The organism is Streptomyces qaidamensis, from assembly GCF_001611795.1.
GTDB lineage: Bacteria > Actinomycetota > Actinomycetes > Streptomycetales > Streptomycetaceae > Streptomyces > Streptomyces qaidamensis.
In genome coordinates this window covers 8,719,298-8,774,728 of the sequence record NZ_CP015098.1, presented here as the reverse complement: position 1 = coordinate 8,774,728, position 55,431 = coordinate 8,719,298, and the positions used below count along the sequence as shown (strand labels likewise).

Sequence of the window (55,431 nt, the reverse complement as noted above, 5' to 3'; positions counted from 1 at the left end):
CCGGTGCAGATGACGGTCGGACCGCTGTCCGGGGCCAGTTGATGATGGACCGGTTCCTGCCCCGGGACGAGTCGTCCGATCTGGCCGCTGTGCACCAAGGTGAACCACAGCGCGCTGTCCGGACCCGTGGTGATCGCGTATGGGCCGCCGGCGGGATCGGACACCACATACTCCTCGAATTGCCGTGTCGTCATTGCTTCCCCAGACCCTCGGTGGCGGCGATGCGGGCGATGTCCTGTGGGGAACCGGCCATGATGGTGCGGGCGTTGGCGCTCACCACGTCGACGGGCCAGTCCCACCAGGCGGCGCGCAGGAGCTGCTCGACGGCCTGGTCGTCGAAGCGCTGTCTGATCGCTCTGGCCGGGTTCCCGCCCACGATGGTGTACGGCGGCACATCCGTCGTGACCACGGCACCCGCCGCGATCACGGCACCGTCACCGATCCGTACGCCCGGCATCACCGTGGCCCCGTATCCGAACCACACGTCGTTGCCGACCACCGTGTCGCCGCGGCTCGGCATGCCGGTGACGATGTCGAGCGTCTCCTCGGCCCACCGGCCTCCGAACATGGTGAAAGGGAAGGTGGACGTCCCCATCGACGGATGGTCGGCGCCCGCCATCAGAAACCTCGTGTCGGTGGCGATCGCACAGTACTTGCCGATGATCAAGCGCTCCGGACCGTAGGCGTACAGCACATTGCGCTGGACGAAGTCGGTCGCGCCGTCGGGGTCGTCGTAATACGTGAAGTCACCCGCCGCGACGTGGGTCCCGGTGACCAGGGGTTTGAGGAAGACGACCCGTTCGTGCTCCGGCAGTGGATGGAGCGTGTCCGGATCGGGTGTGCACACAGCATTGCGGTCAGACGTCACGCGGGAATCTCTCCCTGTGGGTTCCAAGGGGCAGGCAAGCAGGCAGCGCAGGGTGTGGGAGCCCCAGAGGCGGCTGAACTGGCTCCGTCCCAGCATGCGGAGCACCGAGTCCGGGAACAACTGCCGATCTTGTTAGGGTCGTTAACTCAGAGGTTCATGAACCGGGACCGTCGCCCGGCAACCGGATCGGAAGCCGCGCGGAGGGGGCGGAGCGGGATGGAACTGCGGGACATAGAGATCTTTCTGACGCTCGCCGAGGAGCTTCACTTCGCTCGCAGCGCCGAACGTCTGAAGGTCTCCCCGGCTCGTGTCAGCCAGGCGATCAAGAAGCAGGAACGTCGCATCGGGGCGCAGCTGTTCGAGCGGACCAGCCGGCACGTACGCATGACACCCCTTGGCGAAGAGTTGCACCGGAGGCTGAAGCCGGCCTTTGAGGACATCCAGGCGGCCATGGCCGAGGTGGCGGCCATCGCCCGTCGGCCCCCCGCCACGCTGACAGTGGGGGTGATGGGTGCGCAGATGCATGAGATGCGCTCGGTCCTCGACCACTTCCGGTCCCGGCACCCCGCCGTCGAACTCCGGTTCAAAGAGGTGTTCTTCAGTGATCCGTTCGGAGCACTGCGGGCCGGTGAGGTCGACACCGTGGCCGCCTGGCTGCCGGTGCGCGAGCCGGACCTCACCGTCGGCGTGGTGCTGCGCGAGGAACCGCTTCGCCTGATGGTGGCCGCGGACCATCCGCTTGCCGGGCAGGCGACGGTGAGCATGGAAGTGCTCGGCGACCACAAGGTGCCGAGCCTGGCCGGCTCCGTTCCCGCCTACTGGGTGAGCGCCGTCCTGCCGCTCTACACACCGGCGGGGCGCCCGATCCGCCGCGGCCCGTCCGTCGCCACCTTCTACGAGGTCCTCGCCCTCGTCGCGATAGGGGATGTGGTGTGCACCGTCCCTGACGAGGGGCGGCGCTACTACGCACTGCCCGACATCGCCTTTGTGTCCATCCACGATGCACCGCCCGTCCAATGGGGCCTGATCTGGCACACGGACCGCGCGACCCCGCTGGTGCACGCACTCGCCGAGGCGGCGACGGAGCAAGGGGCCCGATGGTGCGGTAGGGGCGGGCCCCTCGGCCCGGCCTGCTCCCCTCACGGCGCCGTCGCTGCACCGACCGGAGGCACACCCGAAGCTCCCGGGCGATGACCCCATTGTCCTGATGCCCGGCGAACATCTCGGCCGCCGCATCCGGATGCCCTCGCGGAACACCCGCCGCTCGTCCGTCAGCCCGCCTCCCTGCGAATACCTCACGCATCAGGCATACCGCGACGATCACTGTTGTCAGCCCAGGCGACAACACCGCTTCGACCTCGGTAGTTCAGAGAAGAGTTCGTCGTAGCCCTCGTCATTGGGGAAGGTGGTCAGGTCGAAGGGGCGCGGGCTGAAGAACTCGGCGTAGGCGCGGGCCATCCGGCCGGGGGTGCCGCGCAGGCTCTCCGAGGCCGTGTCGATGCCGAGGGCGCCGAGGAAGCGGCCCGCCGCGGTCTCCGCGGCGGCCAGGTCGATCCCGTCGGATTCGTGGGCCACCCGCAGGGCGGGCCGTGCCGCCGTTGTCGTCTCCTGGTCGAGCAGGTCGCTCCGGAGAGAGGTCTGGGCGGGAAGTCGGTCATGTCAGCTGTCTCCGATGGCGAGGCCGTTGAAGAGGACGCGAGGAGGGGGACAGGGCGAGCGCGCCCGGCCTCCCGGGCGGGTGCGCCGGACGGGGTCGTGCGGAGGGGCGGGAGCGGCTCGCACCGCGGCCGGGCGGGTAGCCCTCGGCCTGGGTGTTCTCGTCGGCGACGCGGACGCCGTAGCGGTAGGCGAGCTTGCCGCCCGGGTAGCCCGAGAGGCCCAGGACCGCCACGCTCACGGCCGACAGGACGAGCCGGCCGACGCCCACCCTGCCGCCGTCGGTGTGGTTGCCGTAGCGCCACAGGAAGTTCACCCCGCAGGTGCCGGTGACCAGGAGGTTCAGCGTCATGTGGACCAGGGCGGTGCGAAAGGCCGGGGTCGCTCGGGGAAGGGCGAGCAGGTCGAGGAATCCGGTCAACCTGGTGCGCGCATGAACCACGCGTTCCTCAGCGGCTACCTCGGCGGCCTGGAGGTCAACGGCGTCCGCGCGGTCCTGGCGCCGGAACCGGGGGAATGCTGCGTCCGGCTGGGCACAGGCGAGGCCGAGGCCGCCGAGGACGAGACGCCCGGGGGCCGGTGAGGACGGCCGTCGCCGCGCGCCTGCGACGGTTCGTCCGGCAGGCCGGGCGAGCGAGCCGGCAGGGGTCTCCTGCGGTTGCCGTGACGCGTGCGCCGGGTTACGACATGACTACCGCGCGTCAGCCGGATCGCGGCGACCCCCTGGGAGAAGTCACATGGCAGTGGAGATCAAGCCTCTGGTGAAACCCTCACGACTCAGGCGTCGCGCGGGCCTGGCGGGCGAGTGCCTGGCGGAGTTCCTGGGGACGTTCGTCCTCATCGCCTTCGGATGCGGTGTGGTGGCGATGACGGTGGCGGCGCTGCCCGGCTCGGGGCGCACCGAGGGACCAACCGTCTTCTTCCTCGGCGCCGGGGACTGGCTTCTGATCACCTGGGGCTGGGCCATGGCCGTGATGTTCGGCATCTACGTGGCCGGCGGTGTCAGCGGAGCGCACATCAACCCGGCGGTCACCCTGGCCTTCGCCGTCCGCCGCAGGTTCCCCTGGGCCAAGGTCGTGCCCTACTGGGCTTCCCAGGTGCTCGGCGCCCTGGCCGGGGCGGCACTGGTCTACGCCGTGTACCACGACGCCATCAACGCCTTCGACGCCGCCATGGAGGGGCCCAAGACGAACGGGCACACCCTCGCCTCGTTCTCCATCTTCGCCACGTTCCCGGCGCCGTACTTCAACGGCGGCGTGTGGGGCCCGCTGGTCGACCAGATCGTCGGCACCGCCTTCCTGGTCATGCTGGTGGTGGCGATCATCGACCTGCGCAACACGGCCGTGAAGGCCAACCTCGGCCCGCTGGTGATCGGCTTCGTCGTGGCGGCCATCGGCATGTCCTTCGGGGCGAACGCGGGGTACGCCATCAACCCGGCCCGCGACTTCGGCCCGCGACTGTTCACCTGGTTGGCGGGATGGGAGGACCTCGCGTTTCCGGGCAGCCTGGCCGGGGCGTTCAGCGCCTACTGGTGGATCCCGATCGTCGGGCCCCTCGTGGGCGGCGTGATCGGCGTGCTGGTGTACGACCTGTTCATCGGGGACGTATTGCACGCCCGCGCGCAGCAGGGCGTGCCGCCGGAGCCCGGGCGGACGCGCCCCACCACGTCCGACGAGGACTGACCGCCCAGCGGCCGGGGCGAGGGCCGGTGCTGGATTCCTCGGGGCACCCGCCCGTGAGCGGTGCGGATCGCCTGCCGGACAGGTGAACCGGCCGCGGCAGCCCCGAATCGGACGGTGGAGCGATCCATGACCGACCAGGAGGGGTTCCCGGGCGCGGCCGACGCTCCCGTTCCGCGGATCCTGGGCAACACCGAGTCGCTCGCCGCGACCGACCCGGGCTCGGCCGGCGCCCTGTGGCGCCTTGCCGAGCCCGGCCGCCAGCTGGACGCCAACCTCATCCGCCTCCCGCCCCGGGGGTCCATCGACACCCATGCCGAACCCGACCTCGACGTCCTCCTGCTCGTGGTCGCCGGCGACGGCACGCTCGGTGCCACGGACGGTCCGCACCCGGTGGAACCCGGCAGCCTCGTCTGGCTGCCGCACGGAAGCGTTCGCAACGTGACCGCGGGCGAGAGCGGCCTGACCTACGTGACGGTCCACCGCCGCCGCCCCGGCATGCAGATCCAGGGCCGCCCCCGCCCGTAACAGCCGTACCGGGCGCGAAGGCGAGCGGCCGGGGCCCCTCGGTGCCGTGAGTTCGCGGCGGGGCGAGCACGAGTATTGACGGTGGCGCTGCGGCGGCCCTACGGTCCCATCCGACAACACGAACATCGTTCGGTATATCGATCGAGTGCGGTGAAGCGCAGCCCCCTCCCGGAGCTGAACAGGGGACCGGTCCTCCCCGACTCCGCCCGGCAGAGCGGCAGTCCGGCACCCTCGCCTCCTTGGAGACCATGATGAGCGCACACCCCCACCTTTCCCGCCGCGGACTCCTCGGCATGAGCGCCGCCGTGCCACTCGCCCTGGCCCTCGGCAGCGGCACCGCACACGCCGCCGACTCGGCGTACGCGATGGTCTACTTCACCGAGTCGAACAAACTCGGCGACGGCACCGACTACGGCCTGCACCTCGCCATCAGCCGCGACGGGCTCAACTGGACGCCGCTCAACCAGAACAACCCCCTGGTCACCCCCACGGCCGGGGCGCTCGGGCTGTGGACCCGTTCCTGATGCGCAAGCAGGACGGCACGTTCGTCGTCCTCGCCACCGACCTCAAGGGCACCGACTGGAACTACAACAGCCAGTACATCCACGTCTGGGACTCGGCCGACCTCCGCACCTTCACCGGCTACCGGCGGCTCAAGCTCCACGACATGGCCACCCACAGCTGGGCCCCCGAGGCGTTCTGGGACGCGGGCCGGCGGCAGTACGCGGTGATCTACTCCTCGGTCAACTCCAGCGGCCACAACGTGATCATGGTCAACTACACGACCGACTTCGTGACCGCCTCCGCCCCGCAGGTCTTCTTCGACCCCGGCTACGACGTCATCGACGGCGACATGGCCATCGGCGTGAACGGCTACAACTACCTCTACTTCAAGAAGAACCAGACACTGGTGGGCGCCAGGTCCACCAGCCTGAACCCCGGCAGCTTCACGGAGTTCGGCACCGGCGTGGCGCACGGCGGCACCGAGGCGCCGACCGTGGTGAAGTCGCTGACCTCCGGCACCTGGTGGCTGTGGGGCGACACCTACACGCCCAACGGCGTGTTCTACGCCTGGCAGTCCACCAACCTCGCCGCCGGCAGCTGGACGGCCCTCGACCAGCGGACGTACACGCAACCGGTCAACTCCAAGCACTGCGGCATCGCGACGATCACCACGGCCGAGTACGACAACCTGCTCGCGAAGTGGGGCGCGCCGGCCTGGAACCGGCTCAAGTCGTTCAACTACCCGTCCCGCTACGTCCGCCACGCCGACTACCTGGGCCGTATCGACGAGTACCCGATCGAGCCGTACAAGGACTCCCTGTGGACCCTGGTCCCGGGGCTCGCCGACAGCTCCGGGGTCTCCTTCCGGTCCGTCAGCCACCCCACCCGTTATCTGCGGCACTACAACTACGCGCTGCGCCTCGACGTCGACGACAACACGTCGACGTTCGCCGCGGACGCGACCTTCCACCGCACGGCGGGCCTGGCGGACGCCACCTGGTCCTCGTTCCGGTCGCACAACAACCCGACCCGCTACATACGCCACGCCGACTACGCTCTGCGCATCGACCCGGTCTCCACGACGACCGACCGGCAGGACGCGACCTTCCGCGTCGGCTACTGAGCGCCGGAGTTCGGCGGCCACATCGGGTGCCCGGGCCCAACAGCCGTGTGATCCGGTGCGTGTCTCCTCGCGGAGCGCGAATCCGGCAGAAGGAGGCAGTCTCATGCGAGGAGCACGGAGCCGGATCCTGGTGACCGGGTCCGCGGACGGGCTCGGGCGGGCCGCGGCTCAGGCGCTGCTGGCCGCGGGGCACGACGTGGTGGTGCACGCCCGGAACCAGGAGCGCGCGGCGGCGCTCGGCCGGTTCGCCGACCGTGGGGCCCAGATCGTGGTGGGCGACTTCGCCGAGCGTGACGCCGTGCGGCGGGTCGCCGAGGAGCTGAACGCATCGCCCCCGCTCGACGCCGTCATCCACAATGCCGGGGTGTGGAGCGGACGGGCGGTCATGCCCGTCAACATCGTCGCGCCCTATCTGCTGACCGCCCTGCTGCGCGGGCCGCGCCGGCTGGTGTACCTGAGCAGCAACTCGCACCTCGGCGGGGACCCGTCGTCGCTGGACGCGGTCGACTTGCGGGGCGGCAGCCCCGGGTCGTACGCCGACAGCAAGCTCTTCGTGACGACCCTGGCGACCGCGGTGGCCCGGCTGCGCCCCGGAGTACTGAGCAACGCCGTGGACCCCGGCTGGGTGCCGACGAGGATGGGCGGGCCGAGCGCGCCGGACGACCTGGAGCTCGGCCACCAGACGCAGGAGTGGCTGGCGTCGAGCGACGACCCGGAGGCCCTGACCGCCGGCGGGTACTGGTACCACGGCCGGCGGTTGCAGCCGCATCGCGCCGTTCACGACGTGGCGTTCCAGGACCACCTCGTGCGGGCCCTGGCCGAGGAGACGGGCACCGCCCTCTGAGCGGCCGGGCCCGTCCTCAGTCCGCGGAGCCCGCCCGGCCCGGCCCATCGGGGCCGGTCGGTTCGTAGTCGAACCAGTCGAAGTGAACGGTGCCCGCAGCGGCGTACATGCCGATGACGCGACCGGTGAAGCCGCCGGCGACCTCGGTGGACAGATACCTGCCGTCGAGCGCGGCGAGTTCGGTGAAGGCGCCCTGCGGGTCCTCGATGCCGAGGGAGATGGTGTCCGGCCCCTGGCGTGCGTCACTGACCTGACCGGTGACCGCCGTCCCGATCCTCAGCACCACCGGGCCGGCGGCCGTCGCACGGGACGCCACCTGTGCGCGGAACGGGCCGACGCGCGTCAGGACCCGCACCTCGCCCGGCGTCACCTCGATCTCGTAGTGGTGCTCCTCGTCGAGGCGGACGGCCAGGCCTCCGCGCCCCTCCGCCGGGTCCACCAGGACCCGCGCGCGGCACGACACATGCTGCTGGCGACGGCCCACGAAGCTGACCTCGGGGTCGTCGAGCGACTCGCCCGCCGCGCGGAGGCTCAGCCAGCCGGCCCGTTCCTTCGTGGTGCAGTTCTCCGCGGGCCGCGAGCGCAGCGAGATCCAGGCGGGGGCGAGTTCGCCGGAGTCGAAGTCGTCCCGGACCGGCGGGGCCGCGGGCTCCCGCAGCGGCCACGGGGGCGGGGCCAGGACGGTGGACAGCTCGCCGACGACCGGCCAGCCCTCGGACCAGGTCACCGGCACCAGGAAGGTCTCGCGGCCCAGTACGTGCCAGCCGGGCGTGCCACCGTGCGGCCGGACGCCGAGCAGGACCATCCACCACGAGCCGTCCGGCCCCTCCACCAGGTCGGCGTGGCCGGTGTTCTGGATGGGGTGGTCGGTGCCCCGGTGGGTCAGGATCGGGTTGGCGGGGCAGGGCTCGAAGGGGCCCTGCGGGGTGCGGCCGCGGGCGATCGAGACGCCGTGGCACCGCTCGGTGCCGCCCTCGGCGATGAGCAGGTACCAGTAGTCGCCGATGTGGTACAGGTGCGGTGCTTCGGGTGCCTTGGCGCCGGGGGCGCCGGACCAGAGAGGTCGCCGTTCGCCGAATGTCTCTCCCGTGTGGGGATCGATGCGGATCTGCCCGACTCCGGCGGTGGTGCACCAGCAGGTGCCGTCGTCGTCCCAGGCCAGGTCGGGGTCGATGCCGTGCACGCCGGGCAGCGGGATCGGGTCGGACCAGGGTCCGGCCGGGTCGGTGGTCGTGAACAGCAGGTTTCCGTCGCCGCTCACGTTCGTGACGATCAGCCAGAAACGCCCGTCGTGATGGCGCAGGGTCGGGGCGTAGATGCCGCCGGAGGAGCGTGTGCCGGGCGGCAGGCGCAGCTGGCCCGGCCGGTCGAGCGCGTTGCCGATCTGGGTCCAGTGCACCAGATCCCGGCTGTGGAATATCGGTACGCCGGGGAAGTACTCGAAGCTGGAGCACGCGAGGTAGTAGTCCTCGCCGGCCCGGCAGATGCTCGGATCCGGATGGAAGCCGGGGATCACGGGGTTGGTGACGGGGGAGCTGGTGCGGGGCATGCTCGACACCCTCATCGGGTCCTTTCGCCGATAACTGGTCTTCCACAAAGGGCCGTGCGGCAGCGCAGTCGGCTCGTCACGCGGTACGAGCGGGACGGCAACCGGTAGGAGGCTACGCCGCCCACGACAGCGCGGCACCGGCGTCCGGCCGGGAGCTCACATGGGAGGGGCCAGGCGGGGCACCCGTGTCTGCGTTGACCTGCGGGTGCGAGCCGAACGGGGAGTCGAGTGATGAGCGCCGAAGACGGGGACAAGCTGCTGGACGGGCTGACCGTGGACAGCAGCAGAAGAGAGCAGCCGATCGTGCTGGACCGCGACGGACGCCCCATCCGGACGTGGCGGGAGAACTATCCCTACGACCGCAAGGTGAGCCGCAAGGAGTACGAGCGGACCAAGCGCATCCTGCAGATAGAGCTGCTCAAGCTGCAGCGGTGGGTGAAGGACACCGGTGCCCGCGTGGTCGTCGTGTGCGAGGGGCGTGACGCGGCGGGCAAGGGCGGCACGATCCAGCGACTCATCGAGCGGCTCAACCCGCGCGGCGCGCGCGTGGTCGCCCTGGACAAGCCCACCGAGCGCGAGGTGGGCCAGTGGTACTTCCAGCGGTACATCGCGCATCTGCCGACGGCCGGGGAGATCGTCTTCTTCGACCGCTCCTGGTACAACCGGGCCGGCGTGGAACGTGTGATGGGCTACTGCTCCAAGGACGCGTACGAGCTGTTCCTCGACCAGTGCCCGGACTTCGAACGGATGCTGGTGGACGACGGCGTCCTGCTGGTGAAGTTCTGGTTCTCCGTGTCGCGCTCCGAGCAGCGCACGCGCTTCGCGATCCGGCAGGTCGACCCGGTGCGCCAGTGGAAGCTCTCCCCCACGGACCTGGCCTCCCTGGACCTCTGGGACGAGTACACCGAGGCGAAGGTGGACATGTTCCGGGCCACCGACACCGCCCATGCCCCCTGGACCGTCGTCAAGAGCAACGACAAGCGGCGCGCCCGGCTGGAGACCATGCGCAGTCTGCTGTCGCGCGTGGACTACGCAAGCAAGGACCGGCAAGCGGTCGGCACACCCGATCCCCTCATCGTCGGCGCCGCCGACACCCTGCTGGAACCGGGCGAGGAGGATGCGGCGCTGTCACCCACCCCGCTGTCGCCCGGCGTCCACGGACCCGGCACGCACCCCGAGAACGACTGACGCTCCCGGGCCCCCTGCCGCAGGTGGGAGGGGGCCCCGGGCTCGCGTCATCGCCGGGCTGCCGCGCGCGTTTCCGTGCGGTGGTCGTAGTACGCCCAGACGCTCACCGCGGCCACCGCGGTGAGCGCGACCGTCAGGACCCGCACGGCGCCGCCGGTCAGGTAGGCGACGAGACCGGTGAGCCCCGCTCCGGACAGCATGATCAGGCGGCTGACGAAGCGGTTCTCGGGAGGCTGGGGGTCCTCCCGGTCCTTGAGGTCGTGCAGGGCGTCATGAGCCGGATGCGCGGAACCGCGCCGGGCGCGGGCGCGGTACGCAAGTCCGTAGCTGATCAGTGCGTACAGCGCGACCGCGCCCAGGACCCAGAGCCATAGGTAGGGGTCGTCACTCGACCCTCGTGCCAGGTACACGACGCTTCTCCTTCAGGAGCGGGCCTCACCGGCACCGGGGTCGGGGTCGGGGTCGGGGTCGGGGTCGGCGGGACGGAAGCATGCCGTCACCGTCTTGCCGTGCCGCTGGCACCTCATCCCCCACTCGTCGGCGAGCTTGCTCACGATCGCCACCCCGCGGCCCGAGACCTCGCCCGGCTCCGGTTCGCGCTGGCGCGGCAGTGTCGGGTCCTCGTCGTGGACGCTGACATGGAGGCAGTCGCCGTCCCAGGTCAGGACGAGGTGCGCGTCGCTGTGCGCGTGGATGTGCGCGTTGGTGATCAGCTCCGACACCGCCAGCACGATGGCGTCCACCGTGTCCGGCTCGGCAGCGGCCCAGGGCATGGACTCAAGACGCCTGCGTGTCCACTCCCGTCCTGCGCGTACGCCTTCGGACATCCGGAACGAATGCGCCCAGCCCATCGCCTTCACCGACACTCCCCCGGTCCCCTCTCCTCCGGCCACACACCATCTCGTGCCCGGACCGTGTACCCGGCCCGCGCCTGGTCAGGCCTGCGGAGCCCCCAGTGGGTGACCGGAGGCCTCGGCGCCCCTGCGTGACCCGGCGCCGCCGCAAGCCCTCGAGGTCCCGCCCTCCTCCGGTGGCTGCTCGACTCGGTGACCCTGTCCGCGGCGTTCGTCATCCACGGCCGTCTGGACATGGTGGCCACCAACGCCCTCGCCCGCGCCCTGTTCGCCCCCTGTTCGACAGCGGGGTGACACGGCCGAGCCGGGCACCGCGTACGAGGAGCGGCTGAAGTTCCTCGCCGGTTGGGCGGCGACCGGGCTTGAGGCGGCGCACCCCGCCGGTGACCGGGAGCGCTGAACGGGCGCCCTGCGCGGGGCGAAGCGAGCAGGACCCGCCCCGATGCGGATGGTGGGCGGGCCCTGCTCGTGCGCACCATTGTCGGGACCGCGCGGCGGAGGGTCCACGCGTGAGCTCTCCCGATACGCGCGCGGCGCGCACACCCCGCGCGCATGGCGCACATCCCGTGCATCCGGCGCCACTCCGGAGCGCCGCCGGGTGCCGGATCGCGCTGCCCGGTGCCCCATCGCGCCGGGCGGTCGCCTCACACAGCCGCCCGTGCGTCACATGGCAGCGGCCGACACGGGTAGGCGGTGCGCATGACCGACGGCGCACGCCGCGGCCGACCCGGGAGGTGAAGGCTCGTGGACACGTACCTCACCGGCGCAGGCGACCGGGTGCGACCCCGGGTAGCACCTGTCGGCCTGCGGCGACGATACTGGCAGCCGCACGTACCCCCGCTCACAGATGGACCCATGCAGACCTCCCTCACCGTCCGCCCCATGACTCCCGCCACGGTGTGGCCGGCGCGCGGCCGCCACGCCCCGGGTGACGCGGAAGACGTACTCCGGCGCTCGCTGCAGCAGCGCAAGGACAGTCAGGCCATCGACGACTTTCTGGAGTTGCCCGAAGACGAGACCGGTCCGGCGGAGCGGGTCTTCGAGGCCCGCTGGCGGGTCGGCGACGACGTGACCGTGCGGGCCCGGCTGAGCCTGAAACCCGGCGTCGGCGAAGACGCCGGGCAGGAGTGGATGCTGGTCGCCGAGGCCGAGCAGCCGTGGGACCACGCGTGGCCCTCCCCCACCGGCCTGTTCTGGCCGCAGGAGCCGGACACGGCCTGGGACCAGGACGCCTCGACGCGCCTGGTCCCGGGTGAGATCAACCCGCTGCCGAAGGACGACAAGGAGATCCGCCGCCTGCTGAGGAACGCGGTGCACGGCGGATGGCACATCCACGTGGTCGTCCACGAGGCGATGAGCACCGACGACCGGGGGCGCACGCCACTGGCGCAGTGGCTGCCGCCGGGCCTGCGGCCCCGTGTGGTGGAGCATCACGCCGCCCCGCAGCAGCTGCGCGGCCTGAACTGGGCCCTGCGGGACTCCGGCGTCCAGGTGCCGCGCGGTGGAGCGGTGGTGCTGCCGGGCGCCCCCGCGCCGGAGGGCTACGACGCCCAGGACTTCTCCGTGCGCGCGGTGTTCCTCGACGGTTCGGAGCCGGCCGACCTCGTCGACGCGGTGACGCGGTTCGCCGCGCTCCCGAGGCCCCTGCCCGACGGCGCCGAGGACGCCCTCACCGCGCTGCGCGAGAACTGGCACCTGCTGACGCTCCAGGAGGAGCTGGAGCGCCAGCGCGGTCTGGTGGCCATGTACGCCGAGGCGCTGGAGGCGATGACGAAGTCCCGTGACCTGTACCGGGAGGCGGCCGAAAGCGCCCACGAGGCCCTGGCCGCCTACCAGGAGTCCGCCGGGACCGCTCCCGCCAGACCCCAGCCGTCCGATCCGCCGGCCGCGTCCCCGCTCCAGCAGCTCACACGGACGTTCGAGCGCTTCAAGGTCAAGCGTCCCGCGACCGCGCCCGCCGATGAAGGGGCCGCCGCCCAGCGCGTGACGTCGGAGCAGTAGGGGCGCGGGGGCGGGAGGAGCATCCTCCTCGTGGGGCGCAGGTGTCAGCCGTGCCCTCCTGGATACGCGGTCCGTACGGCACCACGGCCCGCCCGGGAAGGTCCTCCACGACATGGGCAACCTCCAGCACCACTCGCAGACCACGCTCCGCGTCAACGGCAAACCCCACACCCTCATCGTCGACCACCGCCGGGTTCTGCTGGACCTCCTGCGGGAGGACCTCGACCTCACGGGCGCCAAGAAGGGTTGTGACCACGGCCAGTGCGGAGCCTGCACGGTCCTGGTCGACGGGCGGCGCGTCAACAGCTGTCTGCTGTTCGCGGTCGCGCTGGACGGCTGCGAGGTCACCACCGTCGAGGGTCTCTCCGGGGACGGGGAGGAACCGCATCCCCTGCAACAAGCCTTCCTGGAACGCGACGCGTTCCAGTGCGGCTACTGCACCCCGGGCCAGATCTGCTCCGCTGCCGGTGTGCTCGCCGAGGCCGCGGCCGGCCACCCCTCGCACGTCACCGACCCGGCGGCGCCCTCGGGCGAGCCGGTGCCGCTGGACCGGGAGGAGATCCGGGAACGGCTGAGCGGCAACCTGTGCCGGTGCGGTGCGTATCCGCGTATCGCCGAGGCCGTGGAGGACGTGATCCCGTGAAGGAGTTCGCCTACGTCCGCGCCGGCAGCGTCGAGGAGGCGACCTCCGCGTACGCCTCCCACGCCGGAGCGCGGTACCTCGGGGGCGGCACGAACCTCGTCGACCTGATGAAGCTCGGCGTCGAGGCCCCCGCCGCCCTGATCGACGTCACCCGGCTGCCCCTGGACACGGTCGAGGAAATGCCCGGAGGTGCGCTGCGCGTCGGGGCGATGGTCCGCAACAGCGACCTCGCCGCCCACCCTCTCGTCCGCGACCGGTATCCGGCGCTGTCGCAGGCCGTGCTCGCCGGTGCCTCCGGGCAGTTGCGCAACGCGGCGACGACCGGCGGGAACCTGCTCCAGCGCACCCGGTGCCCGTACTTCCAGGACCTGTCGAAGCCGTGCAACAAGCGCGAGCCGGGCAGCGGCTGCGGAGCGCGGGACGGCGTCCACCGCGACCACGCGGTGCTCGGGCACTCCGCGCACTGCATCGCCACCCACCCTTCGGACATGGCGGTGGCACTCACCGCCCTCGGCGGGCGTGTCGAGCTGGTCGGACCCGAGGGGGCCCGCAGTGTCGCGGCGGCGGAATTCCACCGGCTGCCCGGGGACCGGCCCGAGCAGGACACCGAGATCCGTCCGGGCGAACTGGTCACCGGCGTGGTGCTCCCGGCTGTCGCGGCCGGGCTGCCGTCGGCGTACCGCAAAGCCCGCGACCGGGCCTCGTACGCCTTCGCCCTGGCGTCCGTCGCGGTCGTGCTGCGCCTGGAGGACGGTGTGGTCGGGCACGCGGGGCTCGCCTTCGGGGCGCTGGCGCACCGGCCCTGGCGCGCACGGCGGGCGGAGGAGGCGCTGCTGGGCGCGGCTCCCACCCGGGCCGCGTTCGAGCACGCCGTCGGTCTCGAACTGGCCGCCGCGCAGCCGCTGCGGGACAACGCCTACAAGGTCCCGCTCGCCCGCAACCTCGCCGTGGACGTGCTGTCCCGGCTCACGGACACCGCGCTCACCGGGAGGGCCTCATGACCGGCAGTGTGGGCGCCCCCGCCGAGCGCCGGGAGGGACGGGCGAAGGTCAGCGGCACCGCCCGCTACGCCGGCGAGTTCCGCTCCCCCGGCCGGGCCCAGGCATGGCCGGTGCCGGCGGGTGTGGCCCGGGGCCGGGTGACCGGTGTCGACACGGCGGCCGCCCTGGCCGTGCCCGGAGTCCTCGCCGTCCTCACCCACCAGAACGCGCCGCGGCTCGCGGAAGCGGACGATCCCACACTCGCCCTGCTGCAGAACGCGCGGGTGCCGCACCGCGGCTGGTTCGTGGCCCTCGTGGTGGCGGAGACCCTGGAGGCGGCCCGGGCCGGTGCCGCCGCCGTCCGCGTCACCTACGACGCCGAAGAGCACGACGCGACCCTCACGGCCTCGCATCCGGGTGTGTACGTGCCCGAAGAGGCCAACGGCGGTCATCCGGCCGTCCGTGAACAGGGCGACCCCGACGGGGCGTTCGGTTCCGCGGATGCCCGGGTGGACGTCGCGTACCGGGTGCCGCCGCTGCACAACCACCCCATGGAGCCGCACACCAGCACCGCCCGGTGGGAGGACGGCCGGCTCACCGTGCACACCTCCAGCCAGGGCACCGGTGCCGTGCGGGCGGTGCTAGCCGGGCTGTTCGGCCTGCCCGAGGAGCGGATCGTCGTCACCGCCGAGCACGTCGGCGGCGGCTTCGGGTCCAAGGGCACGCCGCGTCCGGACGTGGTGCTCGCGGCCATGGCGGCACGTGAGACGGGGCGGCCGGTGACGGTGGCGCTGCCCCGCCGCTTCCTGCCCGCCGTCGTCGGGCACCGCGCGCCGACCCTGCACCGGCTGCGGCTCGGGGCCGATGCGGACGGCCGTCTCGCGTCCCTCACGCACGAGGTCACCACGCACACCTCCCGCATCAAGGAGTTCGTGGAGCAGGCGGCGGTGCCCGCGCGGGTGATGTACGCCGCGCCCCACAGCCGTACGGTGCACCGGGTCGCGGCGCTGGACGTGCCGTCCCCGTCGTGGATGAGGGCGCCGGGCGAGGCGCCGGGCATGTACGCCCTGGAGTCCGCCATGGACGAACTCGCCACCGAACTCGGCATGGATCCGGTCGAGTTGCGCATCCGCAACGAACCGGACGTCGAGCCCGACAGCGGCAGGCCGTTCAGCAGCAGGCATCTGGTCGACTGTCTGCGTGAGGGCGCCCGGCGCTTCGGATGGGCCGGGCGTGATCCCCGCCCGGGCGTCCGCCGGGAAGGCCCCGTGCTGCTGGGGACGGGTGTGGCGGCGGCGACGTATCCCGTCATGGTGGGCCCGTCCACGGCGACGGCGCGCGCACTGCCGGACGGGTCGTTCCTGGTGCGGATCAACGCCACCGACATCGGGACGGGCGCCCGGACCGTGCTCGCGCAGGTCGGCGCCGACGCCCTCGGGGTGCCGCTGGAGCGGGTGCGGATCGAGGTCGGCAGCACGGAACTCCCGTCTGCGCCGCTGGCCGGCAGCTCGTCCGGGACCGCCTCCTGGGGCTGGGCGGTGCACGACGCCTGCGCCGGACTGGCCCGGCGGCTGGCCGGGCACGTGGGGCCGCTGCCCGGCCAGGGCCTCGACCACCGCGCCGACACGACGGGAGCAGCGGACGCCGAGAGTGACTTCGCGCGGCACGCCTTCGGGGCGCACTTCGCCGAGGTCTCCGTGGACACGGTCACCGGGGAGGTCCGCGTGGGCCGGCTCCTCGGGGTGTACGCGGCGGGCCGCATCCTCAACGCCCGTACGGCGCGTTCACAGTTCGTCGGCGGCATGACGATGGGGCTGGGCATGGCGCTGACCGAGGGCAGCACCATGGACGCCGCGTTCGGCGACTTCACCGAGTCGGACCTGGCGTCGTACCACGTGCCCGTGCACGCCGACGTCGCCGGGATCGAGGCGCACTGGCTCGACGAGAAGGATTCCCGTCTCAACCCCATGGGCAGCAAGGGGATCGGGGAGATCGGCATCGTCGGGACGGCCGCGGCGATCGGCAACGCGGTGCACCACGCCACGGGCGTCCGCCTCCGAGAGCTCCCGCTCACCCCGGACCGGGTGCTGACCGGGCTGCTCGACCGCCGGACCTGAACAGGACCGCCGGCCGGAGCCCGGCCTGGGCTTCACTCCGTCATGCCGCGTGCCTCGGGCGCGGGCGCGGGCGCCCACTGCCGGGCCGCGATGGGCGCCAGCACCCGGAAGACCAGCGCGACGAGGGACAGCAGTGCCGCGCACCCGGCGACCGAGGCGGCCAGCCACGGCGGGGCGAGCGCCAGGTCGACGGCCCGGGACAGGGACGCCGACGGGAAGGAACTCCCGTACGCCTGGGCCCCGGCCAGCACCGTGGGCACCAGCACCGCCCCGGCGAGCACCAGCGCCACGGGGCGAAGGGCCAGCAGCAGTGCCAGCACCGTGCACAGCACCGACAGGCCGAGGGCGAACGCGTGCAGCCGCAGGGACGCGTCGCCGCGCTGCAGCGGGAAGTGGACCACCGCGCACACGGCGAGGGCCAGAGCGGCGAGCCAGCCCGACCAGGACACCGACCGGGCGAACCGGTCCGTGGCACGCCCCCGGTCCGCAGGTGCGTCGTCGGGGGTGCGGTGGATCCTGGTGCCCGCGTCCGGGCGTGCTGTACGGCGCTTGACAGCGCGGCGGGGCGTCCCGGGCTCACCGGTCTCTCCCTCGGGGCGCGAAGTCCCGTTCGTACGACGGCCGTTGCGGTCCAGCCGTTCCAGGCCCAGGCGGTCGATCAGCTCGACCAGTTCCCCGACGGAGCGGCCGGTGGCGGCCGCACGGAGTGCCTCCTCGCGGACGTGGGGCTCCTGCGGCTCCTTGTGCAGCAGGGTCACCAGCCGGGTCACCTCCTCCACCGGCCGGTGGGCGGCCGCGGCCCGGATCGCCTCGTCGGCGCAGTCAGCTTCGCGCGGTGGCTTCGTCAGCAGGGCGATCAGCCGGGACACGTCCTCCACGGACCGGCTCACCCCGGCGGTGCGGAGCGCGTCGACCCTCGCCTGCGTGTGGTCGGGCGACTCCTCCAGCGAGACGATGAGGTCGACGACCTCCTCCAGCGGCCGGTCGGCGACGGCCGCGTGCACCAGGTCGCTGACGGCGTCGCCGTACGGCGCGCCGGAGGCCGGGCCGGTGCCGGGCCGCAGCTCCACCGGGTTGTCGTCGAGCGACCGGATGACGAACGGCCGCGCCGGCCGGCCGGTGTCGCCCACGCCCGTACCCGGCCCGGCGGGCGGATCGGTCTCGTCCGGGCCGGCGGTGTGCGCCTGGGCGGGCGGGAAGGGCTCCTCCGCCTGGTCCGTCCGGTCCGGGACGGGCGGACCAGGCCGCGCCTCCGCGGGATCCAGCCAGTCGTCATCGGGCGGAACGGGCTGTGCGGCAGGCCGGTCCGGGGCGGGGACGGCGGACGGGTCCGCGGCGTCCGTCCCGGGGGCGGCGGGCCGCGCGGGCGCCCGGCCCTGGCCGGTGTCCGGGGACCGGGCGGCGGAGGGGTCCGCCTCGGCCGGGTCGGGGGTGACGGGCCGGGCGACGGTCCGGTCCGGCTCGGGGGCCGGCGGCTGGGCTCCCGCCCCGGCCGCCGGGTGGGAGCCGAGGGCGACGGGCTCGGCGGCCGCCGGGCCTGCCTGGTGGGATGCGGCGGCGGGCTGCGGGTACCCCGTCCGGTACGTGTCGTACGGGCCGGCGGCGGGCGCGCTCGTCTGCTCCACCTGGTGCGTGCCGGTGGCGACGGTTGTCTCGGCGGACGGCTGGGCGGACCCGTTCGGCTCGTTGGGTATGGCAGGTTCGTTCGAGCGGGGTGATGAAGAGCAGGTGGTCATACTCGCCTCCGTGGGAAGAGTGCGGCCGCTCCTGCGCCCCCCGTCGTGTGACGAGCGACGTTACGCAGACCATTACTAGGCGCCACCGTCACCCCGTGCCACTCGGGTGAGCCACCGGGATGACCACCGCACGGGAAAATCCGCCGACCCACCGACATGTCGGTCCCCGGCCGCAATACAGCCGCCGGAAACGGGAATCCACATAGGGGGTGTTCGGGAGGTCCCGTGTCACGGCATGCCAGGAGGAGGGCAAACCGTGGATACGAACACAAAGATGATCATTCTGGCCGCGGTTCTCGCGGCCGTCGTCCTCGTCTTCGCCCTCGTCGTCCTGGTGCGGCTGGTACGGACCCGGCGCGAGTTGAGGCGCGCGGGGCTCCCTACGGGCCCGCGCTGGGTCTTCTGGGGCGCGGTGCTCTATCTGGTGCTGCCCACCGACCTGGTGCCCGATCCGGTGTACCTGGACGACATCGGCGTCCTGCTGCTCGCTCTGCGCACTGTCCGCGGCTCCCTCGGCGAACGGGAGCGCAGTACGGCGCACCGGCCGGACCGGCAACCGGCAAATAACTACGGAAAGTAAGGAAACCAACCACCCGTTCGATTCGTATAAGTCTCTGGAAGCCGAAACAGGCCGGCGGACCGGGCGGCCACGCCCCGGGGCACCGCCTGCTCGGCGCAGTACCGACGAGGGAGAGACGATGCAACCGTTCGCGCTCAACTACGCGCGCCCGGCAGTGGATTTGGAAGCTGCCATTCCGTACGTGTACGACGCCGGACTGCAGTTGAACGTGCTCCGCGACGGACGGGTCGCGGCCTCCGACTTCGCCCTGTTGAGAGAGTTCGGCACCACGACGTCCACCGCCGGCTCCAAGACGCACTTCGACGACTGACCACGGGCCGCCGAAGATGACCGTACTGATCCTCACCTCTGAGGAGGACGTCACCGCGGACATGGTCGTCGTGCATCTGAACGCGACGGGGGTTCCGGTGGTCCGGGTCGATCCCGCGGACCTGACCGGTGGTGTTTCGTTGTCGGGGGAGTTCGTGCACGGCCGGTTCCGCGGCCATCTGTCCGCCGGGGGGCGGCTGGTGAGCATCGGGGGGCTCCGGTCCGTGTGGGTGCGCCGGCCCGGCGTCCCGGCCGCGCGGGCGGCCCAGCCGTCCGCATGGCTGACCGAGGAGGCCGCCCAGGCGCTCTACGGCATGCTGCGGGGCTCGGACGCGCGCTGGATGAACCATCCCGACGCGGCGCGCCGGGCCCGGCACAAGCCGTGGCAGCTGCGCCTGGCCCAGAGATGCGGCCTGCCCGTGCCCGCGACGCTGATCACGACCTTCCCGCGCGCCGCCCGCGAGTTCGCGGAGCGCTACCCGGAGCTGGTGGTCAAGCCGGTGTCGGGCGCGCATCCGCAGGACCCGCCCCGGGCGGTGCCGACCAGCCGGGTCGCGCCGGAGACGGACTTCTCCGCCGTAGCGTTCGGGCCCACGCTGCTGCAGCGGCGGATCACCAAGCGGGCCGACATCCGGCTCACCGTCGTGGGCGAGCGGATGCTGGCCGCCCGCAAGACGACCGCCGAGGACGCGGACCCGGACGAGGTGGACGTGCGGTTCGCCGCGCCCGGCTCGCCGTGGCGTCCCGTCGACGTGCCGTCCTGCATCGCGCCGGGGGTCCTGTCCTATCTGCGTGAGGCGGAACTGGCCTACGGGGCTTTCGACTTCGTGGAGGACTCCGACGGGACCTGGTGGTTCCTGGAGTGCAACCAGTCGGGGCAGTTCGGGTTCGTCGAGGTGGAGACGGCTCAGCCGATCGCCCGGACCATCGCCGAGTGGCTGGCCCGGCCCGTTCCGGTCCAGCCGTTGCACATCAACGGGGCGAACACGACGCTCCGTTGAGCACCGGGCCCGGCGCAGACCGGGCCCGGGCCCGCCGCCCGGTTCACTGCGGCCGCGGGCCGGGGAGCATGCCCGCGCGCTGCCAGCCGGCTCCCGGGGAGTGCGGACGGTCGTAGCCGAGGGACTGTGAGGGCCGCATGACCAGCTCCAGTTCCCTGCTCACACGTTCGGCCTCGCGGCGCACCTGTGCGGGTACGTCACCGCGCTCCGCGATGAGTCGGTCGTAGATGGGGGAATCCTGGAACACCCGTCAACGTGCCTTTCTGCTCGTCGGCCCCGTGCGGGGGCGAGACTGCGAGTGTAGGCGGCACGGTGTCCCGGAGTGTGAATTCCTTGGGATGACTTGACGCAGACCGGACATCCGTGACAGGCGATGGCGGGACTTTCTCAGGCTCCCGTGGTGGAACCCGGCCGGACGATCATCAGGACGGTGACCGTGGCCCACAGCAGGTTGAACACGCCGGTGAACATGGCCAGTCGGGCGGTGCTCCGCCGGTCGACGGCCTGCTCGTCCTTCAGCCGGCCGAGGAGTTCCTCCTGGCGGGGCAGGACGAAGGCGATCAGGATGCCGGCGGCAGCGGCGGTGAGGGCGATGGAGGTGACGAGCCATCCGCTGCCGAGGACGCCCATCGCGGCCGCGGTGGCGAACCCGAGGAGGGGGACGGTGAGTCCGACCTTGGCGTAGACGCGGCAGATGCGGTGCAGGAGCGCTGCCGTTCCGACGCCGGCGGGAGCCGCCTGGCGCACGGCGGGCGGGAACATGCTGGCCGCGACGGTCACGGGACCGATGGCGATGATGGCGGCCAGGACATGGAGGGACAGCAGGATCTTGGTCACCGGGGCTCTTTCCGTGAATGCGGTCGACGGGCCCACGCTAGGACGCCTCCGGATGATCCCCCATGGGCTGGAACGACAGCTTCCAACGGGTTCTCGCCAACTCGTCCGACCTGCGCTCCCGTTTCCGGAGCCGCCGCGAACCCCACGTCACAGGGCGGGCGGGAACCCGCCTAGGGTGACGGTCATGCACTCTGTGGCGATCCTGGTCCTCGACGGAGTCGTGCCCTTCGACATGGCGGCGCCCCAGCAGACGTTCGCCTGGACACATCTGCCGGACGGGCGGCCCGCCTACCGGGTCCGGTTGTGCGCCGAGACGCCCGAGGTGCGCGCGGACGGCGGCTTCACCCTGCGGATCGAGCGGGGGCTGGAGGCGCTGGCGGAGGCGGACACCGTCATCGTGCCCGGCTGCTCCCCCGAGGCTGCGCCGCCGTCCGCCCGGGTGCTGGCGGCTCTGCGGGAGGCGGCCGAGGCCGGGACCCGGATCGCGTCGGTGTGCGTGGGGGCCTTCGTGCTGGCGGAGGCCGGGCTGCTGGACGGGCTGCGCGCCACCACGCACTGGGTGGCCGCCGGCGAACTGGCCCAGCGCTTCCCTCGGGTCGAGGTGAAGCCGGACGTGCTGTACGTCGACAACGGGCAGATCCTCACCTCGGCCGGTGCGGCCGCGGCGCTGGATCTGTGCCTGCACATGATCCGGCGGGACCTGGGGTCGGCCGTCGCCGCGAACATCGCCCGCATGTCGGTCATGCCGCTGGAACGGGAGGGCGGGCAGGCCCAGTTCATCGTGCACGAGCATCCACCCGTGCCCCGGGGCTCCGCGCTCGAACCGGTGCTGGAGTGGATCGAGGACCATCTCGCGCACGAGGTGACGCTGGGCGCGCTGGCGGCGCGGGCGGGAATGAGCGAGCGGACCTTCAGCCGCCGCTTCCGCGAGCAGACCGGCACCACACCGCTGCAGTGGCTGCTGCGGGCGCGGGTGCGGCGCGCCCAGTACCTGCTGGAGAACTCCGACCACTCCGTCGAACGGATCGCGCGCCAGGCTGGATTCGGCTCGCCGACCGCGTTCCGGGAGCGGTTCCGCAAAGTGGTCGGCACCACGCCGTACGCCTACCGCACGGCGTTCCACGGGCGGACGAACGCCTCGGCGGCCCCTTCCTAGGAGCCGCCGAGGTGTGCCGCCCGGTCCGCGCCGGGCCTTTCGTCAGCGGTCAGCCGACCAGCGTCAGGCCGTTCTCCCCGTCCGCGTCGGCGGCGTGCGGCCGCCCTTCGGTGAGCAGCAGGACATCCGCCTTGGCGATGGCGTCACTGATGTCGGACGTCCCCATCATCACGCACAGCGTGTAGCTGACGTCCTCCAGCTCGCGTGCCGCCTTCGGCACGTGCCTCTCCGACTGAGCGATCCTCAGCGACGCGTACCGCGTCAGCAACTCCCTGACGATCTTCCGGTCCGGTACAAGCACGTAGCGCCCCTCTCTGTGTTTTCGCTGCGTATGCCCGAACCACGCGGAAACATTCACACGATTTTCTCACCTGTAGCGGATTTGACGAGAACTGATCGGATGCGACCGATATTAGGTGAGCTGGCCTCTGTGCAGAGCGGTGTATGCCCCACGCTTGCGTAGCAGCTCCTCGTGCGTGCCGATCTCCTCGATGCGGCCGTCGCCCATCACCACGATCCGGTCGACGCCCATCACCACGATCCGGTCGGCGCCCTGGACGGTGGAGAGCGGTCTTTCCCACGACGATGCCATCGGCGGTGGTCCTCCCCGGTTGCCGGTGCGTGGGGCTCGTACGCGCCCGTCGGCAGCATGAGACCCGGGGCGGCGTGCGGCCGTCCCCGGGTCGTCTTCGGATCCGGTCAGGCGGCGTCCAGCTCCGCCAGCTCCTCGGCGGTCAGGGCCAGGTCGGTGGCGGCGAGCGAGTCGCGGATGGTCTCGGGCCGGCTGGCGCCCGGGATCGGGACGACCACCGGCGACTTGGCGAGCATCCAGGCCAGACACACGCGCTGCGGGCTCACGCCGCGTGCCTCGGCGATCCGGGCGAAGGGGGCGTGGCCCGAGCCGAGTTCACCGGCCTTCGAGATCCCGCCGAGGGGGCTCCAGGGCAGGAACGCGACGCCGAGTTCGTCGCACAGGCGCAGTTCCGGCTCGCTGGAGCGGAAGGCCGGGGAGAACTGGTTCTGCACGGAGACCAGGCGCCCGCCGAGGATCTCATTGGCCTGCCGGATCTGCTCCGGGTTCGCGTTCGAGATGCCGGCCATGCGGATCTTGCCCTCGTCGAGCAGGTCCCGGATCGCGCCGACGGACTCGGCGTAGGGGACGCGCGGGTCGGGTCGGTGGAACTGGTAGAGGCCGATGGCCTCGACGCCGAGCCGGCGCAGGGACTCCTCACAGGCCGCCTTGAGGTGGCGGGGACTGCCGTCGAGCGTCCAGCTGCCGTCGCCGGGGCGGAGGTGGCCGCCCTTGGTGGCGACCAGGACGTCACCGCCGCGGTCGTGGGAGGCGAGGGCCTTGGCGATCAGGGTTTCGTTGTGGCCGACCTCGTCGGCGTCGCGGTGGTAGGCGTCCGCGGTGTCGATCAGGGTCACACCGGCGTCGAGTGCGGCGTGGATGGTGGCGAGGGAACGTTCCTCGTCCGGTCGTCCCTCGATGGACATGGGCATCGCGCCCAGGCCGATCGCGCTGACCTCGACGTCACCGATGCGGCGGCTGTGCATGGGTTCGTGACCTCTTCCGGCTGTCGGGCGATGGTGCGCTCCAGCCTGGACGCCACGCGGCCGGGGGTCCAATAGAAGAAGGAGAACGCATTCAGCACTCGGGCCGCTGAATCGCGCCCGGCCTTCGAAGCCCCTTGTCACACCTGGATGAAACCCGGTGTCCGAGGACTCACCTCCCCCAAACAGAACGGCGATCCGTAGGGCACTCCCCCGTCTCGCTGCCATATTCGAGAGCCACTTCGGAGGTGGTTGTGAGCACAGAGGTGACAGCATCCGGTCCGGGTGGGACGGCGACGCACACGCCCGGGGGCACCGCGGAGCGCGTCGCCGACCTGGAGCTCCACCGGGAGCGGGCGGTGGCCCCGGGCGGGCCGCGCAGACGCGGGGAGTTCTCCGCCCGGGAGCGGATCGACCGGCTCGTGGACAAGGGCTCCTTCACCGAGACCGGCCTGTTCGTCCGGGCCCGGCCCGCCGGGCACGACGCCCGCCGCCCCTACGGCGACGGGGTGGTCACCGGGTACGGCACGGTCGACGGCCGCCAGGTGTGCGTGTTCGCGCAGGACTCCACGGTCTTCGGCGGCAGCATGGGCGAGGCCTTCGGCGAGAAGACCGTCGCCCTGATGGAGCTGGCCCTGAAGACCGGCTGCCCGGTGATCGGCCTGAACGACTCCGGCGGGGCCCGCATCCAGGAGGGCGTCGCCTCGCTCGCCCTCTACGCCGAGCTGGTGCGCCGCAACGTCAAGGCGTCCGGGGTGATCCCGCAGATCTCGGTCGTCCTCGGCCCGTGCGCGGGCGGCGCCGCGTACTCACCGGCGATCACCGACTTCACGGTGATGGTGGACGGCGCCTCGCACATGTTCGTCACCGGCCCCGACGTCATCGAGACGGTCACGGGCGAGCGCACCACCGCCGAGGAGCTGGGCGGCGCCCGCACCAGCAACACCGTCAACGGCAACGCCCACTTCCTGGCCGCCGACGAGGAGGACGCCCTCGACACCGTCCGCGACCTGCTGTCCTACCTGCCGGCCAACAATCTGGAACGGCCTCCGGAGTACGCCCCCGGGAGCGCCGCGCCCGGCGCGGGGCTCGACGAGGTCGTCCCGGACCGGCTCGGCGAGGCCTACGACATGCGGGACATCCTGCACGCGGTCGTCGACGACGGTGAACTGCTGCCGGTGCAGGAGCTGTTCGCGCCGAACATCATCTGCGCCCTGGCCCGGATGGAGGGCCGCTCGGTGGGCGTCGTCGCCAATCAGCCGCTGCACGCCGCCGGGGTCCTCGACATCGACGCGTCCGAGAAGGCGGCCCGGTTCGTACGGTTCTGCGACGCGTTCGGCATCCCGCTGCTGACCTTCGCCGACGTGCCCGGATATCTGTCCGGGGTGCGGCAGGAGCAGGCCGGCATCATCCGGCGGGGCGCGAAACTGCTGTACGCCTACGCCGAGGCCACCGTCCCCAAGGTCACGGTCGTGGTGCGCAAGGCGTACGGCGGCGGCTATGCGGTGATGGGCTCCAAGCACCTGGGTGCCGACGTCAATCTCGCCTGGCCCACCGCCCGGATCGCCGTGATGGGCGCCGAGGGGGCCGTGGGCGTCCTGCACCGGCGCGAACTCGCCGCATCCGACGATCCGGAGGCGCTGCGCGCCCGCCTCCTCGCCGCGTACGAACGCACCCACGGCACCCCGTACCTCGCCGCCGAGCGCGGCTATGTCGACGCCGTCATCGCGCCGCGCGAGACGCGGGAGCAGGTCTGCCGCGCCCTGCGCGCGCTGCGCGGCAAACGCGCCCCCATGCCGGAACGCCGGCACGGCAACATCCCCCTCTGACCGCCCCTGCCCCTTCTTTGTGACCTGTAGGCCGATCCGCGCCGTGAGGAGCCCCGCCCGATGGACAGCCGCCGCCCCCCGCTCGCGCCCGCGTGCCCCACACTGCCGGAGTACGTACGGCACTGGGCCGAGACCGCCCCCGACCGCCGGGCGTTCACCTTCGTCGAGCACCCGGCACAGCACTCGCGAGGCGTCCACCGCACCCTTACCTGGCACCGTCTGGATGTGCGGGTGCGGGCGCTCGCCGCGCGCCTCGCACACGAGACGGACCCCGGGGACCGGGTCGCGCTGCTGTGCCCGCAGGGCACCGAGTACGTGACCGCCTTCCTCGCGGCCCTGGCCGCCGGGCTGGTCGCCGTGCCCCTGTACACCCCGGGCCTGCCCGGGCACGCCGACCGGCTCGCGGGCGTCCTCGCCGACGCGCGCCCGTCGGTGGTGGTGACCACGAGCCGGGCCCGGGACGAGGTGCGGGACTTCCTCGGGGCCGGCGGGCCGCGGATCGTCGTCGCGGACGAGGTGCCCGACGACGAGGGCCGCAACTGGCAGCCGGTGGCCCCGGACGCCGGGGCCACCGCCTATCTCCAGTACACCTCCGGTTCGACGCGCGCCCCGGCCGGTGTGGAGATCAGCCACGGCAACGTCGTCGCCAACGCCCGCCAGGCGCTGGCCGCCTACGGTCTCGACACCCGCCCGATGACCAGTGTGGGCTGGCTGCCGCTGTACCACGACATGGGGCTGGTGCTCAGTGTCGCGGCCCCGGTGGCACGCGGGGCGCTGTCGGTGCTGATGGACCCGGCGGCGTTCCTGCACGAGCCGGTGCGCTGGCTGCGGCTGCTCGCCGCGCATCCCGGCGCCGTGAGCGCCGCGCCCAACTTCGCCTACGACTACTGCGTCGCGACCGTCACCCCGGACCAGAAAGAGGGTCTGCGGCTGGACAAGGTGACCGCGCTGATCAACGGCAGTGAGCCGGTCCGCCCGGGCACGGCCGACCGGTTCCACGCGGCGTTCGCGGACCAGGGCCTGGCGCCCGGGACGCACTGCCCGTCGTACGGGCTGGCCGAGGCCACGGTGTTCGTGTGCGCGGCCCGGCCGGGCGAGCCGCTCAGCCGGTTCGCGCTCGACCGCGACGCCCTGGCGGCCGGCAAGGCCCTGCCCGCCCGGCCCGACGACCCGCGGGCGGTGCTGCTAGCGGGGTGCGGAGCCCCGGCGGGGCAGCGGGTCCGGGTCGCCGACCCGGTGTCACGGGCCCTGCTGTCGGAGGGGGAGGTCGGGGAGATCTGGGTGCAGGGGCCGAACGTGGGCCGCGGCTATTGGCACCGGGACTCGGAGGAGGTGTTCGGCGCGGAGTTCGCCGACCCCGCGGCCGGACCGGGCCGCTGGCTGCGGACGGGGGATCTCGGGACGGTGCTGGAGGGGCATCTGATCGTCACCGGACGCCTGAAGGACCTGATCATCGTGGACGGGCGCAACCACTACCCGCAGGACGTCGAGGCGACGGCGCAGGAGGCGCACGACGTGATCCGCCGGGACCGGCTCGCCGCCTTCGCCGTGCCGGGTGGTGCCGGCGGCGAGTGCGCGGTCGTCGTGGCGGAGCACGCGCGGACCGCGCACCTAGCCGAGCTGGACGTGGCGGCCCTGGCGCGTGCCGTGCGCGGTGCCGTCTCGGCCCGGCACGGGCTGCGGCTGGCCGACGTCGTCCTGGTCCCACCGGGCACGGTGCCGCGTACCTCCAGCGGCAAGGTGTCGCGGGCGCTGACCCGCGCCCGGTATCTGGAGGGCGCCTACGGCCGGCAGGCCCGGGCGGGTGCCGCGGGATGAGGCGCGTCGACGAGGCCGCGCTGCGCCGGCTGATCGCCGAGCGGGTGGCCGCCTGGAACGGCACGTCCCCCCAGGACGTGCCGATGGACCGGCCGCTGGCGGACCTCGGCATGGCCTCGCGGGATGCCGTCGCCCTGGCCGGTGAGCTGTCCCGCGCCACGGGCCGGGAACTGCCGACGACGCTGCTGTGGGAGACGCCCACCGGGGAGGCGCTGGTGGCGCGGCTGTGCGCCGCGGGAGCCCCGGGGGCCGAGGCGGCGCCGGTGCCGCGTGCCGCACAGCCCGGAGGACCGGCCGAGCCGGTCGCGGTCGTCGGGGTCGGCTGCCGTCTGCCCGGCGGGGCGCACGGCCCGGACCACTACTGGCAGTTGCTCAGCGAGGGTGCCGACGCGATCCGGCGCGTCCCGGAGGACCGCTGGCGCGACTTCACCGCGTTCCCGCCCGCCGAGGCGCATCCGTACGGCGGCTATCTCGACGACATCGCCGGGTTCGACGCGGACTTCTTCCGCATCACCCCGCGCGAGGCCGCGGTGATGGATCCCCAGCAGCGGATCCTGCTGGAGGTCGTCCACGAGGCGCTCGACCACGCCGCCGTGCCGGCCGGGTCCCTTGCGGGTACGGCCACCGGCGTGTTCGTCGGCATCTCCGCACCGGAGTACGGGCAGTTGACGGGCGCCGACCCCGCCGCCGTCGACCCCTGGGCGCCGGCCGGGGGCGCGCTCGGTGTCGCCGCCGGACGGCTCGCCTACGTCCTGGACACGCGGGGGCCGAGCCTGGCCGTCGACACTGCCTGCTCCTCCTCACTGGTCGCCGTGCACCACGCCTGCGTCAGTCTGCGCACGGGCGAGAGCGACACGGCGATCGCGGCCGGCGTCAACCTGCTGCTGTCGCCGGCCGTCACGGTCGCGTTCCGGCGGGCGGGGGCCCTCGCACCGGACGGCCGGTGCAAGCCGTTCTCGGCGGCGGCCGACGGCATCGGGCGCGGCGAGGGCTGCGCGGCCGTGATCCTGAAGCGGCTGTCCGACGCCGAGCGGGACGGCGACCGGGTGCTGGCCGTCGTCCGCGCCACCGCGGTCAACTCCGACGGCCGCTCGAACGGCCTGATGGCACCCAACCCGGCCGCCCAGCGGGCGCTGCTGGAGCGGGCGTACGCGCAGGCCGGGCTCGCCGCCGAGCACGTCGACTACGTGGAGGCGCACGGCACCGGCACGCCGCTGGGCGATCCGATCGAGGCGGGCGCCCTCGGCGCGGTCCTGGGCGCGGGCCGGGACCCCGACCAGCCGCTGCTGCTGGGGTCCGCCAAGGGCAACCTCGGCCATCTGGAGTCGGCGGCGGGCATCGCGGGCCTGGTGAAGACCGTGCTGGCCCTGCACCACGACACCATCCCGCCGTCCCTGCACTGCGAGCGGGGCAGCTCTCTCACCGATCCCCGGCTGCGGGTGGTGACCGAACCGGAGCCCTGGCCCCGCTACGGCGGCACGGCCGTCGCGGGCGTCTCCGGCTTCGGCTTCGGCGGCACCAACGCGCATGTGGTGCTGGAGGAAGGGCCGCCCGGCCTGGTCCCGGTGCGACCGGCCGAGGAACCGGCGGCCCGCGTGCACCTGCTCTCCGACCTCGACGCGGAGCGCCTCCGGGACACGGCGGGCAGGCTCGCCGACCGGCTGCGTGACCGTCCCGCGCACCCCGCCGACGTGGCCCGGACCCTGGCCGGGCGCACGGGCCGGGGCCCTGTGCGCGCGGCTGTGGTCGCCCGCGACCAGGCCGAACTGGCCGAAGCCCTGGACGAGTTGGCGGCCGGGCGACCGGACGCGCGGGTGACGACGGGTGAGCGCGACCGGGTGGGTCGCGGCACGGTGTGGGTGTTCTCCGGCTACGGCAGCCAGTGGCCCGGGATGGGGCGCCGGCTGCTGGCCGAGGAACCCGCGTTCGCCGCCGCCGTCGAGAAGCTCGACCCGCAACTCGCCCCGGAGTGCGGCCTGTCCCTGTACGACCACCTGTCCTCGGGCGACGGTCTCGACCGTCTGGAGGTCGCCCAGCCGGTCCTGTTCGGCCTTCAGCTGGCGCTCGCCGAACTGTGGCGCTCCTACGGTGTCGAGCCCGCCGGGGTGATCGGCCACTCCATGGGCGAGGTGGCGGCGGCCGTGTGCGCGGGCGCGCTGGACGTGGCGGACGGGGCGCGTGTCATCGCCGTACGGGCCCGGCTGCTGAGCGGTCTGCGCGGCGGTGCGATGGCCGTGGTGGACCTGGACGACAGCGAACTGGACGCGCTGGCACGGGACTTCCCGGAGGTGCATGTGGCCGTGCACTCCTCTCCCCGGCAGAAGGTCGTCACCGGTGAGGAGGCGGCGGTGGCCGCTCTCGTGCGCCGGCTGGAGGGGCAGGGCCGGGCGGCGCGGGCCATGCGGGTGGTCGGCGCCGGGCACTCGCCCCAGGTGGACGGGCTGCTGCCGGAGCTGGTGGACGCGCTGTCCGGCATCCGGGCACGCCGTCCCCTGGTTCCGGTCCACTCCACGGTCCTCGACGACCCGCGCGGGGACCTCCTCTTCGACGCCGCGCACTGGGCGGCCAACCTGCGGCGGCCCGTACGGCTGGACCGGGCGCTCGTGTCGGCCGCGGCCGACGGCCGCACGGCCTTCGTGGAGATCTCCCCCCACCCGGTGCTGACCGGGGCCGTCGCCGACACCGTTCCCGGCGCTCTCGCCCTGGCCACGCTGCGCCGGGACGCCGACGGGTCGGAGGCGTTCGCCGGGCAGCTGGGCGCCCTGTACGCGGCGGGGCAGCGGCTGCCGGTGCCGCCGGGGCGCGTCATCGACCTGCCGCTGCCCCGGTGGCGGCACGTACGGCACTGGTGGACGGACGGCCGGGCGGCTCGCCCCGAGCCGGCGCCGGAGGCACCTCCTGCCGCGGTACCGGAACCCTCCTCGGCACTGGCCCGTCTGACCCACCACATCGCGTCCGTCACCGGCCACTCCCCCGCCCGTATCACCCCGGACACCGCCTGGGCCGACCTCGGGCTGGACTCGCTGATGGCCGTCCGCGTCCGCACGGCGGTGGAGCGTGAGTTCGGCATCGAACTGCCCCTGCGCGAGCTGTTCGCCGCCGTCACCGTCGAGGACGCCGCCACCCGTATCGAGCGCGCCCTCCCCCGCAACGACACCCCCGTCCGGCCTCTGCGCGCCACCGGCTCGCGGCCCCCGCTGTTCCTCGTCCACGCCGCCGGCGGCCCGGTCAGCGTGTACCGCACGCTCACCGAACGCCTCGGCGACGACCAGCCGGTGTACGGGCTGGAGCGGATCGAGGAGGCCCGGACCGTGCCCGAGAAGGCACGGCGCTACGCCGAGGCGGTCAACGCCGTCCACCCCGACGGCCCCTGCCTGCTGGGTGGTTGGTCCTTCGGTGGCTTCGTCGCCCAGGAGACCGCGCGGCAACTGACCGCCGCCGGGCGGGAGGTGCGGCTGGTCGTGCTCATCGACTCCGTACGGCCCCTCCCCCGCCCGGGACTGACGCCCGCGGACCGGATCCGGGCGCACTTCGAGGGCTTCGCCGACCACGTCGCCGACGCCTACGGCGTGCGTCTGGAGCTGCCGTACGACGAACTCGTGGCCGTGGACGACGACGCGGCCCGGATCGACGCCGTGCTGCGGGCCCTGCGCGAGGCGGCCGACGTGCCGCCCGCGGCCCTGGAGCACCAGCGCGCCTCCTACCTGGACATGGGCATCGGCGAGTCGCACCGGCCCGGCGGTTACGACGGCCCGGTCCTTCTCTACCGGGCCACCGAACCCGCGCCGCACACCGTGCGCGACCCGGCGTACGAGCGGGACGACGCGGCGCTGGGCTGGGACGAGGTGTGCCCGCGTCTGGAGGTGGTGCCGGTGCCCGGTCACCATCTGTCGCTGCTCGATCCGCCGCACGTCGACGAGATCGCCACCCACCTGAGCCGGATGCTCGCCGAGCCGTCCCCCTGACATGGAACCCGAGGAGCCGTCATGCCCGACCAGCCGCAGAAGCCCGCCGCCGGAGTGTCCCGGCGCACTGTCGCCAGAGCGACGGCCGCCGCCGGTCTCGCCGCCCTGTTCGGGGCCGCGGCCACGGCACCCGCCCGGGCGGCGACCCGTCTCGGACCCCGCACACGGGACGTGTCCGTGCCGTCCGCCGCGCTCGGCCGCAGCGCGCCGGTCCGGCTGATCCTGCCGTCGGACTTCGCGACGCGCCCGGAGAAGAAGTACCCCGTGCTGTACCTGCTGCACGGCGCCCACGACGACTACACGTCCTGGACCCGCGAGACGGACATCGAGGCGTTCACCGCAGGCCGCGACCTGATCGTGGCGATGCCGGACGCGGGCCCCACCGGCATTCCGAGCGTCTGGCGGGGCGGCCCCGACTACGAGACGTTCCAGGTGAAGGAGGTGCCCGCGCTGCTCGCCCGGGAGTACCGGGCCAGCGGCGTACGGGCGGTCGCCGGCGTCTCCACCGGCGGCTACGGGGCGATGGCGCACGCGGCCCGCCACCCCGGGGCGTTCACCGCGGCGGCCTCCTACAGCGGCATCCTCGACACCACGGCCCCCGGTGTTCCCGTCATCATGGACGCGATCGTGGCCCGCGAGAACCTGCCCGCGGCGTCCCTGTGGGGCAATCCGCTGCTGAACCTCCTGACCTGGCGGGACTTCAACCCGCGCGCCCGTGCCACCGGGCTGCGCGGCACAGCGCTGTACGTGTCGCAGGGCAGCGGACGGGGGGATGGCGGCGATCCGCTGCCCGGGATCCTGGAGAGCGCCCTGTGGCCCTCGGCCCAGGGCTTCGCCCGCACGCTGGCCCTGATGGGAATCCAGGCCACCACGCACTTCTACGAGGGCGGCGGGCACGACTGGGCACACTGGAAGCCGGAGTTCACGGCCTCGTGGCCTGTCCTCGCCCGTGCGCTGGGTGTGCCAGAGTGACGGGGGTGCCGTCGGGGCACGGAACGGAGCGGAGGGGTCGTCCGTCCAACACAGGACTCCCCACTCGTCCCACGGGCGAAGGCCCGCGGGTGAGCCGCTTCCGGTCGAAAGGAGTGTCCGTGATGGCTGTGCCCACCCCGCACGGCGTGCCGGACCGCCCCGCCGCGCCGCAGTTCCCCCCTGAGCTGGCGAAGGTGCTGCGCGCCGATCTGGCGGCCGTCGCCGACCAGGTGGAGGAGGAGGTCCGCCGCCAGGTCCCCGAGTACTCCCGGCCCGCCGACGGTGCGTACCGCCAGGCGCTGCGGTCCGGGGTGGTACAGGCGCTGACCCTGTTCGTCGACCACATTGCCGATCCGCGCGACGACGGGGGCGCGATCGCGGCGACGTACTACGAACTCGGGCGGGGCGAGGCCCTGGAGGGACGCAGCCTGGACGCCCTGCAGTCCGCGCTGCGGGTCGGCGGTATGTGCGCCTGGCGGCGGATGGGCCGTACGGCGGAGGAACTCGGGCTGGACTCGACGGTCGTGGCCGGGCTCGGGGAGTTGGCGTTCCGGACCGTGCACGAAGTCGCCCAGGCGGCCGCGTCCGGGTATGCCGAGGCTCAGCTGCGCAGCTCGGACGAGCTGGAGCGGCGCCGCAAGCGCCTGCTCGACCTGCTCCTGGAGGACGGGCCGGTGGCGCTGGAGGCCGTGCAGGACCTGGCGCACAGCGCGCGCTGGCCGGTGCCGCGGACGGTCGCCGTCGTGGCGCTCGCGGCGGCACCGGACCGCCGGGAGGAGGACCGGCCGCTGGCGGCGGCGGGCGCTCTGGTGGACATGGGGTCCCGCCCGCCGCGCATGCTGGTGCCCGACCCGGAGGGACCGGGCGGCATCGGCGGCCGGGCGTTCACGCTCGCGCTGCGCGGCCGGCCCGCCGCGATCGGCCCGGCGGTCGCGGTCACCGAGGCCGCGCAGTCGCTGCGCCTGGCCACCCGGGCACTCGGTCTGATGGGCCGCGGGGTGCTCCCCCGCCAGGGCGTGGTGCGCTGCTCGGAGCATCTGTCGACGCTGCTGCTGCACGGCGACGAACCACTGCTGGAGCGCCTGCGGGCGCGGGTCCTCGCGCCCCTCGACACGGTCTCGGCGGGGCAGCGCGACCGGCTCGCCGAGACACTGCTGGCCTGGCTGCTCAGCGGCAGCAACGTGCCGGACGTCGCCGTACGGCTGCACATCCACCCGCAGACGGTCCGCTACCGCCTGCGCCAGCTGGAGAAGCTCTTCGGTGACGCCCTGCACGACCCGGAGACCCGCCTCGACCTCATTCTCGCGTTGCGCGCGGAATCACTGCATTCGCGGCAGAACTGACTCCCGGGCTCGGGCGGTGTACTCAATCCGCGACAAAAACCTGCGGGGTTTCCATAATCCCGTCCATAACAGCAGACGAGAGAAAGCCCATACGTTCGGGGCGTCCTTTTTCGCAGGCGCTTCACGCGCCTCCCACGCGGAGGATCCCCCATGCGTATCCGTATGTCTCTCGCGGCGCTCTCGCTGGCCGGCGGGGCCGGACTTGCCACCCTCGCGGCTCCCCCGGCCATGGCCGCGGCCTGCTCGGACGTCGAGGTCGTCGCGGCCCGCGGCACCTTCGAGCCGGGCACGCTCGGCTTCATCGTCGGCGACCCGGTGTTTTCCGCGCTGCAGAAGAAAGCAGCGGGCAAAAACCTCTCCAGCTACAAGGTGAACTACCCCGCCGATCTCTCTCCGACGTCCGCGGCACAGGGCAATCTGGATCTGGTGAACCATGTGAAGAGCCAGGCCGCCGCCTGTCCGAGTCAGAAGTTCGTTCTCGTCGGCTATTCGCAGGGCGCGAACGTCGTCGACAACTCGATCGGCATCAGCAGCGCCGGCGCGGTGGTCGGCAGCCCCATCGTGGCCACGCTGCCCGCGGCGGTGGAGCCGAAGGTCGCCGCGGTGCTGCTGTTCGGCAACCCGATCCGGGCGCTCGGCAAGAGCGTCACCGGCACCTACCAGAGCCGCACGCTCGACCTCTGCGCCAAGGGCGACCCCGTCTGCGAGAACGGCGGGGGCGACGTCGGGGCGCACCTGAGCTACCGGGACGACGCCGAGGAGGCGGCCACGTTCGCCGCGGGCAGGCTCTGAGCCCGCGTCACACGAAGGGGCCCGGGAGGAGATCCTCCCGGGCCCCGGGTGTGTGTTCCGGCAGGGGCTAGCGCGGTGACCGCGCGAAGCCGGCGAGGCTGGTGGAGACCGGCTCCGGCCGGCCGTTGTTCTGCACGGGCGCGGCGGTCAGGACGTCGAGGTGCTGGTAGCCGTCGGCGACCACCGGATGCAGCTCGGCCGGGACCCGGCCGGCCAGCAGTCCCTCACCGGCGAGCACGGTGAGCACCGGGTTGGCCTTCAGCCCGTCGGGATGGACGACGAGCTTCTTCACCTGCGGCGAGGTGGCCAGCTGGATGTCCGTGACCAGCTTGGTCGGGAAGTACTGCTCGGTGAAGTCCAGCGGCTGCTCGGCCAGACTGCGGGCCAACTGCCGTATGTCGGTGACCTCCTCGCCGGCGCCGGTGAACGGGGTGCCGTCGGCCGACCGGTAGCCGGGGTCGTCAGGATCGCCGACACGGTCGTAGTTGCGCCAGGTGTACAGCGGGCCCTGCGGCCGGGCCGGGATGGCCTTGTACGCGGTGCCGTACGGTCCGGCCTGCCGGTCACCGCCGTTGGCGACGGGGAAGCTCTTGTCGGCGACCGGTCCGCCGTCGAAGAAGCCCACGCTGGTCTGCAGGAACGCCAGCGGCACGGAGTTGTCGTCCAGCAGCGCCCCGAGAACGGCCCCGTTGGTGAGCCGGAAGTCCTTCACCCCCGGCTTGCCGCTGAGGAAGGCGGCGGTGTCCTTGGCGAACAGGAAACGGTTGGTGGCCTCGATGTTGAGGTTGGAAGGCAGGTAGCGGAGCAGGTCGGCCTCGCCCTCCAGGTCGTCGAGGGCACCGAGTCCGGCGATGCCGAGCAGGGTCATGGTCTCGGGGTTGAGCAGCACCGGCGCGGACAGGCTGCGCGGCAGCACCCCGCTGTCCAGCCCGGCCTGCACGACGCCGTGGCCCAGGCCGATGTCGGGCAGGTTGGTGTCGCCCGGGATGCTGCCGCTGAGATCGGCCAGTGAGGTGGAGACGGTCGTGTCGAGGGCGAAGTAGCCGGCGCACTGGTTGTACCCGGCGTCCGCCGTGGTGGCGCGGTTACCGTCGAAGTCGGCCGCGGCGAAGTACCCGGTGATCACACCGCCCAGCGAGTGCCCGCCGCACAGCACCTTCTGCTTGCGCTGCGCCGGGGAGGGCAACTCGGCGGTCAGCAGGTCGTACTGGTCGCGTACGGTCTGCTCGATCCCGAGCTTCGCCATCCAGCCCAGCTGCGCGTTGCCGGTGAAACCGGCGAAGGTACGGCCGTCGACCTGCTTGCCGCGGTAGTAGTAGTCGACCGCGGTGTGCTGGTCGCCGGAGGCGATGCCGGTGCGGTCCTCCAGACAGTTGGAGCGCCGGTCCAGCGCCCAGAACTCGATGTGCCGCCCCTGCTCGGCGGCGCGCGCGACGGTGTTGCGGGCGACGCTGTCGAACGCCCCGGCGCCTTCCAGGATCCCGGGCTGGGCGATGAGGATCCGGTCGGCGTCGGCCGACGCGGCCGGCCCGGCGGCGGAGCGGTAGCGCAGGTACGACAGCCAGTCGCAGGCGGCCGGGCGAGGCCCCGCCGACTCCGGCAGCGGCACCTTCACCCGCACCATCGACTCCGTCACTGCGGTCACCGGCGACGTCGACCTCACCGGCGTCTCGGTGCGCGCCCCGTCGGCGTGGGCGCCCGGGGCGGCGGCCGTGAGCGTTCCAGCGCTCAGCAGCACCGCCAGCGCGGCACCGCGCCACTTCCCTCTGTGCATACGATTCATGTCCATGCCACGGACGCTAGAGTGCGCGTGCGACCGCTCTCAGGGAGTGCTGATGAGAACTCAGCTTCCGGATCGCGCCTTGTCACCGGCGCACAGCGCGCCCGACGCCGGCGCGGGGGAACGGGTCCATACCGCTTCTGGACGCCACCGAGCTGCGAACCGGCCGTTTCGGGAGCATGGTGGGGCTATGGACGGTCAACCCCCTGTGGTCGTGCAGCCGCCCGCGACGGACGGCGGACGGCTGGTGACCATCCACGGCGAGCGCATGGGCGTCGCCTACAGCCTCTTCGACGTACTGGACCTGCTGCACCGCGAGGGCCTGCCCACCACGGACACGGCCGTCGACGACACCGAGCTGATCGAGTGGCAGGGTGGCGGCCCGTACGACTGGAACAGCTAGCGGCTGTCCGTACGACGGAATCCCGCACCGGGTGCTGACCGGAGTGCGGCCGACGGCACAGGGGGGCGTCCGCTGGGGCAGGTCCAGGCCGAACCACCGCTGACGCCCGCGTCAGAAGGGGGGGCCGAAGCGGCGGCACACCAGGGCGAAACGCCCTGGCAGAGCCCGCTCGCCCGGCTGGTGCGCAGCCGCGGCGCCGGGGCATCCGGCACACGATCCCGGAGCAGCCCGATAGCCAGGCCGCCCGCCTGCGCGAGGACTCACGCGGCGGACGGCCACCCGGCTTCGACGGAGCGGCGCACAAGCGCAACACCGTCGAACGGGCGCTGAACCGGATCAGCGGGGCGCGCCCCGCTTGCGTCACCCGAGCGCCCGGACCACCGACCACAGCAGGCGCTCGTTCTCCGGGGCCGCGCCGCCCGGGTAGGCATAGCGGCGGCGGGTGTACGCGTACGCGTAGCCCTGGCGGGGGTCGGCGAGGGCGAGGGAGCCCGCGGCGCCGCTGTGGCCGAAGGCACCGGCGCCGACGGAGTCGAAAAGGCAGCCGATGGCGCTGAAGCCCAGGCCGAAAGCCTTCTGCGAGCCGCTCACCAGGTCATTTCCCTCGGAGTGGACCCGCGCGAACTCCGCGGCGGTGTCCGGCTTCAGGAGCGGCCCGTCCCCGTTCAGGCCGAACGCGGCCGCCGCATACATGCCGGCCAAGCCGCGCGCGGAACCGATACCGCCCGCCGACGCCTGGCCCTTCGCGCGGACGAGGCGCGAGTTCGCGAAGTCCTCCAGCTCGACGCTGTCAGGGGCGTGCTCGTTGAACGCGATGCCGCCCAGGCTGTACGGGCTGTACGGGGAGGCGTCGATCTCGGCCTGCTGCTCGGGCGTCGGCAGCATCGGCAGCGTACTGAGGAACCGCGGCTCCTCGGACTCCGGCAGGCCCAGCCACAGGTCCAGGCCGTACGGGGCGCGGATCCGCTCCTCGTACCATTCCTGCAGGGTGCGCCCGGTGGCCCGGAACACCACCTCGCCGACCAGCGCGCCGATCACGTACCCGTGGTAGCCGAAGAACTGCCCCGGCTGCCAGAACGGGCGCTGCCCGGCGAGTAGGGCCGCGATCGCCCGGTCGTCGGCCAGCTCCTGCGGGGTGAACCCGGCGTCCAGGCCGATCACCCCGGCACGGTGTGCCAGCAGCTCGCGCAAGGTGATCCCGCCCTTGCCCTCGGCGGCGAAGTCCGGCCAGTACGAGGCCACGGTGCGGTCCAAGTCGAGGACGCCGTCCTGGACCAGGAGCGCAGTGACCAGGTAGGCAGCGCCTTTGGTGGACGAGAAGACGCCGAGCAGCGTCTCTCCGGTGACACCCTCCGACCACAGGTCCACGACCCGCTCGCCGCGCTGGTGCACTACCAGCTGTGCGCCCGGCGCGTGTTCCTCGTCGGCGAGGAACAGGGCGAATTCTTCTCGCACTCCCTCGAAACCGGCGGCCACCGTGCCATGAACTGCCATGAACCCTCCCGAACTCCCTTGCAGATCTTGCGTTTTGGACAACCGGACGGCCCAGGCCGCTATTCCCCTGTCCTGGCTCCCGGGCGGACGGTGAGGAGTCACGGCGTCGGCGCAGTCGGCGGGCCTCCGTTTCGTGATCACGCGAGCGACGATCGCAGACGGCTCGGAGACCACCCCTCGGCCGGCCGCTGGTGCCCACAAGACGCAGGGCCGCCTTGACCTCAGCGTTCTTGACTGATGCGATCATCACGCGACGAGCGGGGCCGGCCTACTGCCCTGCTCCATCCGTCAGCCCGGAGCCAAGAGGTGAGCATGGGAACGATCATTGCGCTTTTCGCCGGTATGGGCGTTACTGCCACGTTGCTGATCATCGTGTTGCTCAAGCGCAACCGAGGGCGCTCCCTGCCTGATTCCGCAGACGGGATGCAGGCGGAACAGGAAGCACGCGACAAAGCCGCAAGCATTCGTACCGAGATTCAGGGCATCGGGTTAGGGGGGCACCCTCCTCTCTCAAGTGACCTTTTCAGACAGAAGCGCCGTTGACGGGCACCACCCACGCCCTTGCCGGGCCAGTCGTTCCAGGGCATCCGTGAGACACGTCCTGGTCGTCCGACGAGCCGTGAGCCGTCGCACTCCGGCCCAGCGGATGCCTCCCCCGCCGCCAGGGGGACTCACCGGACGCCGAGCGGCTGCGTGGGCGTGGACGGCGAGGAGGTTACCCGGGCCCCGGCACCTCAGCCTGATGCGGCCCGTGCGCCCTCGGCAAGCCTGTCCAGCCGGGCACGCTGGGCGGGGGTCAGTCCCAGGCCGGCCGCTGCGAGGTTCTCCTCCAGATGCCCGATCCGGGCCGTGCCCGGGATCGGCAGGACGACCGGTGCCCGGTCGAGCAGCCAGGCGAGCGAGACCTGCGTGGGCGTGGCCCCGAGCTCGGCCGCCACGGCGGCGATCTCGCCCTCGGCCCCCGTCTTCCCCCAGGCCACGGGCCGCCACGGCAGGAAGGCGATACCGGCCGCCGCACAGGCGTCGAGCACCGGCTCGTGCTCCCGGTCGAGCAGGTTGTAGCGGTTCTGCACGCTCACGACATCGACGAGCTCCCTGGCCCGCTCCAGCTCCTCGACGGTGACCTCCGACAGCCCGACCCGGCCGACCAGGCCTTCGGTCTGGAGCTCGCGCAGGGTGCCGAGCTGGTCCGCGAGCGGCGTGTCGGGGTCGATGCGGTGCAGCTGGAGCAGCTCGATCCGCTCGGTCCGCAGCCGGCGCAGGGCCTGCCGGACCTGGTCGCGCAGGATCTCCGGCCGTCCGTCGAGCTTCCAGTCGCCGCCGGGGCCGGTGCGCGCGACACCGACCTTGGTGGTGATCAGCAGGCCCTCCGGGTAGGGGTGCAGGGCCTCGGCGAGGAGCTCCTCATTGGCTCCCCCGCCGTACAGGTGTGCCGTGTCGATCAGTGTCACGCCCAGCTCCACGGCGCGCCGGGCCACCGCGAGGGCGTTCTCCCGGCCGGGGCCGGGCTCGGTGGGCAGATGCATGGCTCCGAAGCCGAGCCGGCGTACGTCGAGATCCCCGCCGATGCGGAATGTCGATGACATGGGCCGCTGTCTCCTCTTCTGCTCAAGAGCCCACGTTAACAGCGCAGTTGGCGACGGTCCCGACGGTGGCGGACCTTCGCCCCGCACAGGGCGGCGGTCACTCGACGAGCCGTCACCGGTGCCTGACGATACGCTGCGCGAAAGGGACTTTTACCCCCTTCTGGGAGGTTCTCATGGCCTCGCGCCTCAACCCGTACCTCAACTTCAACGGCGACGCCCGGCAGGCGATGGAGTTCTACAAGGAAGTCTTCGGCGGCACCCTCGACCTCAACAGCTACGGAGACTTCGGGCAGGCGGACGCCCCGAACGCCGACAAGATCATGCACGGCATGCTGGAGACCGACGGCGGCTTCACCCTGATGGGCGCCGACAACCCGCCGGGCATGGAGTCCGAACAGGGCGGCTCCTACTCCGTGAGCCTCAGCGGCGACGACGACGCCGAGCTGCGCGGCTACTGGGAGAAGCTGTCCGAGGGCGGCTCGGTGTCGGTGCCGTTGGAGAAGCAGATGTGGGGCGACGTGTTCGGCATGTGCACGGACCGCTTCGGCGTCCCGTGGATGGTCAACATCAGCACGGAAACCTGAGCAGCCGGGCAGGACGGTCCGGGACCGTCCGCCCGAGGCCGCCCGTACGCACCCTTCAGCACCGGTGCGTACGGGCGGCCTCCTTTGTTGGTACGTCCTGACAAAGCTGTTGACATCCCCCCGGAGCGGTCGCACAGTACCTGCCACTAGAGCGCGCTAGTGAAGCGCTCCAGTCAGCGAGAACGCAGGGGTCCGCACCCAGGACCACCGCATCGCCCATGGCCGCCGCCGCCCCGGGCGCCCACCCACCGCCCGCCTCCCGGACCGGGCGCGGCCCCCTCGTCCCAGCACAGTGAGGTGCACTCAGCATGCACAGACACCACAGAGCCGCCGCCCTGACCACCGCCGCCGGTCAGGCAGCGGATCGCCGAGCGGCCGGCCGAGGTGATCACGCCTGAGGTGTGGGTGGTGGACGACGTGTCGTTCCCCAAGTGCGGCACCGCAAGGGCGAGGGTGGCCCGGCAGTACACGTGCGTGCCAGGCGCCGGGAGCCCGGCCAAGATCTTCAGCACCCTCCATGGACCACCACCCCGGGCCGGAGCGTCAGGAGTTCGTGAGGATGACGAGCTCCTGCGTGGCCCGGGTCATCGCCACATAGTGGTCGACGGCGCCCTCGACGCCGTCGACACCCTCGCCGAAGTTCTCCGGGTCGACGAGCACGACCAGGTCGAACTCCAGCCCCTTCGACAGCTCCGGGGTCAGCGACCGGACGCGGGGCGAGGCCGGCCGGAACGCGGGATCGCCGATCACGCAGGCGATCCCCTCGGCGTGATCGGACAGCCAGGTGTCGAGGACCGACGTCAGCTCCGCGGCGGACCCGCGGCGGACGGGGACGCCGCTGCTGCGGATCGACGTCGGCACGTTGGCGTCCGGCAGCACGGCCCGGATGACCGGCTCGGCCTCCGCCATGATCTCGGCGGGCGTGCGGTAGTTGATGCTCAGCGAGGCCATCTCGACCCGGTCCAGACCGACCCGCTCCAGCCGTTCGCGCCACGACTCCGTGAACCCGTGCCGGGCCTGGGCGCGGTCCCCGACGATGGTGAAGCTCCGGGACGGGCAGCGCAGCAGCAGCATCTGCCATTCCGCGTCGGTCAGTTCCTGCGCCTCGTCCACGACGATGTGCACGAACGGCCCGGCGAGCCGGTCCGGGTCGGCGGTGGGCAGTACGCTCTCGTCGACCAGGGAGTTGCGCATGTCCTGCCCGTGCAGCATGACCAGCACGCCCTCGCCGTCGTCGTAGGTGTGGGCCTCCAGCAGGTCGTCGATGACGTCGGCCATACGCTCCTGCTGTGCGGCCACGGCGGCCGCCTGCCTGCGCCCCCGCCGTGAGGCCTCCGGGTCGCCGAGCCGCCGGCGTGCCGCGTCCAGCAGGGGCAGGTCGGACACGGTCCAGGCCTGGGCATCCTCGCGCTGCAGGGTGCGCACCTCGTCGCGGCTGAGCCAGGGCGCGCACATGCGCAGGTAGGCGGGCACGGACCACAGGTCTCCCACGAGGTCGGTCGCCTCCAGCAGCGGCCAGGCGCGGTTGAAGGCCGTGAGCAGCTCCCGGTCCCGTGACAGGGCCTTGCGGAGCAGCTCGTCCGGGGCGTCGCCGTCGTGCTTGGCCACGAGGATCGTGAGGAGTTCCTCCCAGACCTGGTCGCGTGCCTCGTTGTGCGGGGTGCCGGGTTCCGACGCCTCGAACGCCACGGCCCAGTCCCCGGCGCTCAGACGGATGTCGGACCAGTGGGTCGTGACCGTCATCGCCTCGGCGGGCGGCTCCTCGTAGAAGCGGACGGCCTTCTCGATCGCCCGCACCATGTCCGCCGACGACTTCAGGCGGGCCGCCTCCGGGTCGGTCTCCTCCCCGGCCGTGGCCCCCTCGTCGACGAGGTCCCGCAGGATGCAGGTCTGCACGCCCTCCTCGCCGAGGCTGGGCAGGACGTCGGAGACGTAGGACAGGTAGGGCCGGTGCGGGCCGACGAAGAGCACACCGCCGCGTCGGTGCTGCCCGAGGCGCGGGTCGGAGTAGAGGAGGTAGGCGGAGCGGTGCAGGGCGACGACGGTCTTGCCGGTGCCCGGGCCTCCGTCCACGACGAGGGCGCCGCGGGACCCGGCGCGGATGATGGCGTCCTGGTCCGCCTGGATGGTGCCGAGCACGTCCCGCATGCGGGGCGAACGGTTGGTGCCGAGGCTGGCGATGAACGCGGACTGGTCATCAAGCGCGGCGTGCCCGTCGAATCCGTCGGCGGTGAACACCTCGTCCCAGTAGTCGACGATCCGGCCGTCGGTCCAGCGGTACCTGCGGCGGCTCGCCAGGCCCATCGGGTTGGCGTGGGTGGCTCCGAAGAACGGCTCGGCGGCGGGGGAACGCCAGTCGACCAGCAACCGGCGTCCCTCGCTGTCCGTCAGGCCGAGCCGTCCGACGTACACGGGCTCGGAGCCGTCCGCGGCGACCATGTGCCCGAGGCACAAATCCAGTCCGAAGCGGCGTAGGGCGCGCAGCCGTGCGGTGAGCCGGTGGATCTCGGCGTCCCGGTCCATGGCCTGCCTGCCCTTGCCACCGGGTGCCCTGCGCTCGCCGGCAAGGCGGTCGGAGAGTTCGGCGATGTTCTGCGCGAGGCAGTCGGCGATGGCGGCGAAGTGCTGTTCGTCCCCGGCGATCGACGCCGGGGCGGCCTTGTGCGCGAGGCGGTCGGGAAGATCGAACGCGCTCGTGGTCGCAGGGGTCACGTCATGCTCCCGTTTCCGCAGGTCCTGGGCTTAGGCCGGATAGTCTGCGGGAGCCGGGGGGCCTTGCCGCAAGTCCCCCCGTGGGCTATAACTTGAGACAGGCGAGGAGAACACTCCTCGCCTTTGTCGTTGTCCGCCGCCCGTTTCCGTGTGGCACGCTCTTCGCCCTGGCAGCGTGGAGAGGCGGCGGCATGCGGATAGGACTGCTCGGCACCGGACCCTGGGCACAGATGGCCCACGCACCCGCGTTGAGCGGGCACGAGAAGCTGGACTTCGCGGGTGTGTGGGGCCGTCGCCCGGAAGCCGCGAAGGAACTGGCGGAGCGGCACGGCGTCCGCGCCTACGACGACGTCGACGAACTGTTCGCGGATGTGGACGCCGTGGCCGTGGCGCTGCCGCCCGAGGTGCAGGCCTCACTCGCGGTCCGGGCGGCGCGGGCCGGGTGCCATCTGCTGCTCGACAAGCCGCTCGCGCCCACGGTGGAGCAGGCGCGGGCCGTGGTCGCGGCCGCCGAGGAGGCCGGTGTCGCCTCGGTGGTGTTCTTCACGCCCCGCTTCCAGCCCGGGCCGGCGGCGTGGATCGCCGAGCAGGCCGCGGTGCCGGGCTGGTTCACGGCGCGCGCCGAGTGGCTGGGGGCGGTGTTCACGAGCGAGAGCCCGTTCGCGACGCCGTGGCGGCGGGAGAAGGGCGCCCTGTGGGACGTCGGCCCGCACGCCTTGTCCGTGCTGCTGCCGGTCCTCGGCGACGTACGGCGCGTGACGGCGGCGGTGTACGGGCCCGGGGACACGGCGCACGTCGTCCTCGACCACGCGGGTGGGGCGTCGAGCACCCTGACCCTGAGCCTGACGGCGCCGCCCGCCGCGGCCGGTGCCGGCGTGGAGCTGCGTGGGGAGGCCGGGGTCGCGGCGCTGCCGGACGGCTCCGACGGGGCGGTGCCCGCGTTGATGCGGGCCGCGGACGCGCTGCTCGACGCCGCCCGGACCGGCCGCCCGCACGCCTGTGACGCGGCGTTCGGTCTCAGGGTGACGGAGATCCTCACGGCGGCCCAGGACCTGCTCGACGGCAGGTCCCGGGCCGCGCGGCCGGGGCGGTTCTCCGCGGGCGGCCCGGTTACTGCGCCGGGTCGAAGTTGAGCCGCTCCTTCACCACCGGGAAGCCGGCCTTGGCGAAGTTCGCCGCCATCGGGAAGTTGCCCCGGTCCGTGGCCGCGGCGACGAACTCCGCCCCCTGCTCGACCAGGAAGTGCGTGCACTCGGCCAGGAGGTCGTAGGCGTAGCCGTGGCCCCGCTGGTCCGGCAGGACGCCGATGAAGCCGATGCAGGGGCCCGACGGATTGTGGGCCGGTATGTGGATGCCGGCCATGTCGCCCTGCGGTGTGTACGCCACCTGCCACCACTCGCGCGGCGAGGGGCACCAGTGGAAGAAGTCGAGTTCCGCCTGGGCCGCCCGGTCGAGTCCGCCCTGCTCGATGTCCTTGAGCGCGTGGGCGTCCAGGGTGGCGGAGTGGATGCGGCGCAGCGCGTCGAAGAACACGGCGTCGTCCGGTTCGGTGCGGAACTCCAGGCGCCCGGGCCGCTCGGGCAAGCCGCAGCCGGGGGTCCAGCGGTACAGGAGGCGTTCGACGAGGAGCTCGTAGCCGGCCTTGCGGGCGGCGGTGCCGCGGGTGTCGGCGGCTGTGCGCAGGACCGGGTCGTCGCGCCAGCCGGCCGGCAGGTTCAGTTCCAGTTCGACCTGCCAGGGGGCGGAGCGCAGGAGTGCGGCGCCCGCTTCCTCCTCGCCTTCGGCCACGTCGAACCAGTTGAGGTTGACGGGCTCGGAGTCGTCGGGGCCGCCCCACCAGGCGCCGCGGGCGACGACACGGCCGTCGCGCAGGGCCACCCGTTTCCAGTCGGGGCGGTGCCGGGTCAGCCGGTGGCCCTCACGGGCGCCCAGCGGGTCGGGCAGGGTGTCGAAGAGTTCGGCGTCGCTCGTGTCGAGCGCGCGGATGACCACATCGGTCATGGGGTGTCCTCCGGGACGCATGCTGCTGAGAGCGCTCCCGGTCGGTCAGTAGAGGCACGCCTGCCGGGCAGGGAGGGAGCGCGGAAACGGTGTGAACTGCACGGCTCGTCCTCCTTCCGCTGGTCTCGGGGCGTGGCGCGCCACACGCTACGTGATCTCCGGCGGGCCGTCCATCGGTTTACCGGAGCGGCTCAACGGCCCCTTGAGAGCGGCGCGTTCGGGTATCCGGCTGAGGCTGGTGCCCTTCCGGACGGAGCCCACGGCCGCCCGTGGTGCGCGGGGCCCGGCGTGCGGCGGCCGGTCGGGCGTAGCAGCGTGGTGGTGTGAGCAGTGTGCGCGGCCGGCTGGCGCGGCGGGACCCGGACCGGCGGGGCTGGCTGCGCGGCGCACCGCCGCCCGGCTGGGCCCGGGTGCTGCCGTCGGCGCTGCTGGCGGGGGTGTGCGCGGCGGAGCTGATCAGCCCGGAGCCGCTCGACATCGGCTTCCTGCTGGGCGCCATCCCGCCGCTGGCCGTGCTGGCGCACGGCCCGGTGGCGACGGCGGTGCTCGGCGCGCTGGTGGTGGTCGTGCTGACCGTGCCCGTCTTCAACCTCGACGATCCCGGCAGTACGGATCTTCTGACCGTGTGCTTCGTGTCGGTGCTGAGCGTGCTGCTGTCCTACGTCCGCAGCAGGCGGGACGCCCAGCTGGTCACCGAGCGGACCGTCGCCGAGGCGGCGCAGCGGGCCGTCGTGCCGCCGCTGCCGGAGCGGGTCGGGGCGGTGCGGTGCGCGGGGCTGTACCGGGCCGCGCAGCACGGGACGCTGGTCGGCGGCGACTTCTTCGACGTACGGGCGGGCCCCTACGGCGTACGGGCCGTGATGGGTGATGTGCAGGGGCACGGGCTGTCGGCCGTGGCCACGGTCGCGGCGCTGCTGGGAGCGTTCCGGGAGGCGGTGCTGGACCAGCCGGACCCCAAGGCGGTGGCCGCCCGGCTCGACCGGAGGCTGGCGGTGGACTCGGCGGGCGATCCGCACGCCGAGCTGTTCGCGACGGCGGTGCTGCTCGACTTCTCCGCCGACGCCCGGGTCGTGCGGATCGTGGCGTGCGGGCAGGCCGGACCGCTGCTGCTGCGGGACGGGCGGGCCGTCGAGCTGGACGTCGAGCCGTGCACGCCGCTCGGTCTCGGTCTCGCCGACGCCGCCCCGCCCCGGGTCGTCTCGGTGCCGCTGCGGGCCGGGGACCGGCTCTTCCTCGCTTCCGACGGGGTGACCGAGGCCAGGGACGCGAGCGGTGCCTTCTACCCCCTGGTGGAACGGCTGCCGGGCCTGGCCGCCGAGGATCCGGTCGCGCTGGCCGAGCGGGTCTGGGCCGACCTCGTGCGGCACTGCCCCGACGTACAGGACGACGTCACGATGCTGGTGCTCGCGCCGCGTCCGCGGGGCGGGCTCTGACAACGGCGGCCGGCGGCGGCCCGCGGTGCTTCGCGGGCCGCCGCCGGCGGGGCCGTACGACCGGTGCGTCAGTCCTTGATCTCGCACTCGTTGCCGAACGCGGGGTTGAGCAGCCCGATGACGTTGATCGAGTTGCCGCACACGTTGGCGTTGATGTCGATCGGGATCTGGATGACGTTGCCGGAGAGGAAGCCGGGGCTGTCGGTGGCGATACCGACGGGGCCGTCGTTCGCGCTCGCCGTACCGGAGAAGGCCAGCAGGGCGGCGCAGGCCAGGCCTGCCGCGGCGGTCACACGTGTGCGCATGGGAAAAGCTCCTGTCGTTCGCAGGGACACGTGACTCCACCGTCACCCGGAGTAGGGCCGTGCGACATCCATGGGCGTCCGAACGGGGTGCCGGGGCCGGGACCGCGCTCTCCGGATGCAGGCCGCGCCCACGGGGGGAATGGTGATATCGGACCCGTTTTTCAGCACCGGGGCCGCCCCGGCGATCCGGACCCTAGGAGCAGAGAACATGTCGACGTCAGAGCCCGCCGCATCCCGGCCGTCCGAGGAGCGCACCACCCCGGACCGCCTGCTCCACGCCCGCACCGGCACCGACGTGTCACCGGAGGACCTCGTCCTCGCCTCGGGCAAGGACATCACCCCGCGCAACATCGAGTGGGCCAAGCGCAAGCTGGCGGCCGAGGGCCCGGCCGCCCTGGAGAAGCTCCTGCCCTAGCCGCACCCCTCGGCCATACGGAAGGCCACCGGGCCTGCGCGGATGCGCTCGGGCCCGGTGGCCTTCCGTGTGCCGGCGTGGGCTCACGCCGGCGGGCGGGTCACACCCTGCCGTCGTCCCCGGGAAGGGCGTCGTCCCCGGGAAGGGCGCTGTCGTCCTCCACGATGTGCACGGCCGCCTCCTCCGCGCCGGCCGCTCCGCCGTCGATGCCGACGTCCGTCGCGACGGTCTCCTTCGTGGTGTCGGCGTGGGTGCCCTCGTCCGGGGCGACCAGCCGGCCGGCGCGGACGGTGCCCGCCTCGGGGTCCACCGGCTCGCCGTCGCTGTCGGGGGTGTCGCCCACCCCGTCCCCGGCGGGCTCTGCGGACACGTCGGGGACCTCCTGGGCCAGCCGTTCGTCGAGGGTCTCGCCCTCGTGCTGCTCGGCGGCGGTGGTGCCGCGCTTGGTGACGCCGAGGGGCTTCTCCGGCGGGGAGTAGCCCTCGTCGAGGGTGTCGTCGTACGTCCGCTCGTCGACGGCGTCCTGCAGGTCCAGCGGCGCGGCGTCCTCCTGCTCCTCGTTGGTCCCGGTGGGCTGGTACACGTCGTCCGCCATCGGTTCGGAGCGCATCGGTTCCGTGCCCATCACTCCTGCCTTCCTGTCGCGCTGCTCGACTCGTTCGTCTCTCCTGTCCGTTCCGCGTTTCCCGTTACGCGGGCTTCAACCTCGGCGGATGCGACCCGGCAGGGAGGGGAGACCGAAGGTCCCGCAGGCCAACAGGAGTTAAAACCCTGGGCGGCCCGGGACATTACCCACCGGTCAATCTTGAAAGATCAAGGAGTGGGACTATCATCACTCGCACACACGCTGTGACCGGCTGCCGACGCGGCGGCAGCACGGTGTCCACGACCCCTTCCATCGCTCCCGGGCCCGAGGTCATCCTCCTCCGTCCGGCGGCGAGCTCCACCCTCCCTCCAACGCCCCGGGACGGCCTGCCCGCCTCCGGTCGTGCACAAGTGAAAGCAGCACATCCATGAGTTACAGCAGGGGCAGAGGGCTGCAGGCCAATGTCCTCAGCACGTTCGACACCGTGGTGATGGCGGTCGCCGGCAGCGCCCCGGCGTACTCGCTGGCCGCGACCACCGCCGTCCTGGTCGGCGCGGTGGGGCTGGCCAGTCCTGCCGCCCTGCTGTACTGCGCGATACCCATGCTGGGCATCGCGCTGGCGTTCAGCTACCTCAGCCGGATCGACGTCAACGCGGGCGCCAGCTACTCGTGGGTGGGGCGCACCCTCCATCCGTTCCTGGGCTTCATCAGCGGCTGGGCGCTGGTGATCTCGGCGACGATCTTCATGGTGGCCGGTTCGCTGCCCGCCGGGTCGATGACGCTCGCGCTCTTCGACGAGAAGCTGGCCGAGAACACCGCCCTGTCCACGGTGGTCGGCGCGGTCTGGTTCCTCATCATGCTGTTCGTGGTGCTGGGCGGCGCCCGGCTCACCGTCCGGGCGCAGCTGATCATGTCGGGTGTCGAGCTGGCCGTTCTGGCACTGTTCGCGGTGCTCGCCTTCTTCCACACCGGCAACGCCCGCGCCTTCGACTGGTCCTGGTTCGGCTTCTCCCACTTCGACGGCATGGCCGGTTTCGCGTCGGGCGCGCTCATCGCCGCGTTCTACTACTGGGGCTGGGACGTCACCAGCAACCTCAGCGAGGAGACCCGCAACAGCCGCCGTACGACGGGACTGGCGGGCCTGATCGGGGTGGGCATCGTCTTCCTGCTGTTCGAGGTGTTCACCATCGCGGTGAACGTGATCCTGTCCTCGAAGCAGATCGAGGAGAACGACGCGAACGTGCTGGCGGTGCTCGGCGAGGAGATCTGGCCGGGCTGGGGCGGCAAGCTGCTGATCGTGGCCGTGATGCTGTCCACCATCGCCACGCTGGAGACGACGCTGATCCAGGTCACGCGCTCGCTGTTCGCGATGGGACGGGACCGTACGATGCCGGCGGCGCTGGGCCGGGTGCACCGCCGGTGGAACACCCCCTGGGTGGCGATCGTGGTGGTCGGGGCGGTGGCGCTGGCGATGTTCATCGCCTCCAACGCCCTGGGCTCGGTGGGTGACATCCTCTCCGACGCCATCTCGGCGATCGGCCTGCAGATCGCGGTCTACTACGGGCTCGCCGGCCTCGCGGTGGTCGTGGCGTACCGGAAGACGCTGCTGAAGTCCCCGGCCAACTTCCTCTTCGGCGGCCTGTGGCCGCTGTGCGGCGCCCTGTTCATGTTCTGGGTGTTCGTGGAGTCGCTGGGCGAGCTGAGCAGCGCCGCGATCACGATCGGCATCGGCGGCCTCGCGATCGGGCTGGTCCCGATGTTCTGGTACTGGCGGCAGGGCAGCGACTACTACCGGCCCGCGAAGCTGGACGCCTCGCGCGCGGTCGAGACGGACTACGTCCCCGACGAACAGAACGCGCACGCCCGCGTCCACGAGGGTCTCTCCACCGACTTCTGAGGAGGAACCCGATGGCACGCGGCAGTCTCAGACGTGGTTTCACTCCCGACTTCGACCCCGACTGCGGGGACGCGGACCTCACCTCCGCCCGTCAGGACGTCGTGATCGGCCGCTGGCAGGGGCTGCGTGACCTGCTGGGCGCGACCGGCCACGACTGGGCGGCGCGGGGGCACCGGATCCGGCAGCTCGCGCAGGTGTGCGCGGGCAGTTCGACGGTGGAGTCCTGGCTCTCGGCGGACGCCCGCAGCGCCGACGCGCTGGTGCTGCGGGCGGCGACGGAGACGGCCCGCACCTTCAACGTGGCCATCGCGGCGGGGCGGGGCGTGCCGATCGGCCAGCACCGCGTGGACGCCGCGGTGCTGGCCTGCCTGACGGCCGCGGAGGCGTACCCGGAGGATCCGACGCCGTGGGTGTCGCTGATCTCGGTGGCGCGCCTGTACCCGTCGGGGGTGCGCCGGCAGGAACTGGGGCGCTGGTGGGACGAGTTGCACGGGCGCGATCCCTACAGCGTCGAGGGGCACCTGCAGGTTCTGCACTACTACTCGGCGCGCTGGCACGGCACGCACGGCCTGATGTACGACTTCGCCCGGGACGCGGCCGGGGTGTCGCCGCCCGGCTGCCCGCTGCCGGTGCTGGTGCAGTACGCCCGGGTCGAGGAGTACCGCTTCGCCCTGGACGCGGCTCAGGGCAGGCACTCCGCCGTGGGCCTCTCGCAGCACTGGAACAACGACGGTGCGGCGAGCGACCTGCGGCGGACCTGGCAGCGCTGGGTCATGAGCCGGAGGGAGGCCGGGATCGCGCCCGCCGAACTCCGCGACTTCAGCTACCTGGCCCACGCGGCCTGTTCCGCCGGCGCCAAGGACATCGCGGGCGTCCTGCTGGGCATGCTGGGGCCCCGCGCGACCCGCACCCCGTGGTCGTACACGGGCGATGCGGAGAAGCAGATCGTCAAGTGGCGCAAGGAGCTGCGGCTGGGAGCGTGAGCGCCTGCTACGAGTGCTGTCGAGGTGCCAGGTCCCCCGACCACTTCTCCTCGATGCGGCCGGCCCTCCACACCACGAGCGCCACCACCCACGTGGCGAAGAACAGGGCGACGACCACGTAGCCGAGGACATTGAGGTCGAGGCCCGAGATCCAGTCCCAGAAGGGCCCGTGCAGGTTCAGCTGTCCGGCGAGGAGGCCGAGGAGTTCGACCGAGCCGATGAGAAGGGCCACGGCGACGGACAGGCCCGTGATGGTGAGGTTGTAGTAGACCTTGCGGACCGGTTGGGAGAAGGCCCAGCCGTAGGCGAAGTTCATGAACGAGCCGTCGACGGTGTCGAGGAGGCACATCCCCGCGGCGAACAGGACGGGCAGGCACAGGATCGCGTACCAGGGCAGGCCGGAGGCGGCGCCGGAGCCGGCCAGGACGAGCAGGGCGATCTCGGTGGCGGTGTCGAAGCCGAGGCCGAACAGCAGGCCCAGCGGGTACATGTGCCAGGGCTTGGAGACGGACTTCACGACCCGGCCCAGCAGGCGGTTCATGAAGCCGCGGTTGTCCAGCTGTTCCTCCAGGGCGGCCTCGTCGTAGCGGCCCGAGCGCATGGCGCGGAACACCTTCCAGATGCCGGCGAGGATGACGAGGTTGACGCCCGCGATGAGGTAGAGGAAGGCCCCGGAGACGGCCGTGCCGATCAGCCCGGTGACGTCGTGCAGCGCGGAGCCGTCGTCGCGGACGGGCCCGGCCAGGGTTTTCACGCCGAGGGTGAGCAGGAAGGCCAGGGCGAAGACGACACTGGAGTGGCCGAGGGAGAACCAGAAGCCGACCGACAGCGGCCGCTGCCCCTGTCCCATCAGCTTGCGGGTGGTGTTGTCGATGGCGGCGATGTGGTCGGCGTCGAAGGCGTGCCGCATGCCGAGGGTGTACGCGGTGACTCCGATGCCGACGCCGAAGGTCTGCGCGCCGATGGCGTGGTGCTCCGGGGCGACGATCGCGACGAGGGTGAACCAGCCGATCACGTGCAGGGCCAGGATGAAGGCCGCCATCCCCCCCGCCCTGGTCCACTCCCGCCGCGTCATGGATCTGCGGACGCGGTGCCAGGCCGTGCGCTGGGCGTGGGCCGGGGCGGGGAGGGGCGGAGTGGACGCAGGGGCGGCCGTCATCGGGGGAAGATCTCTCTGTCGGATGAACGGCTGCGGCAGACAGCCTTGCGCCATCCTCCAGTACCTGCAAGTCATGTGCAGTAAAGCCCGTGACAGGTCTTGTCCATGGAACCGAAAACTCCGCCGGCGGGCCCTCCTTGCGGGCCGCGTGTCACACCCCGGCGTTCGGTCCGTCCGGCCGGGTGTGCCGCTGCTCGACCATCTCGCGGCTGAGCTCCTCCGTCTCCCCCTCGGCCAGCCGCTCGAAGCCGTCCTCGGTGATGACGGAGACGATGGGGTAGATGCGGCGGGTGAGGTCGGGGCCGCCCGTCGCGGAATCGTCGTCCGCCGCGTCGTACAGCGCCTGCAGGGCGGCCAGGGCCGCCTCGCGGCGCGACATGCCCGGTCGGTAGAGCTTCTTCAACGCGCCCCGGGCGTACGGCGATCCGGAGCCCTCGGCGTGGAAGCCGAACTTCTCGTAGCGGCCGCCGGCGACGTCGAAGGAGAAGATACGGCCCCGTGCGCCCTCGGGAGCCGCGGGGTCGTAGCCCGCCAGCAGCGGGACGACGGCGAGGCCCTGCATGGCCTGGCCCAGGTTGTTCCGGATCATGGTGGCCAGCCGGGTGGCTTTCGCTGCGAGGGTCATGGGGATGCCCTCGATCTTCTCGAAGTGCGCCAGCTCGACCTGGTACAGCTTCACCATGTCCACCGCGAGACCGACGGTGCCCGCGAAGGCGACCGCGCACTGGTCGTCGGCTGGGTGCACCTTCTCCAGGTCGCGCTGGGCGATCAGGTTGCCCATCGTCGCCCGCCGGTCGCCCGCGATCAGCACGCCGTCCCGGTAGGTGAGGGCCAGCACGGTCGTGCCGTGCGGGGCGCCCTCGGCCCGGACGCCGTCCGGAAGGACCCGCCGGGTGCTCAGCAGTCCGGGGCGGTGGGCCGCCAGGAAGTCCGTGAAGGACGAGGAGCCCGGAGTGAAGAACTCCTCCCCCAGCCTGCCCTCGTGATCGCTCGCCGCCATGCCGTTCCCCCTCGGTCGTGACCGTCAACCGACTCCTACCTGAGCCGGACGGGCGGGAAACGTCACCCGAGGTGTCAGGGGCCCGGTGCGACACGGACGTCCAGGTCGGAGATCCGGTGGACGGGCCAGGAGCGGGCGTAGCGGGGCGGGGTGCCGCCGGCCGGGGCGAGGTGGGCGACCGGGAGGCGGTCCGCGGTGCGCAGGATGCCGGACACGGTGATGTTCTCGTTGTTCCCGGACGTCGCCCCCGAGGAGCAACCGGTGTAGTAGCCGACGGGGATGGCCTCGTGACCGGTGAGCAGACAGGGCGGGCGGACGCCGAGCCGGTGCAGGGCGTCAGCGGTGCGGTCCCAGTCGCGGCGGCTGTCGATGTTGCGGGACACGGCGCCGTGCAGAACGGCGAGTTGTGCCGCGAGATGCCCGGCCAGGCAGAGCGCGACGAGTGCGGCGGCCACCGGGCGCCAGGTCCCGCGCGGGGTTCTGACCAGGTGCCACAGGGCGTCGGCGACCGGGATCGCGAGCAGCGCGTAGGCCGGCTGGAGGAAGCGCGGCGCCGCGTAGCCGATCATGAAGAGGTACGGCAGCGCGGCCGTGGCGGCGCAGGCCAGGGGGACCAGGGTCCGTCCCGCGCGCCCGGCCCGGACCGCGACGGCCAGTCCGAGGCCGGCCAGGACGGGCAGGGCGAACCACCAGAGGGTGACCAGGGGGGTCGGCATCGGCCCTGTGCACGGGCGGCACAGGGCGCGTCCGCCCAGACTGCGCAACTGGTCGTCGACGGCGATGTGCCATCCCAGTCCGCCCTGGATCCGGGAGGCCTCCGCCAGCCGCTCCCCCAGCCCGCCGAACCCGGTGTAGGCCTCGATCACCCACGGCACGGCCCCGGCCGCCAGGCCTGCCACGAGCACGAGCAGGAGCCGCGCGTGGCGGCGCACCAGAGCGAGGACCAGCAGCGGCACGGCCACGTGGACGGCGTCGGTGGGACGCATCCACGCCATGAGCGCGGCGCCCGCCGCGAGGCCCCACAGGACCCCAGGGGAGGAACGTTCCGCCCGGGCCCGCAGGAAGCAGCCGACGCTGATCAGGGCTCCGATCGCGACCCAGTAGTTGGGCATGGCCTGCGGACCGTAGAAGAGGGTCATCCACAGGGACGCGAAGAGGGCCCCGCCGACGACCAGGACGCGGGTCGGGAACAGACCCCGCCAGCAGCGCAGGGCCAGGTAGAGGGCGATGCCGGACAGCAGGGCGAGGTAGACGCGCAGCAGCGGGACGGACGACGACCAGGACGCGACGGGCGCTACCAGCAGCGAGACGCCGCGGGAGCGGGGTGCGCTGAAGAAGGCCGCGGGGTGGTGCGAGGTGACCTGGCTGACGTAGACGATCTCGTCCCAGCCGAGGCCCAGGACGGGCCGCACGAGGGCGAGCTGCGCGAGGGTGAAGACCACGGCGAGCGCGGCGAGCGGCCGGCTGCCGCGCGCCCCCGAAGTGGCGCGCGGCCCGGCGGGCTGTTCGCGTCTTCGCCTCCCGACGAGGATGGCGTCGGCGCCCTCAGGCATGTTCCGCCCCTAACCCTGATGACCGGAAAACACGATCAAGCTAACCCGCGGGGCGGTGGTGTGCAGGGCGGTACTCGGCCAACCGCCTGACCCGGGGGTCCGGGTCAGCGGGCGTTCGGGGCGCGGTGCGGGGGCCGGCCCGGGGCGGGGCGGTGGGTCAGCTCGGGAATGGGCCGGGAGACAGGGGCGTCCTCGCCGACCGTCAGTTCGGTGCCGTGGTGCCGGATGGTCAGGGGCGTGCCGGAGGTCAGGCTGTACGTGGCCCGGTCGGCGGTCAGTTCCACGCGCAGGCACCGGCCGAGGAAGCCCACCGTGAAGGCGAGCCGGCTGTACCGCTCGGGCAGGCGGGGCGCGAACCGCAGGGCGCCGTCGCTGCACCGCATGCCGCCGAACCCGGCGACCAGCGCCATCCAGGCGCCGGCCAGCGAGGCGATGTGCAGTCCGTCGCGGGAGTTGTGCTCCAGGTCTCCGAGGTCCATCAGCGCCGCCTCGGCCGTGTAGTCGCCTGCCAGGTCGAGATGGCCGGACCGGGCGGCCATGACGGCCTGGACGCAGGCGGACAGGGAGGAGTCGCGGACGGTCAGCGGCTCGTAGTAGGCGAAGTTGCGGGCGATCTGCTCCTCGTCGAAGAACTCCTCGAAGAAGGCGCCGCAGGTGTACATCGCCAGCACCAGGTCCGCCTGCTTGATGACCTGCTTGCGGTACAGGTCGAAGTAGGGGAAGTGGAGCATCAGGGGGTACTGGTCCGGGCCGGTGCGGTCGAAGTCCCAGCGCTGGTAGCGGGTGAAGCCGGCGTGCTGCTCGTGCACGCCGAGTTCCTCGTTGTAGGGGACGTGCATGGCCTCGGCGGCGTCCCGCCAGGCGGCCCTCTCCTCCTCGTCGGCCCCGAGCCGCGCCGCCTCGTCGGGGTGGCGTTTGCAGGCGTCGGCGGCGGCCAGCAGGTTCGCCCGGGCCATCAGATTGGTGTACGTGTTGTCGTCGGCGATGGCGCTGTACTCGTCCGGTCCGGTGACACCGTCGATGTGGAAGGTGCCGCGGTCGTCGTGGTGGCCGAGGGAGCGCCACAGGCGGGCGGTCTCCACCAGCAGCTCCACGCCGACCTCGCGTTCGAAGG

The 55,431-nt window shown here is 72.5% G+C and carries 52 protein-coding genes and 3 pseudogenes (2 of these 55 only partly in view); 31 read left to right on the top strand and 24 right to left on the bottom strand.

Annotated elements, in window-relative coordinates; all coding sequences use genetic code 11:
- Both A4E84_RS38460 and A4E84_RS38455 read right to left on the bottom strand, forming a co-directional pair.
- On the bottom strand, nucleotides 1-194 hold the 5' portion of the coding sequence (locus tag A4E84_RS38460; RefSeq protein WP_062930964.1) for a Vgb family protein. 748 nt of this gene lie to the left of the window's left edge; the window shows 194 of its 942 coding nt (coding positions 1-194); its start codon is at nucleotides 192-194; the stop codon falls past the left edge of the window.
- Nucleotides 191-868 carry a CatB-related O-acetyltransferase gene (locus A4E84_RS38455; RefSeq protein WP_237305081.1) on the bottom strand — a complete coding sequence of 226 codons (678 nt, stop codon included), beginning with the start codon at nucleotides 866-868 and terminating at the stop codon, nucleotides 191-193. Before A4E84_RS38455 ends, A4E84_RS38460 begins: the two co-directional genes overlap by 4 nt.
- Nucleotides 869-1,084: 216 nt before the next feature.
- Here A4E84_RS38455 and A4E84_RS38450 point away from each other — a divergent pair, with 216 nt between their 5' ends.
- Nucleotides 1,085-2,062: a LysR family transcriptional regulator gene (locus tag A4E84_RS38450; RefSeq protein WP_079129291.1), complete on the top strand. Its 978-nt coding sequence runs from the start codon at nucleotides 1,085-1,087 to the stop codon at nucleotides 2,060-2,062.
- A 135-nt stretch (nucleotides 2,063-2,197) separates the two neighbouring features.
- Here the strand turns inward: A4E84_RS38450 and A4E84_RS38445 are convergent, their stop codons facing one another.
- Together A4E84_RS38445 and A4E84_RS38440 are read right to left on the bottom strand one after the other, a co-directional pair.
- Nucleotides 2,198-2,443, bottom strand: coding sequence for a tunnelling fold family protein (locus tag A4E84_RS38445; protein WP_237305080.1), 246 nt, complete (start codon nucleotides 2,441-2,443; stop codon nucleotides 2,198-2,200).
- 79 nt (nucleotides 2,444-2,522) lie between these two features.
- On the bottom strand, nucleotides 2,523-2,966 hold the full coding sequence (locus A4E84_RS38440) for a DUF2231 domain-containing protein (protein WP_079129290.1): 444 nt from the start codon (nucleotides 2,964-2,966) through the stop codon (nucleotides 2,523-2,525).
- Between A4E84_RS38440 and A4E84_RS42690 the strand changes: the two genes are divergently transcribed.
- From A4E84_RS42690 to A4E84_RS38420, 5 genes and pseudogenes are all read left to right on the top strand, one after another.
- Nucleotides 2,958-3,107: a hypothetical protein gene (locus tag A4E84_RS42690; protein ID WP_237305079.1), complete on the top strand. Its 150-nt coding sequence runs from the start codon at nucleotides 2,958-2,960 to the stop codon at nucleotides 3,105-3,107. The two genes, A4E84_RS38440 and A4E84_RS42690, sit on opposite strands and share 9 nt — an antisense overlap.
- A 154-nt stretch (nucleotides 3,108-3,261) precedes the next feature.
- Nucleotides 3,262-4,206, top strand: coding sequence for an MIP/aquaporin family protein (locus A4E84_RS38435; RefSeq protein ID WP_062930962.1), 945 nt, complete (start codon nucleotides 3,262-3,264; stop codon nucleotides 4,204-4,206).
- A gap of 126 nt (nucleotides 4,207-4,332) precedes the next feature.
- Nucleotides 4,333-4,731 (top strand): cupin domain-containing protein, encoded by a 399-nt coding sequence (locus A4E84_RS38430; RefSeq protein ID WP_062930961.1) that lies wholly within the window; start codon nucleotides 4,333-4,335, stop codon nucleotides 4,729-4,731.
- Nucleotides 4,732-4,982: 251 nt separating this feature from the next.
- Nucleotides 4,983-6,358, top strand: a pseudogene (locus A4E84_RS38425) (glycoside hydrolase family 43 protein).
- Between the two features lie 103 nt (nucleotides 6,359-6,461).
- On the top strand, nucleotides 6,462-7,202 hold the full coding sequence (locus tag A4E84_RS38420) for an SDR family NAD(P)-dependent oxidoreductase (protein ID WP_062930960.1): 741 nt from the start codon (nucleotides 6,462-6,464) through the stop codon (nucleotides 7,200-7,202).
- 16 nt (nucleotides 7,203-7,218) lie between these two features.
- On the opposite strand, the gene A4E84_RS38415 is transcribed toward A4E84_RS38420, so the two are convergent.
- Nucleotides 7,219-8,751 (bottom strand): glycoside hydrolase family 43 protein, encoded by a 1,533-nt coding sequence (locus A4E84_RS38415; RefSeq protein WP_237305078.1) that lies wholly within the window; start codon nucleotides 8,749-8,751, stop codon nucleotides 7,219-7,221.
- 231 nt (nucleotides 8,752-8,982) lie between these two features.
- Here A4E84_RS38415 and ppk2 point away from each other — a divergent pair, with 231 nt between their 5' ends.
- Entirely contained in the window at nucleotides 8,983-9,939 is a 957-nt protein-coding gene (gene ppk2 / locus A4E84_RS38410) for a polyphosphate kinase 2 (RefSeq protein ID WP_174569494.1), read from the top strand.
- A gap of 47 nt (nucleotides 9,940-9,986) precedes the next feature.
- On the opposite strand, the gene A4E84_RS38405 is transcribed toward ppk2, so the two are convergent.
- Both A4E84_RS38405 and A4E84_RS38400 read right to left on the bottom strand, forming a co-directional pair.
- Nucleotides 9,987-10,349, bottom strand: coding sequence for a hypothetical protein (locus tag A4E84_RS38405; protein ID WP_062930957.1), 363 nt, complete (start codon nucleotides 10,347-10,349; stop codon nucleotides 9,987-9,989).
- Between the two features lie 12 nt (nucleotides 10,350-10,361).
- Nucleotides 10,362-10,805, bottom strand: a complete 444-nt coding sequence (locus tag A4E84_RS38400) for an ATP-binding protein (RefSeq protein WP_062930956.1) — start codon at nucleotides 10,803-10,805, stop codon at nucleotides 10,362-10,364.
- Nucleotides 10,806-10,985: 180 nt separating this feature from the next.
- Here A4E84_RS38400 and A4E84_RS42685 point away from each other — a divergent pair, with 180 nt between their 5' ends.
- From A4E84_RS42685 to A4E84_RS38380, 5 genes are all read left to right on the top strand, one after another.
- Complete coding sequence (locus A4E84_RS42685; protein WP_237305077.1) at nucleotides 10,986-11,087, top strand: hypothetical protein; 102 nt, start codon at nucleotides 10,986-10,988, stop codon at nucleotides 11,085-11,087.
- Between the two features lie 561 nt (nucleotides 11,088-11,648).
- Complete coding sequence (locus A4E84_RS38395; RefSeq protein ID WP_174569493.1) at nucleotides 11,649-12,794, top strand: hypothetical protein; 1,146 nt, start codon at nucleotides 11,649-11,651, stop codon at nucleotides 12,792-12,794.
- A gap of 112 nt (nucleotides 12,795-12,906) precedes the next feature.
- Nucleotides 12,907-13,437 (top strand): (2Fe-2S)-binding protein, encoded by a 531-nt coding sequence (locus A4E84_RS38390; RefSeq protein ID WP_062930955.1) that lies wholly within the window; start codon nucleotides 12,907-12,909, stop codon nucleotides 13,435-13,437.
- Nucleotides 13,434-14,438 (top strand): FAD binding domain-containing protein, encoded by a 1,005-nt coding sequence (locus tag A4E84_RS38385; protein ID WP_062930954.1) that lies wholly within the window; start codon nucleotides 13,434-13,436, stop codon nucleotides 14,436-14,438. The genes A4E84_RS38390 and A4E84_RS38385 overlap by 4 nt, the downstream gene beginning before the upstream one ends.
- A complete protein-coding gene (locus tag A4E84_RS38380) occupies nucleotides 14,435-16,534 on the top strand; it encodes a xanthine dehydrogenase family protein molybdopterin-binding subunit (protein ID WP_062930953.1) in 2,100 nt (699 codons plus the stop codon). Before A4E84_RS38385 ends, A4E84_RS38380 begins: the two co-directional genes overlap by 4 nt.
- Before the next feature lie 32 nt (nucleotides 16,535-16,566).
- Here the strand turns inward: A4E84_RS38380 and A4E84_RS43990 are convergent, their stop codons facing one another.
- Entirely contained in the window at nucleotides 16,567-18,270 is a 1,704-nt protein-coding gene (locus A4E84_RS43990) for a hypothetical protein (protein WP_213084222.1), read from the bottom strand.
- A gap of 256 nt (nucleotides 18,271-18,526) precedes the next feature.
- Between A4E84_RS43990 and A4E84_RS38370 the strand changes: the two genes are divergently transcribed.
- From A4E84_RS38370 to tgmB, 3 genes are all read left to right on the top strand, one after another.
- Nucleotides 18,527-18,850 (top strand): YkvA family protein, encoded by a 324-nt coding sequence (locus A4E84_RS38370; RefSeq protein WP_062930952.1) that lies wholly within the window; start codon nucleotides 18,527-18,529, stop codon nucleotides 18,848-18,850.
- A 118-nt stretch (nucleotides 18,851-18,968) separates the two neighbouring features.
- A complete protein-coding gene (gene tgmA, locus A4E84_RS38365; protein WP_062930951.1) occupies nucleotides 18,969-19,160 on the top strand; it encodes a putative ATP-grasp-modified RiPP in 192 nt (63 codons plus the stop codon).
- Between the two features lie 16 nt (nucleotides 19,161-19,176).
- Nucleotides 19,177-20,160: an ATP-grasp ribosomal peptide maturase gene (gene tgmB / locus A4E84_RS38360; protein ID WP_062930950.1), complete on the top strand. Its 984-nt coding sequence runs from the start codon at nucleotides 19,177-19,179 to the stop codon at nucleotides 20,158-20,160.
- Nucleotides 20,161-20,203: 43 nt separating this feature from the next.
- On the opposite strand, the gene A4E84_RS38355 is transcribed toward tgmB, so the two are convergent.
- Nucleotides 20,204-20,407: a hypothetical protein gene (locus tag A4E84_RS38355; protein ID WP_031111422.1), complete on the bottom strand. Its 204-nt coding sequence runs from the start codon at nucleotides 20,405-20,407 to the stop codon at nucleotides 20,204-20,206.
- 140 nt (nucleotides 20,408-20,547) lie between these two features.
- Nucleotides 20,548-20,997 (bottom strand): DUF2269 family protein, encoded by a 450-nt coding sequence (locus A4E84_RS38350; protein WP_062930949.1) that lies wholly within the window; start codon nucleotides 20,995-20,997, stop codon nucleotides 20,548-20,550.
- A gap of 184 nt (nucleotides 20,998-21,181) precedes the next feature.
- Between A4E84_RS38350 and A4E84_RS38345 the strand changes: the two genes are divergently transcribed.
- Nucleotides 21,182-22,153, top strand: a complete 972-nt coding sequence (locus tag A4E84_RS38345) for a GlxA family transcriptional regulator (protein WP_062931816.1) — start codon at nucleotides 21,182-21,184, stop codon at nucleotides 22,151-22,153.
- A 49-nt stretch (nucleotides 22,154-22,202) separates the two neighbouring features.
- Here A4E84_RS38345 and A4E84_RS38340 read toward each other — a convergent pair whose 3' ends face one another.
- From A4E84_RS38340 to A4E84_RS38330, 3 genes and pseudogenes are all read right to left on the bottom strand, one after another.
- Entirely contained in the window at nucleotides 22,203-22,454 is a 252-nt protein-coding gene (locus A4E84_RS38340) for a DUF5133 domain-containing protein (protein ID WP_062930948.1), read from the bottom strand.
- A gap of 111 nt (nucleotides 22,455-22,565) precedes the next feature.
- A pseudogene (locus A4E84_RS45035) lies at nucleotides 22,566-22,688 on the bottom strand (ABC transporter ATP-binding protein); the annotation flags it as partial.
- A gap of 164 nt (nucleotides 22,689-22,852) precedes the next feature.
- Entirely contained in the window at nucleotides 22,853-23,710 is an 858-nt protein-coding gene (locus A4E84_RS38330; RefSeq protein ID WP_062930946.1) for an aldo/keto reductase, read from the bottom strand.
- Nucleotides 23,711-23,973: 263 nt separating this feature from the next.
- Here A4E84_RS38330 and A4E84_RS38325 point away from each other — a divergent pair, with 263 nt between their 5' ends.
- The 6 genes from A4E84_RS38325 (at nucleotide 23,974) to A4E84_RS38300 (ending at nucleotide 34,426) form a co-directional block, all read left to right on the top strand.
- The gene (locus A4E84_RS38325; RefSeq protein ID WP_062930945.1) at nucleotides 23,974-25,536 is read left to right on the top strand and encodes an acyl-CoA carboxylase subunit beta; all 1,563 of its coding nucleotides are present in this window, start codon (nucleotides 23,974-23,976) and stop codon (nucleotides 25,534-25,536) included.
- Between the two features lie 60 nt (nucleotides 25,537-25,596).
- Nucleotides 25,597-27,354, top strand: coding sequence for a fatty acyl-AMP ligase (locus tag A4E84_RS38320; protein WP_062930944.1), 1,758 nt, complete (start codon nucleotides 25,597-25,599; stop codon nucleotides 27,352-27,354).
- A complete protein-coding gene (locus tag A4E84_RS38315) occupies nucleotides 27,351-31,319 on the top strand; it encodes a type I polyketide synthase (RefSeq protein WP_062930943.1) in 3,969 nt (1,322 codons plus the stop codon). The genes A4E84_RS38320 and A4E84_RS38315 overlap by 4 nt, the downstream gene beginning before the upstream one ends.
- Before the next feature lie 21 nt (nucleotides 31,320-31,340).
- A complete protein-coding gene (locus tag A4E84_RS38310; RefSeq protein WP_062930942.1) occupies nucleotides 31,341-32,291 on the top strand; it encodes an alpha/beta hydrolase in 951 nt (316 codons plus the stop codon).
- 122 nt (nucleotides 32,292-32,413) lie between these two features.
- The gene (locus A4E84_RS38305; protein WP_062930941.1) at nucleotides 32,414-33,634 is read left to right on the top strand and encodes a PucR family transcriptional regulator; all 1,221 of its coding nucleotides are present in this window, start codon (nucleotides 32,414-32,416) and stop codon (nucleotides 33,632-33,634) included.
- Between the two features lie 150 nt (nucleotides 33,635-33,784).
- Nucleotides 33,785-34,426 (top strand): cutinase family protein, encoded by a 642-nt coding sequence (locus tag A4E84_RS38300; protein ID WP_062930940.1) that lies wholly within the window; start codon nucleotides 33,785-33,787, stop codon nucleotides 34,424-34,426.
- Nucleotides 34,427-34,493: 67 nt separating this feature from the next.
- Here A4E84_RS38300 and A4E84_RS38295 read toward each other — a convergent pair whose 3' ends face one another.
- Nucleotides 34,494-36,215: a hypothetical protein gene (locus A4E84_RS38295; RefSeq protein ID WP_174569491.1), complete on the bottom strand. Its 1,722-nt coding sequence runs from the start codon at nucleotides 36,213-36,215 to the stop codon at nucleotides 34,494-34,496.
- Nucleotides 36,216-36,396: 181 nt separating this feature from the next.
- Between A4E84_RS38295 and A4E84_RS38290 the strand changes: the two genes are divergently transcribed.
- Nucleotides 36,397-36,609, top strand: a complete 213-nt coding sequence (locus A4E84_RS38290; protein ID WP_062930939.1) for a hypothetical protein — start codon at nucleotides 36,397-36,399, stop codon at nucleotides 36,607-36,609.
- 360 nt (nucleotides 36,610-36,969) lie between these two features.
- Here the strand turns inward: A4E84_RS38290 and A4E84_RS38285 are convergent, their stop codons facing one another.
- Entirely contained in the window at nucleotides 36,970-38,103 is a 1,134-nt protein-coding gene (locus A4E84_RS38285; RefSeq protein ID WP_062930938.1) for a serine hydrolase domain-containing protein, read from the bottom strand.
- A gap of 312 nt (nucleotides 38,104-38,415) precedes the next feature.
- On the opposite strand from A4E84_RS38285, the gene A4E84_RS43170 reads away from it, so the two are divergent.
- Nucleotides 38,416-38,646: a hypothetical protein gene (locus A4E84_RS43170; protein ID WP_159029675.1), complete on the top strand. Its 231-nt coding sequence runs from the start codon at nucleotides 38,416-38,418 to the stop codon at nucleotides 38,644-38,646.
- 191 nt (nucleotides 38,647-38,837) lie between these two features.
- Here A4E84_RS43170 and A4E84_RS38280 read toward each other — a convergent pair whose 3' ends face one another.
- Nucleotides 38,838-39,689, bottom strand: coding sequence for an aldo/keto reductase (locus tag A4E84_RS38280; RefSeq protein WP_062930937.1), 852 nt, complete (start codon nucleotides 39,687-39,689; stop codon nucleotides 38,838-38,840).
- A 173-nt stretch (nucleotides 39,690-39,862) separates the two neighbouring features.
- On the opposite strand from A4E84_RS38280, the gene A4E84_RS38275 reads away from it, so the two are divergent.
- Nucleotides 39,863-40,273 (top strand): VOC family protein, encoded by a 411-nt coding sequence (locus tag A4E84_RS38275; protein ID WP_062930936.1) that lies wholly within the window; start codon nucleotides 39,863-39,865, stop codon nucleotides 40,271-40,273.
- 360 nt (nucleotides 40,274-40,633) lie between these two features.
- Nucleotides 40,634-40,780, top strand: a pseudogene (locus A4E84_RS42680) (transposase); the annotation flags it as partial.
- Nucleotides 40,781-40,816: 36 nt separating this feature from the next.
- Here A4E84_RS42680 and helR read toward each other — a convergent pair.
- Entirely contained in the window at nucleotides 40,817-42,985 is a 2,169-nt protein-coding gene (helR, locus tag A4E84_RS38270) for an RNA polymerase recycling motor ATPase HelR (RefSeq protein WP_062930935.1), read from the bottom strand.
- A gap of 191 nt (nucleotides 42,986-43,176) precedes the next feature.
- Here helR and A4E84_RS38265 point away from each other — a divergent pair, with 191 nt between their 5' ends.
- A complete protein-coding gene (locus tag A4E84_RS38265) occupies nucleotides 43,177-44,118 on the top strand; it encodes a Gfo/Idh/MocA family protein (protein ID WP_062930934.1) in 942 nt (313 codons plus the stop codon).
- On the opposite strand, the gene A4E84_RS38260 is transcribed toward A4E84_RS38265, so the two are convergent.
- Nucleotides 44,096-44,986, bottom strand: coding sequence for a GNAT family N-acetyltransferase (locus tag A4E84_RS38260; RefSeq protein WP_062930933.1), 891 nt, complete (start codon nucleotides 44,984-44,986; stop codon nucleotides 44,096-44,098). The two genes, A4E84_RS38265 and A4E84_RS38260, sit on opposite strands and share 23 nt — an antisense overlap.
- A 323-nt stretch (nucleotides 44,987-45,309) precedes the next feature.
- On the opposite strand from A4E84_RS38260, the gene A4E84_RS38255 reads away from it, so the two are divergent.
- The gene (locus A4E84_RS38255; protein ID WP_237305076.1) at nucleotides 45,310-46,419 is read left to right on the top strand and encodes a PP2C family protein-serine/threonine phosphatase; all 1,110 of its coding nucleotides are present in this window, start codon (nucleotides 45,310-45,312) and stop codon (nucleotides 46,417-46,419) included.
- Between the two features lie 68 nt (nucleotides 46,420-46,487).
- Here the strand turns inward: A4E84_RS38255 and A4E84_RS38250 are convergent, their stop codons facing one another.
- A complete protein-coding gene (locus A4E84_RS38250) occupies nucleotides 46,488-46,724 on the bottom strand; it encodes a chaplin (RefSeq protein ID WP_062930931.1) in 237 nt (78 codons plus the stop codon).
- A 208-nt stretch (nucleotides 46,725-46,932) separates the two neighbouring features.
- Here A4E84_RS38250 and A4E84_RS38245 point away from each other — a divergent pair, with 208 nt between their 5' ends.
- The gene (locus A4E84_RS38245) at nucleotides 46,933-47,139 is read left to right on the top strand and encodes a hypothetical protein (RefSeq protein ID WP_062930930.1); all 207 of its coding nucleotides are present in this window, start codon (nucleotides 46,933-46,935) and stop codon (nucleotides 47,137-47,139) included.
- Between the two features lie 100 nt (nucleotides 47,140-47,239).
- Here the strand turns inward: A4E84_RS38245 and A4E84_RS38240 are convergent, their stop codons facing one another.
- Nucleotides 47,240-47,749: a DUF5709 domain-containing protein gene (locus tag A4E84_RS38240; protein ID WP_062931814.1), complete on the bottom strand. Its 510-nt coding sequence runs from the start codon at nucleotides 47,747-47,749 to the stop codon at nucleotides 47,240-47,242.
- A gap of 403 nt (nucleotides 47,750-48,152) precedes the next feature.
- On the opposite strand from A4E84_RS38240, the gene A4E84_RS38235 reads away from it, so the two are divergent.
- Both A4E84_RS38235 and A4E84_RS38230 read left to right on the top strand, forming a co-directional pair.
- Nucleotides 48,153-49,622, top strand: coding sequence for an APC family permease (locus A4E84_RS38235; RefSeq protein WP_062930929.1), 1,470 nt, complete (start codon nucleotides 48,153-48,155; stop codon nucleotides 49,620-49,622).
- 11 nt (nucleotides 49,623-49,633) lie between these two features.
- Nucleotides 49,634-50,605 carry a hypothetical protein gene (locus A4E84_RS38230; RefSeq protein WP_062930928.1) on the top strand — a complete coding sequence of 324 codons (972 nt, stop codon included), beginning with the start codon at nucleotides 49,634-49,636 and terminating at the stop codon, nucleotides 50,603-50,605.
- Between the two features lie 7 nt (nucleotides 50,606-50,612).
- Here the strand turns inward: A4E84_RS38230 and nicT are convergent, their stop codons facing one another.
- The 4 genes from nicT to A4E84_RS38210 all read right to left on the bottom strand — a co-directional run.
- Nucleotides 50,613-51,764: a Nickel transporter NicT gene (gene nicT, locus A4E84_RS38225; RefSeq protein WP_079129289.1), complete on the bottom strand. Its 1,152-nt coding sequence runs from the start codon at nucleotides 51,762-51,764 to the stop codon at nucleotides 50,613-50,615.
- A gap of 151 nt (nucleotides 51,765-51,915) precedes the next feature.
- Nucleotides 51,916-52,764, bottom strand: coding sequence for a proteasome subunit beta (prcB, locus tag A4E84_RS38220; RefSeq protein ID WP_062930927.1), 849 nt, complete (start codon nucleotides 52,762-52,764; stop codon nucleotides 51,916-51,918).
- Nucleotides 52,765-52,838: 74 nt separating this feature from the next.
- Nucleotides 52,839-54,317 carry a hypothetical protein gene (locus A4E84_RS38215; RefSeq protein WP_062930926.1) on the bottom strand — a complete coding sequence of 493 codons (1,479 nt, stop codon included), beginning with the start codon at nucleotides 54,315-54,317 and terminating at the stop codon, nucleotides 52,839-52,841.
- Nucleotides 54,318-54,421: 104 nt separating this feature from the next.
- On the bottom strand, nucleotides 54,422-55,431 hold the 3' portion of the coding sequence (locus A4E84_RS38210) for a glycoside hydrolase family 65 protein (protein WP_062930925.1). Its footprint extends 1,345 nt past the window's final position; 1,010 of the gene's 2,355 nt are visible here — the last part of the coding sequence; its start codon lies beyond the right edge, outside the window — the gene reads right to left on this strand; its stop codon occupies nucleotides 54,422-54,424.

Excerpts from the sequence above, each read along its gene's own strand:
- A4E84_RS38450 (WP_079129291.1), top strand. The coding sequence starts at position 1,085 with ATGGAACTGCGGGACATAGAGATCTTTCTGACGCTCGCCGAGGAGCTT.
- A4E84_RS42690 (WP_237305079.1), top strand. The coding sequence starts at position 2,958 with ATGAACCACGCGTTCCTCAGCGGCTACCTCGGCGGCCTGGAGGTCAAC.
- A4E84_RS38435 (WP_062930962.1), top strand. The coding sequence starts at position 3,262 with ATGGCAGTGGAGATCAAGCCTCTGGTGAAACCCTCACGACTCAGGCGT.
- A4E84_RS38430 (WP_062930961.1), top strand. The coding sequence starts at position 4,333 with ATGACCGACCAGGAGGGGTTCCCGGGCGCGGCCGACGCTCCCGTTCCG.
- A4E84_RS38420 (WP_062930960.1), top strand. The coding sequence starts at position 6,462 with ATGCGAGGAGCACGGAGCCGGATCCTGGTGACCGGGTCCGCGGACGGG.
- A4E84_RS38415 (WP_237305078.1), bottom strand. The coding sequence starts at position 8,751 with ATGCCCCGCACCAGCTCCCCCGTCACCAACCCCGTGATCCCCGGCTTC.
- ppk2 (WP_174569494.1), top strand. The coding sequence starts at position 8,983 with ATGAGCGCCGAAGACGGGGACAAGCTGCTGGACGGGCTGACCGTGGAC.
- A4E84_RS38395 (WP_174569493.1), top strand. The coding sequence starts at position 11,649 with ATGCAGACCTCCCTCACCGTCCGCCCCATGACTCCCGCCACGGTGTGG.
- A4E84_RS38390 (WP_062930955.1), top strand. The coding sequence starts at position 12,907 with ATGGGCAACCTCCAGCACCACTCGCAGACCACGCTCCGCGTCAACGGC.
- A4E84_RS38380 (WP_062930953.1), top strand. The coding sequence starts at position 14,435 with ATGACCGGCAGTGTGGGCGCCCCCGCCGAGCGCCGGGAGGGACGGGCG.
- A4E84_RS43990 (WP_213084222.1), bottom strand. The coding sequence starts at position 18,270 with ATGACCACCTGCTCTTCATCACCCCGCTCGAACGAACCTGCCATACCC.
- tgmA (WP_062930951.1), top strand. The coding sequence starts at position 18,969 with ATGCAACCGTTCGCGCTCAACTACGCGCGCCCGGCAGTGGATTTGGAA.
- tgmB (WP_062930950.1), top strand. The coding sequence starts at position 19,177 with ATGACCGTACTGATCCTCACCTCTGAGGAGGACGTCACCGCGGACATG.
- A4E84_RS38345 (WP_062931816.1), top strand. The coding sequence starts at position 21,182 with ATGCACTCTGTGGCGATCCTGGTCCTCGACGGAGTCGTGCCCTTCGAC.
- A4E84_RS38330 (WP_062930946.1), bottom strand. The coding sequence starts at position 23,710 with ATGCACAGCCGCCGCATCGGTGACGTCGAGGTCAGCGCGATCGGCCTG.
- A4E84_RS38320 (WP_062930944.1), top strand. The coding sequence starts at position 25,597 with ATGGACAGCCGCCGCCCCCCGCTCGCGCCCGCGTGCCCCACACTGCCG.
- A4E84_RS38315 (WP_062930943.1), top strand. The coding sequence starts at position 27,351 with ATGAGGCGCGTCGACGAGGCCGCGCTGCGCCGGCTGATCGCCGAGCGG.
- A4E84_RS38310 (WP_062930942.1), top strand. The coding sequence starts at position 31,341 with ATGCCCGACCAGCCGCAGAAGCCCGCCGCCGGAGTGTCCCGGCGCACT.
- A4E84_RS38305 (WP_062930941.1), top strand. The coding sequence starts at position 32,414 with ATGGCTGTGCCCACCCCGCACGGCGTGCCGGACCGCCCCGCCGCGCCG.
- A4E84_RS38300 (WP_062930940.1), top strand. The coding sequence starts at position 33,785 with ATGCGTATCCGTATGTCTCTCGCGGCGCTCTCGCTGGCCGGCGGGGCC.
- A4E84_RS38295 (WP_174569491.1), bottom strand. The coding sequence starts at position 36,215 with ATGGACATGAATCGTATGCACAGAGGGAAGTGGCGCGGTGCCGCGCTG.
- A4E84_RS38290 (WP_062930939.1), top strand. The coding sequence starts at position 36,397 with ATGGACGGTCAACCCCCTGTGGTCGTGCAGCCGCCCGCGACGGACGGC.
- A4E84_RS38285 (WP_062930938.1), bottom strand. The coding sequence starts at position 38,103 with ATGGCAGTTCATGGCACGGTGGCCGCCGGTTTCGAGGGAGTGCGAGAA.
- A4E84_RS43170 (WP_159029675.1), top strand. The coding sequence starts at position 38,416 with ATGGGAACGATCATTGCGCTTTTCGCCGGTATGGGCGTTACTGCCACG.
- A4E84_RS38280 (WP_062930937.1), bottom strand. The coding sequence starts at position 39,689 with ATGTCATCGACATTCCGCATCGGCGGGGATCTCGACGTACGCCGGCTC.
- A4E84_RS38275 (WP_062930936.1), top strand. The coding sequence starts at position 39,863 with ATGGCCTCGCGCCTCAACCCGTACCTCAACTTCAACGGCGACGCCCGG.
- A4E84_RS38265 (WP_062930934.1), top strand. The coding sequence starts at position 43,177 with ATGCGGATAGGACTGCTCGGCACCGGACCCTGGGCACAGATGGCCCAC.
- A4E84_RS38260 (WP_062930933.1), bottom strand. The coding sequence starts at position 44,986 with ATGACCGATGTGGTCATCCGCGCGCTCGACACGAGCGACGCCGAACTC.
- A4E84_RS38250 (WP_062930931.1), bottom strand. The coding sequence starts at position 46,724 with ATGCGCACACGTGTGACCGCCGCGGCAGGCCTGGCCTGCGCCGCCCTG.
- A4E84_RS38245 (WP_062930930.1), top strand. The coding sequence starts at position 46,933 with ATGTCGACGTCAGAGCCCGCCGCATCCCGGCCGTCCGAGGAGCGCACC.
- A4E84_RS38240 (WP_062931814.1), bottom strand. The coding sequence starts at position 47,749 with ATGCGCTCCGAACCGATGGCGGACGACGTGTACCAGCCCACCGGGACC.
- A4E84_RS38235 (WP_062930929.1), top strand. The coding sequence starts at position 48,153 with ATGAGTTACAGCAGGGGCAGAGGGCTGCAGGCCAATGTCCTCAGCACG.
- A4E84_RS38230 (WP_062930928.1), top strand. The coding sequence starts at position 49,634 with ATGGCACGCGGCAGTCTCAGACGTGGTTTCACTCCCGACTTCGACCCC.
- nicT (WP_079129289.1), bottom strand. The coding sequence starts at position 51,764 with ATGACGGCCGCCCCTGCGTCCACTCCGCCCCTCCCCGCCCCGGCCCAC.
- prcB (WP_062930927.1), bottom strand. The coding sequence starts at position 52,764 with ATGGCGGCGAGCGATCACGAGGGCAGGCTGGGGGAGGAGTTCTTCACT.
- A4E84_RS38215 (WP_062930926.1), bottom strand. The coding sequence starts at position 54,317 with ATGCCTGAGGGCGCCGACGCCATCCTCGTCGGGAGGCGAAGACGCGAA.